The sequence below is a fragment of the Acidaminococcus sp. genome (assembly GCA_022482815.1).
Lineage (GTDB): Bacteria > Bacillota > Negativicutes > Acidaminococcales > Acidaminococcaceae > Acidaminococcus.
The window spans coordinates 1,557,131-1,614,801 of record JAKVOM010000001.1; the positions used below are offsets into that span (position 1 = coordinate 1,557,131).

55 protein-coding genes, 1 tRNA gene and 1 pseudogene (2 of these 57 running past the window's edge) are annotated in these 57,671 nt (G+C 48.3%); 43 read left to right on the plus strand and 14 right to left on the minus strand.

The window, feature by feature from the left end; all coding sequences use genetic code 11:
• Positions 1–274, minus strand: the beginning of a protein-coding gene (locus tag LKE33_06835; GenBank protein MCH3950632.1) for a phosphatase PAP2 family protein. 302 nt of this gene lie to the left of the window's left edge; the window shows 274 of its 576 coding nt (coding positions 1–274); its start codon is at positions 272–274; its stop codon lies beyond the left edge, outside the window.
• 105 nt (positions 275–379) lie between these two features.
• Positions 380–931, minus strand: coding sequence for a hypothetical protein (locus tag LKE33_06840; protein MCH3950633.1), 552 nt, complete (start codon positions 929–931; stop codon positions 380–382).
• A gap of 107 nt (positions 932–1,038) precedes the next feature.
• Here LKE33_06840 and LKE33_06845 point away from each other — a divergent pair, with 107 nt between their 5' ends.
• The 3 genes from LKE33_06845 (at position 1,039) to nhaC (ending at position 4,485) form a co-directional block, all read left to right on the plus strand.
• On the plus strand, positions 1,039–1,839 hold the full coding sequence (locus LKE33_06845; GenBank protein MCH3950634.1) for a phloretin hydrolase: 801 nt from the start codon (positions 1,039–1,041) through the stop codon (positions 1,837–1,839).
• Positions 1,840–2,530: 691 nt separating this feature from the next.
• The gene (locus LKE33_06850; protein MCH3950635.1) at positions 2,531–3,082 is read left to right on the plus strand and encodes an L-2-amino-thiazoline-4-carboxylic acid hydrolase; all 552 of its coding nucleotides are present in this window, start codon (positions 2,531–2,533) and stop codon (positions 3,080–3,082) included.
• On the plus strand, positions 3,082–4,485 hold the full coding sequence (gene nhaC / locus LKE33_06855; protein MCH3950636.1) for a Na+/H+ antiporter NhaC: 1,404 nt from the start codon (positions 3,082–3,084) through the stop codon (positions 4,483–4,485). Before LKE33_06850 ends, nhaC begins: the two co-directional genes overlap by 1 nt.
• Positions 4,486–4,653: 168 nt before the next feature.
• Here the strand turns inward: nhaC and LKE33_06860 are convergent, their stop codons facing one another.
• Together LKE33_06860 and LKE33_06865 are read right to left on the minus strand one after the other, a co-directional pair.
• Entirely contained in the window at positions 4,654–5,127 is a 474-nt protein-coding gene (locus tag LKE33_06860; GenBank protein MCH3950637.1) for a VOC family protein, read from the minus strand.
• 17 nt (positions 5,128–5,144) lie between these two features.
• Complete coding sequence (locus LKE33_06865) at positions 5,145–5,798, minus strand: flavodoxin family protein (protein ID MCH3950638.1); 654 nt, start codon at positions 5,796–5,798, stop codon at positions 5,145–5,147.
• A gap of 76 nt (positions 5,799–5,874) precedes the next feature.
• Between LKE33_06865 and LKE33_06870 the strand changes: the two genes are divergently transcribed.
• Complete coding sequence (locus LKE33_06870) at positions 5,875–6,258, plus strand: helix-turn-helix transcriptional regulator (GenBank protein ID MCH3950639.1); 384 nt, start codon at positions 5,875–5,877, stop codon at positions 6,256–6,258.
• A 279-nt stretch (positions 6,259–6,537) separates the two neighbouring features.
• Here the strand turns inward: LKE33_06870 and LKE33_06875 are convergent.
• Positions 6,538–6,621: transfer RNA gene (locus LKE33_06875), tRNA-Leu, on the minus strand.
• A gap of 251 nt (positions 6,622–6,872) precedes the next feature.
• Between LKE33_06875 and LKE33_06880 the strand changes: the two genes are divergently transcribed.
• The 14 genes from LKE33_06880 (at position 6,873) to LKE33_06945 (ending at position 22,648) form a co-directional block, all read left to right on the plus strand.
• The gene (locus LKE33_06880; GenBank protein MCH3950640.1) at positions 6,873–8,195 is read left to right on the plus strand and encodes an amidohydrolase; all 1,323 of its coding nucleotides are present in this window, start codon (positions 6,873–6,875) and stop codon (positions 8,193–8,195) included.
• A gap of 18 nt (positions 8,196–8,213) precedes the next feature.
• Positions 8,214–9,149 (plus strand): AEC family transporter, encoded by a 936-nt coding sequence (locus tag LKE33_06885; protein MCH3950641.1) that lies wholly within the window; start codon positions 8,214–8,216, stop codon positions 9,147–9,149.
• A 27-nt stretch (positions 9,150–9,176) separates the two neighbouring features.
• Positions 9,177–9,662, plus strand: a complete 486-nt coding sequence (locus LKE33_06890; protein ID MCH3950642.1) for a GNAT family N-acetyltransferase — start codon at positions 9,177–9,179, stop codon at positions 9,660–9,662.
• A 908-nt stretch (positions 9,663–10,570) separates the two neighbouring features.
• The gene (locus tag LKE33_06895; GenBank protein MCH3950643.1) at positions 10,571–11,101 is read left to right on the plus strand and encodes a cysteine hydrolase; all 531 of its coding nucleotides are present in this window, start codon (positions 10,571–10,573) and stop codon (positions 11,099–11,101) included.
• 148 nt (positions 11,102–11,249) lie between these two features.
• Positions 11,250–12,275 carry a phosphate acetyltransferase gene (gene pta / locus LKE33_06900; GenBank protein MCH3950644.1) on the plus strand — a complete coding sequence of 342 codons (1,026 nt, stop codon included), beginning with the start codon at positions 11,250–11,252 and terminating at the stop codon, positions 12,273–12,275.
• 301 nt (positions 12,276–12,576) lie between these two features.
• On the plus strand, positions 12,577–12,972 hold the full coding sequence (locus LKE33_06905) for a pyridoxamine 5'-phosphate oxidase family protein (GenBank protein MCH3950645.1): 396 nt from the start codon (positions 12,577–12,579) through the stop codon (positions 12,970–12,972).
• Positions 12,973–13,038: 66 nt separating this feature from the next.
• Positions 13,039–13,413 carry a helix-turn-helix transcriptional regulator gene (locus LKE33_06910; GenBank protein ID MCH3950646.1) on the plus strand — a complete coding sequence of 125 codons (375 nt, stop codon included), beginning with the start codon at positions 13,039–13,041 and terminating at the stop codon, positions 13,411–13,413.
• A gap of 113 nt (positions 13,414–13,526) precedes the next feature.
• Positions 13,527–15,155, plus strand: coding sequence for an IS1182 family transposase (locus LKE33_06915; GenBank protein MCH3950647.1), 1,629 nt, complete (start codon positions 13,527–13,529; stop codon positions 15,153–15,155).
• A gap of 623 nt (positions 15,156–15,778) precedes the next feature.
• Positions 15,779–16,519 (plus strand): ABC transporter ATP-binding protein, encoded by a 741-nt coding sequence (locus tag LKE33_06920; protein MCH3950648.1) that lies wholly within the window; start codon positions 15,779–15,781, stop codon positions 16,517–16,519.
• 20 nt (positions 16,520–16,539) lie between these two features.
• Positions 16,540–18,270, plus strand: coding sequence for an ABC transporter permease subunit (locus tag LKE33_06925; protein MCH3950649.1), 1,731 nt, complete (start codon positions 16,540–16,542; stop codon positions 18,268–18,270).
• Positions 18,271–18,329: 59 nt separating this feature from the next.
• Positions 18,330–19,331, plus strand: a complete 1,002-nt coding sequence (locus LKE33_06930; protein ID MCH3950650.1) for an extracellular solute-binding protein — start codon at positions 18,330–18,332, stop codon at positions 19,329–19,331.
• Positions 19,332–19,342: 11 nt separating this feature from the next.
• Complete coding sequence (gene phnW, locus LKE33_06935) at positions 19,343–20,446, plus strand: 2-aminoethylphosphonate--pyruvate transaminase (GenBank protein MCH3950651.1); 1,104 nt, start codon at positions 19,343–19,345, stop codon at positions 20,444–20,446.
• Position 20,447: 1 nt separating this feature from the next.
• The gene (locus tag LKE33_06940; GenBank protein MCH3950652.1) at positions 20,448–21,236 is read left to right on the plus strand and encodes a phosphonoacetaldehyde hydrolase; all 789 of its coding nucleotides are present in this window, start codon (positions 20,448–20,450) and stop codon (positions 21,234–21,236) included.
• Positions 21,237–21,493: 257 nt separating this feature from the next.
• Positions 21,494–22,648, plus strand: a complete 1,155-nt coding sequence (locus LKE33_06945; protein MCH3950653.1) for an aldo/keto reductase — start codon at positions 21,494–21,496, stop codon at positions 22,646–22,648.
• Positions 22,649–22,731: 83 nt separating this feature from the next.
• Here LKE33_06945 and LKE33_06950 read toward each other — a convergent pair whose 3' ends face one another.
• Positions 22,732–23,280 carry a hypothetical protein gene (locus tag LKE33_06950; GenBank protein ID MCH3950654.1) on the minus strand — a complete coding sequence of 183 codons (549 nt, stop codon included), beginning with the start codon at positions 23,278–23,280 and terminating at the stop codon, positions 22,732–22,734.
• A 213-nt stretch (positions 23,281–23,493) separates the two neighbouring features.
• Here LKE33_06950 and LKE33_06955 point away from each other — a divergent pair, with 213 nt between their 5' ends.
• Positions 23,494–24,138 (plus strand): HAD-IA family hydrolase, encoded by a 645-nt coding sequence (locus tag LKE33_06955; protein MCH3950655.1) that lies wholly within the window; start codon positions 23,494–23,496, stop codon positions 24,136–24,138.
• Positions 24,139–24,304: 166 nt separating this feature from the next.
• Here LKE33_06955 and LKE33_06960 read toward each other — a convergent pair whose 3' ends face one another.
• Genes LKE33_06960 through LKE33_06970 form a run of 3 tightly spaced genes read right to left on the minus strand, consistent with a single transcriptional unit; the run spans position 24,305 to position 26,269 of the window.
• Complete coding sequence (locus LKE33_06960) at positions 24,305–25,051, minus strand: pentapeptide repeat-containing protein (protein ID MCH3950656.1); 747 nt, start codon at positions 25,049–25,051, stop codon at positions 24,305–24,307.
• An 11-nt stretch (positions 25,052–25,062) separates the two neighbouring features.
• Positions 25,063–25,749 (minus strand): haloacid dehalogenase-like hydrolase, encoded by a 687-nt coding sequence (locus LKE33_06965; protein ID MCH3950657.1) that lies wholly within the window; start codon positions 25,747–25,749, stop codon positions 25,063–25,065.
• Between the two features lie 52 nt (positions 25,750–25,801).
• The gene (locus LKE33_06970; GenBank protein MCH3950658.1) at positions 25,802–26,269 is read right to left on the minus strand and encodes an S-adenosylmethionine decarboxylase; all 468 of its coding nucleotides are present in this window, start codon (positions 26,267–26,269) and stop codon (positions 25,802–25,804) included.
• A 227-nt stretch (positions 26,270–26,496) separates the two neighbouring features.
• Between LKE33_06970 and LKE33_06975 the strand changes: the two genes are divergently transcribed.
• Together LKE33_06975 and LKE33_06980 are read left to right on the plus strand one after the other, a co-directional pair.
• Positions 26,497–28,668, plus strand: coding sequence for an ATP-dependent RecD-like DNA helicase (locus LKE33_06975; GenBank protein MCH3950659.1), 2,172 nt, complete (start codon positions 26,497–26,499; stop codon positions 28,666–28,668).
• 262 nt (positions 28,669–28,930) lie between these two features.
• Complete coding sequence (locus LKE33_06980) at positions 28,931–29,596, plus strand: ComF family protein (GenBank protein MCH3950660.1); 666 nt, start codon at positions 28,931–28,933, stop codon at positions 29,594–29,596.
• A 96-nt stretch (positions 29,597–29,692) separates the two neighbouring features.
• On the opposite strand, the gene LKE33_06985 is transcribed toward LKE33_06980, so the two are convergent.
• Complete coding sequence (locus LKE33_06985; protein ID MCH3950661.1) at positions 29,693–30,160, minus strand: hypothetical protein; 468 nt, start codon at positions 30,158–30,160, stop codon at positions 29,693–29,695.
• Positions 30,161–30,323: 163 nt separating this feature from the next.
• Here LKE33_06985 and LKE33_06990 point away from each other — a divergent pair, with 163 nt between their 5' ends.
• From LKE33_06990 to LKE33_07020, 7 genes and pseudogenes are all read left to right on the plus strand, one after another.
• Positions 30,324–31,322, plus strand: coding sequence for a permease (locus tag LKE33_06990; GenBank protein MCH3950662.1), 999 nt, complete (start codon positions 30,324–30,326; stop codon positions 31,320–31,322).
• Between the two features lie 9 nt (positions 31,323–31,331).
• Positions 31,332–31,562: pseudogene (locus LKE33_06995) on the plus strand (metalloregulator ArsR/SmtB family transcription factor).
• 88 nt (positions 31,563–31,650) lie between these two features.
• Positions 31,651–32,073, plus strand: a complete 423-nt coding sequence (locus tag LKE33_07000; protein ID MCH3950663.1) for an arsenate reductase ArsC — start codon at positions 31,651–31,653, stop codon at positions 32,071–32,073.
• Complete coding sequence (locus LKE33_07005; GenBank protein MCH3950664.1) at positions 32,070–32,300, plus strand: thioredoxin family protein; 231 nt, start codon at positions 32,070–32,072, stop codon at positions 32,298–32,300. Before LKE33_07000 ends, LKE33_07005 begins: the two co-directional genes overlap by 4 nt.
• Positions 32,301–32,702: 402 nt before the next feature.
• Entirely contained in the window at positions 32,703–34,031 is a 1,329-nt protein-coding gene (locus LKE33_07010; GenBank protein MCH3950665.1) for a circularly permuted type 2 ATP-grasp protein, read from the plus strand.
• Complete coding sequence (locus LKE33_07015; protein ID MCH3950666.1) at positions 34,013–34,684, plus strand: alpha-E domain-containing protein; 672 nt, start codon at positions 34,013–34,015, stop codon at positions 34,682–34,684. Before LKE33_07010 ends, LKE33_07015 begins: the two co-directional genes overlap by 19 nt.
• On the plus strand, positions 34,681–35,469 hold the full coding sequence (locus tag LKE33_07020; protein MCH3950667.1) for a transglutaminase family protein: 789 nt from the start codon (positions 34,681–34,683) through the stop codon (positions 35,467–35,469). The genes LKE33_07015 and LKE33_07020 overlap by 4 nt, the downstream gene beginning before the upstream one ends.
• Before the next feature lie 81 nt (positions 35,470–35,550).
• Here LKE33_07020 and LKE33_07025 read toward each other — a convergent pair whose 3' ends face one another.
• The 4 genes from LKE33_07025 to LKE33_07040 form a co-directional block, all read right to left on the minus strand.
• Positions 35,551–36,765 carry a betaine/proline/choline family ABC transporter ATP-binding protein gene (locus tag LKE33_07025; protein MCH3950668.1) on the minus strand — a complete coding sequence of 405 codons (1,215 nt, stop codon included), beginning with the start codon at positions 36,763–36,765 and terminating at the stop codon, positions 35,551–35,553.
• A gap of 2 nt (positions 36,766–36,767) precedes the next feature.
• Complete coding sequence (locus LKE33_07030; GenBank protein ID MCH3950669.1) at positions 36,768–37,619, minus strand: ABC transporter permease subunit; 852 nt, start codon at positions 37,617–37,619, stop codon at positions 36,768–36,770.
• Between the two features lie 23 nt (positions 37,620–37,642).
• Entirely contained in the window at positions 37,643–38,626 is a 984-nt protein-coding gene (locus LKE33_07035) for an ABC transporter substrate-binding protein (protein ID MCH3950670.1), read from the minus strand.
• 254 nt (positions 38,627–38,880) lie between these two features.
• A complete protein-coding gene (locus LKE33_07040) occupies positions 38,881–39,519 on the minus strand; it encodes an HD domain-containing protein (protein ID MCH3950671.1) in 639 nt (212 codons plus the stop codon).
• Positions 39,520–40,108: 589 nt separating this feature from the next.
• Here LKE33_07040 and LKE33_07045 point away from each other — a divergent pair.
• From LKE33_07045 to LKE33_07115, 15 genes are all read left to right on the plus strand, one after another.
• Positions 40,109–40,918, plus strand: coding sequence for a basic amino acid ABC transporter substrate-binding protein (locus LKE33_07045; protein ID MCH3950672.1), 810 nt, complete (start codon positions 40,109–40,111; stop codon positions 40,916–40,918).
• A 178-nt stretch (positions 40,919–41,096) separates the two neighbouring features.
• Positions 41,097–41,879 carry a basic amino acid ABC transporter substrate-binding protein gene (locus tag LKE33_07050; protein ID MCH3950673.1) on the plus strand — a complete coding sequence of 261 codons (783 nt, stop codon included), beginning with the start codon at positions 41,097–41,099 and terminating at the stop codon, positions 41,877–41,879.
• Positions 41,880–41,916: 37 nt separating this feature from the next.
• A complete protein-coding gene (locus LKE33_07055) occupies positions 41,917–42,573 on the plus strand; it encodes an amino acid ABC transporter permease (GenBank protein MCH3950674.1) in 657 nt (218 codons plus the stop codon).
• 1 nt (position 42,574) lies between these two features.
• Positions 42,575–43,294 carry an amino acid ABC transporter ATP-binding protein gene (locus LKE33_07060; protein MCH3950675.1) on the plus strand — a complete coding sequence of 240 codons (720 nt, stop codon included), beginning with the start codon at positions 42,575–42,577 and terminating at the stop codon, positions 43,292–43,294.
• Positions 43,295–43,550: 256 nt separating this feature from the next.
• Positions 43,551–44,093 carry a ribosome-associated translation inhibitor RaiA gene (gene raiA / locus LKE33_07065; protein ID MCH3950676.1) on the plus strand — a complete coding sequence of 181 codons (543 nt, stop codon included), beginning with the start codon at positions 43,551–43,553 and terminating at the stop codon, positions 44,091–44,093.
• A 133-nt stretch (positions 44,094–44,226) separates the two neighbouring features.
• Positions 44,227–46,752 carry a preprotein translocase subunit SecA gene (secA, locus tag LKE33_07070; GenBank protein ID MCH3950677.1) on the plus strand — a complete coding sequence of 842 codons (2,526 nt, stop codon included), beginning with the start codon at positions 44,227–44,229 and terminating at the stop codon, positions 46,750–46,752.
• Between the two features lie 85 nt (positions 46,753–46,837).
• Positions 46,838–47,941, plus strand: a complete 1,104-nt coding sequence (gene prfB, locus LKE33_07075; protein MCH3950678.1) for a peptide chain release factor 2 — start codon at positions 46,838–46,840, stop codon at positions 47,939–47,941.
• 19 nt (positions 47,942–47,960) lie between these two features.
• Complete coding sequence (locus LKE33_07080) at positions 47,961–50,060, plus strand: DUF5693 family protein (protein MCH3950679.1); 2,100 nt, start codon at positions 47,961–47,963, stop codon at positions 50,058–50,060.
• Entirely contained in the window at positions 50,047–51,141 is a 1,095-nt protein-coding gene (gene csaB, locus LKE33_07085) for a polysaccharide pyruvyl transferase CsaB (protein ID MCH3950680.1), read from the plus strand. The genes LKE33_07080 and csaB overlap by 14 nt, the downstream gene beginning before the upstream one ends.
• 24 nt (positions 51,142–51,165) lie before the next feature.
• On the plus strand, positions 51,166–51,843 hold the full coding sequence (gene ftsE / locus LKE33_07090) for a cell division ATP-binding protein FtsE (protein ID MCH3950681.1): 678 nt from the start codon (positions 51,166–51,168) through the stop codon (positions 51,841–51,843).
• Positions 51,833–52,720: a permease-like cell division protein FtsX gene (ftsX, locus tag LKE33_07095; protein ID MCH3950682.1), complete on the plus strand. Its 888-nt coding sequence runs from the start codon at positions 51,833–51,835 to the stop codon at positions 52,718–52,720. The genes ftsE and ftsX overlap by 11 nt, the downstream gene beginning before the upstream one ends.
• Positions 52,721–52,732: 12 nt before the next feature.
• On the plus strand, positions 52,733–53,866 hold the full coding sequence (locus tag LKE33_07100; protein ID MCH3950683.1) for a peptidoglycan DD-metalloendopeptidase family protein: 1,134 nt from the start codon (positions 52,733–52,735) through the stop codon (positions 53,864–53,866).
• A 15-nt stretch (positions 53,867–53,881) separates the two neighbouring features.
• Positions 53,882–55,033: a S41 family peptidase gene (locus LKE33_07105; GenBank protein MCH3950684.1), complete on the plus strand. Its 1,152-nt coding sequence runs from the start codon at positions 53,882–53,884 to the stop codon at positions 55,031–55,033.
• An 18-nt stretch (positions 55,034–55,051) separates the two neighbouring features.
• Positions 55,052–56,782, plus strand: a complete 1,731-nt coding sequence (locus LKE33_07110) for a response regulator (protein ID MCH3950685.1) — start codon at positions 55,052–55,054, stop codon at positions 56,780–56,782.
• Positions 56,783–57,049: 267 nt separating this feature from the next.
• On the plus strand, positions 57,050–57,671 hold the 5' portion of the coding sequence (locus LKE33_07115) for a glutathione S-transferase C-terminal domain-containing protein (GenBank protein MCH3950686.1). 476 nt of this gene lie beyond the right edge of the window; the window shows 622 of its 1,098 coding nt (coding positions 1–622); the start codon lies at positions 57,050–57,052; its stop codon lies off the right edge, out of view.

Sequence of the window (57,671 nt, forward strand, 5' to 3'; positions counted from 1 at the left end):
CTTCATATGTAATGAAGGGACGCGGGCGAGCCATCCAATGTTTGAGAACGCCGTTAGTCAGAAAGGCATCTATCACGAAAGCCGCCAGTGCCGAAAGACCGACGAGCCTCGTTTTTTTGAAGAGGCAAAGGGAGACGGAGAGAAGTATCCACATGAGCCCGACGTTTCCAAGGTCCGTAACTTCTTCCCAGAAATGTGTACCGATATCGGTGCGCAGGGTCTCATGGATCCATAGGAGTATTGCATGGTCGATGCTTGTAATCAGTGCTTCCATCTTCCTTCATCTCCTTTCCTTCTTACAATGCTATCATAGACTAAATTATTAAACAAAAAGTAAAGCACAGATTAAAGATGCTGAAAGGATTTCTTCAAAAGAATTTCAGGCAGAAATCCGGGCAATGCGCTTCAAGCTCTGCCAGAAATAACGATAGACTTCCTCCTGAGTATCTTTTTGTCCCCGCTCTATCCAGGTCATGATGGCAATGGGCATGAGGTAACTGAGAAAATTGACAAAATAATCCTTTTCAGCCTCGCTCGTGCTCTCGGGAACGTCCCACAGGGAGCTGATTTCACGGAAATAGCGCTGATGGTTTTTAGCAAGGGCATCGAGACGATTGCATTTTTCAAGGGCTGCAAGAAGATCGGCATGCTTCATGATGAGACCTAAAAAAGAATAGAGGGTGGCACGGGGATGGTTTTTATCGGATGGGCGTGCGACAAAATCATCAAAGAGCCGGTCTGCCTGGTAGAGCAGGACATCGACTGGCGTGTCAAAAAGCCGGTAAAAAGTACTGCGGCTGACTGAAGATATGCGCTGGATGGATGCGATGGAAATCCGATTCGCCGGGGTGGTCTTTGCGAGAGCCAAGACAACATCTACAATAAGCTGAGCCGATTTTTGAGCCCTGGGGTCTTTTGCAATGTGATACATTTTTTCCCTTTCTGTTGTATTTCCTTGAAGAGAAGTCATAAAGCCATTTACTTATGCTACAATTGTATCATAAGTAAAACAGCTCAACAAGAAAGGCGGTTATCTATATGTTCAACCAACCAGGAAAAAAGGTAGGCGTCAGCAAGGAAGAAAAGGCACTTCCTTACTATAAATATTTTGAAGGCCCCATGGCTCCTGTACCCGTGGAAAAATTTCGTCTGGTCGATGCACCGTCAAAAGTCCGCAGCGTTCCCTTTGAAGAAAAGAATGCATTTCTGCGGGGAGAAGACAAGGCGTATTGCCAGCTGGGTTATGGCGTTGCGCCCGATGGAACCGGGTTTGTCTGCAATGATACGTATATGCCGGGCGTCACGGTAGAGATGATGGACTGGTGGTTCCCATGGCATAGTGTGGGTTCTGATCTGCGCTACAAGATGTGGGATCCGGAGGACCATTATTTTGCCCGTGCCAATCGTGCCGATTACGTCTGCGACCCGCAGGTTCCCGTCAATCAGAAGACGTGGGGCGTGGACCACTACATCCTGGAAGACATTGGCTTTGGCCCTTCCTTTATTCATCTTCAGTTCAAGAGACCCCGGGATTTCGGCTACGATGAATCCATCATCGGCTCGAAGACCTGTGCTTCTCTAGTCTGCGCTGTCGGAGAGGGTGGAGATTCGTCGGCTATGACTCACAAGTGGATTCCTTATAAGGATGGCATTCTCTTCTCATCCCGTTTCTGGATTGGTTATGCCATCAGGGATGGAAAAATTGTAAAAGCTGTGCCGAAAGGAGCTTCGGTGCCTATGGAAGCCGCACGGGGCCTTTTTGCTCACAATATCAAAGAATTTACAAACCTTGCCAGGATCCTTCCCGGTGTCTATGCCGAGAATAAGGATAATTTTTGATGACGCTGAACGCAGGTCGCTGGTTGCCTTATATTGAAATATTAAAAAATCGGATCCCTTGCGGGGGTCCGATTTTTTGTTATCGCAGCGGAAAATTTACTGCGGTAATTTTAGCTTGAACTTATAAAAGCAGTTCCTTAAATGTTGGCTGAATGCAACTTTTATTTTTCACAGTTCTCATGAGTACATCGTACAGTACTCATTTAAGTTTAGGTAAGTTTTTATTCTCGGACTATGTTTCCATGGCAAAAACCCATTTTTACATGAAACATTTTTAGCATTTTATTTAATTATAAAAAATAACTCATACTAAACTACTAATAATTCGGCCATTTTTATTTTCTGTGCTATAATTTCTACTAAAATACTATGAAATAAAAAGGGAGTGTTCAGAAATGTATTGAAAAAGTTCTAGGAGGTTTTGGCCATTAGTCTACTACTGTATTCAGGCATTTTTCATGAATAGAAAAATGGGCTTCTTTCTGGTGTCAGCATCGATTGTGAAGGAGGGATAAATGCAGCCGATAAAGCTCGGCTTTGTTACAGAAACCGAAATTGTGCATATCTCTAATAATAGTACAAAGTAATGGTAAATAACGAAATATAATTTAATAATTGTAATTTTTATATAAATACTGTATTATTGATAGAAACAAATGATTATCTTAAAAATGCAAAGGGGGAGAATGCAATGAGTAAAGAGGAAATTGATGAGTTCATGAAAAAGAGCCGTGTCAGTGAGCCGGCTTCTCCGGAGGAATTTCGCCAGGTAGTGCTGGATGCGTATAAAGACAGGACGCGTCAGGTTTATTTTATCTGGAAAAAATTAAAGGAACTTTATCCTGAAGTCGATGCGAACAGAGTCATCCGGGAAGGCAGCTGGGATTTTGGCCTGTACCAGGGCAAGAAAATCGCGGCTAAGTATGGCGCGGAAAATATTGGCCCTAAGGAAGCTCTGCTGGGACAGACTTCGCGGGGCGGGCTGCAGGTATTTGAGCAGGAAATTACGGAACTTGAGGATGACCGTGCTGTAAAGATTTTCCATCATTGTCCGCACGTAGAAGCACTGACGGAGCTGGGGCTTTCTCCTGAAGAAATCAAGATGTTTTGCCGTGATATGCTGGGACAGTGTGATTATGCGATTTGTGCAGCTTTTCCAAATGTGGAAATTGATTTTCCGACAACGGTTGCCGATGGGGAAGGCAAGGGCTGCGCAATGACGATTACGAGAAAGAAGGGGTAATGATGAAGCGTAAGCCGACTTTTGGCGAGGCAATGATCCCGCTTGTAGGCATGGTTCTTTTGTTGGGGATTGGTTATGGGAAGTTTGGCTTTCCCATTCAGGCACTTTTGATTGCTGCAGCTTTTATTGCCGCGCTTGTGGCAAAAAAGCTCGGATACACGTGGGAAGATATGATTAATGGTATCAGCGAGAGAATTTCCAGCAGTCTCGGCTCCCTTTTTGTTATGGTGTGCGTCGGCGGCATGATTGCCAGCTGGATGGTTTCCGGAACGATTCCTTTGCTGATTTACTATGGCATAAAAATTATCGACCCGCATTATCTTTTTGTAACGGCATTTTTTGTCACTGCTATTATTTCTACTTTTACCGGTACCTCTTTTGGCTCCGCCGGTACGGCCGGTGTTGCCATTATGGGTGTTGCTATTGCCCTTGGTTTACCGCTTGATATCACGGCAGGTGCGGTAATTTCCGGTGCAGTTTTTGGCGATAAATTATCTCCGCTGTCTGATACGACGATTTTGGCGCCGATTGCTGCCGGCACGACTCTTTATAAGCACATTCGGCACATGCTTTATACTACGGGAGCTGCTTCCATTTGCTGCATTATTGTCTATACGATTTTAGGCATGAATATTTCAGTTGAAAATGTTGCACGTCCGGAACAAGTCACTGTCATGCTGTCGAATTTGGAGAGCCTGTATCAGCTGAGTCCCGTTCTTTTGATACCGCCCATCGTTGTCTTCCTTGGCGCTTATACCAAGAAACCTACGATTCCGATGCTGCTTTTATCTTCGGTAATTGCAATTGCATTGGGTATGATTTTCCAGGGCTTTACGCTGAAAACAGCACTGAATGCATTTGTAAAGGGATTTAATGTTTCTATGCTGCCGACCGTCGCTGCGGGAGCAAAATCCATCAAGGTTATTAACACGCTTTTGAACCGTGGTGGATTGATGGGCATGATGGGTACGGTGCTCCTGGTATTTTGTGCATTTGCCTTTGCCGGGATCTTCAGCAAGATTGGCTGCATCGAAGTCGTTCTGGAACGGGTAAAGGATTCCATTACTTCTGTGGGCAACCTGATTGCTGCAACTGTGGGATCTACGCTCTTTATGAGTATCGTTACCGGCAGTTCCTATTTAGCTATCCTGATTCCTGGCGAAATGTTCCAGCCGCTCTTTAAAAAATTCCATCTGGCTTCAGAAAATCTTTCGCGGACACTGGAAGACGCCGGTACCTGTGCAGTGCCCCTGGTGCCCTGGTCTGTGGCAGGAACATATATGGCCCATACCCTGGGCGTTCCGACTGTCTCTTACTTGCCATACGCAGTATTGTGCTACGGAAGTATGATTTTTGCCCTGATTTTCGGGTATACAGGGCTGTTCATTAAGAAGGAAGAATAGTAGGAATTTAACCGCCATTTTTACTTTTTAAGCAGATGGCGTCAATGGAAATAAAAAGAGTACCTCTCGATTCACAGGTCGAAAGGTACTCTTTTTATTATTATCAAACTGACAAGCGATTCAAATAATGCCGCCGGTTAGCCAATCGCTTACCTTTTCTAAGCGTTGCTATCTTCCTTCTCTGAATGTCACCATCTCAATGACTGTTCCCCAGGGGGTTCTCCCATAGAGCCAGCCTGCTCGTGGACTGGTGCCATGTTTGACATCTTCCACGTAGTCTGGATCCGCAAAAAGGGTGCCGCCTGCTTTCATGAATCGGTACGCTGTTTCCTGCAGGTCATCCACGAGAATAGCCACATGCTGCAGCCCATAGTCATAGGTACGGCTTGCTGTGCGAGGTTTTACGTTGTCAAAGGCAAACAGTTCAATATGAGCACCGCTGCCAAGACCGAGAACACGCCTTGCAGTCACTCTTCCTTTGGGAGAGAGACCAAAAACAGTTTCCACGTCGGGTCCATGCCACGGCGGCTCTGTTTCTTGTAATCCTTCCATTACAATCCTGGCCTGAAATACATCTTCAAAGAATCGTGTGGCCTGATTGATATCGGGCACGGTGATGGCTACATGATCGATTCCGGGCATTTCCTTATTCTCTCCTGTTATTTCTGGTTATCGTTTCTTTTGATGAAATTGGTGACAGCAGTATTTTCCGTGGCAGGATAAGGAACACCGGCTTTCTTGCCGGCTTCGAAGCACTGCATCATCCAAATCATGTTGCGGGCGAGGTTGCGCATGGTCTGCATGCCTTCTTCATCCTGCGGGGCTTCATCTGCAAAAAGGCCATGCACCTGGTTCCAGTAAGTGGACCCGGCAACCGGCATCTGAGCAATACCGAAATATTTGTTCAGAGCATCGAGAGAAGCTGTTGTACCGCCGCGGCGTGCGACAGCAACGGCTGCACCCGGCTTGAACTTGAATGCATCGTAGATTTCATCCTTGCAGCTTGCGTAAAAAGCTCTGTCAAGGAAGGCAAAGATTCTGCCGCTCGGATGAGCGAAATACGTAGGCGTAGCAAAGACAAACCCGTCTGCCTGTTCAGCCTTCTTGATAAATTCGTTGACGCCGTCATTGAATACACATTTGCCGGTCTTCTGGCACTGGTTGCACTGCAGGCAGTCCGCAATGGGCTTTCCGCCTAATTGGATTACTTCAGTTTCTACGCCGGCGGCCTCAAATACCTTTATCATTTCTTCCAGGGCACGCATCGTTGTGCCATGAACATGGGAACTTCCATTAACCATTAATACCTTCATGTTGATATCCCTCCATTGCTTTTGATTCAGCGAGAATTATATAATAGTACGGTAAAGAAAGGAAGAACGCACTATTATGAAAGATACTAACCAAAAAGTGAGTAAGGAAAATAAAGCGATGGTCCCCATTAATATTGTGCCCTTTAATTATGCGGTTTCACTGATTGGCGGGAAGTGGAAGATGCAAATCCTCTTTTGGTTATGGAAGAATGACATCCTGCGCTACAGTGAATTGAAAAGGAACTTGGGCAATGTTACGCACAAGATGCTGTCATCGAAACTCAAAGATCTGGAAAGCGACGGCCTTATCGTGCGTCACGAATACCCCGGCGTTCCTCCCAAGGTGGAGTACTATCTTTCCAATCTTGGGAAATCCCTGATGCCGGTACTTCAGGCTATCTGTAACTGGGGTTATCAGCATATTCCGGAAAATCTTGATCCTCGTAACTATAATGAATAAATTTCTTTACTGGGGGATAAAAAGCATATTTTGCTTTTGCCTATGGCATATAGCCTCGTCTGCAACGGTGTGTTAAAGCTTTAGACTCGAGTAAAATATGATATAAACCCTGAAATTTAGAAGTCAACTTAAATTTCAGGGTTTATTTTTATAGTTCAAAGCAAAATGCCTTGGTCATTTTGCATCCACGGGCGGTAAGCGGACAGCGGGCTGCGGAAAGCGTGAAAAAGGGGCTGTGAAATAATGCACTTACATCATTTCACAGCCCCTTCTTTTCGCTGGTGCGGATGACAGGACTTGAACCTGCACGTCAAAGACACCAGATCCTAAGTCTGGCGCGTCTGCCAATTCCGCCACATCCGCATATGGTCCCTCGCTGGAGGGTACAGAGCGAATTATAGTATAGAATCTTGAATTTTGCAAATCAAAATGAATGGCAGTACGAGGCCGTACTTACTTTCTTTTTCTTTCATTACTTGCAATGAAGAGGGAAATTGTTTATCCTATTTCTAAACACATACATCTGTTACATCCCTGGAGGATAGTTCTGAATTAAACCGTCCGTTTTTCGGGCGGTATTGATTTTATATGAAATGAAGAAGGGAAGGATGGTTATGGCACTTGATGCTTCCATCATCAATGAACTAAAAAAAGCTGTCCGTGACCGTTTGCCGGCGATTAAAGAAAATGCGGACTGGCTGCTTCGTCATCCGGAAACCGGATTCAAGGAATACGAAACGCAGGCGCACTGCGTTGAAATTTTGGCAAAGCATGGTTTTAAAGCAAAGACGTTTTCCGATGTGACGGGTTTTACCTGCACGTATGATACAGGAAGGCCCGGCCCTTCTATCATGCTGATGGGGGAGATGGATGCGCTCATTAACCGTGACCATCCTTTCTGTAATCCGCAGACAGGAGCGGCTCATGCCTGCGGCCATTTTATCCAGGTGGCTACGACCATGGGAGCCTTCCTGACGCTGGCAGAAGGCGGGTTTATGGATAAAGTCGGGGGCAGGCTCATGCTGATGGGAGTACCTGCCGAAGAATGCATTGAACAGGAATGGCGTCTTGGAGAAATCAAGAAGGGACGGCTTCATTTTCTCGGGGGTAAACCGGAGCTTATGTACCGCGGCGCTTTTGATGACGCCGATCTTGTCATTGGAATGCATGCCGGGTTCGGTAATGATGGGAAGATTGCGGCATTCGGGAACCATAACGGTTTCATGGTGGAATCGGTCACCTTTAAGGGCCGCTCTGCCCATGCTGCCGGCAGCCCCGAAAAAGGAATCAACGCACTTTATATGGTAAATACGGCACTGACGGCCCTCAACGGGCTGCGCGAAACATTCCGCGATGAAGACCGTGTCCGCGTGCATCCTATCGTGACTTCAGCCGGTTCAGTGCCGAATGTCATTCCTGAAGAGGCTCATATGGAATGCCAGTGCCGCGCCAATAATATGGAAGCCGTGTATGCGGCCGATGCCAAGTTTGAGCGGGCCGTCGGTGCAGGAGCCTACGCTTTCGGAGGCAAGGCTGTCATCCGAAAGCAGCCGGGATACCTGCCATACCGTCCGACTCCTGAATTCGACGATATTGCAGTGTCCGTAGCTGATGAAGTGCTTGGCAGGGGAAGAGGCACTAAGGCTGACCCTGTTGCCGGCTCCGAGGATCTGGGAGATCTTAACAGCGTCATGCCGGCCATGATGGTTTTTGCCAACTACATGAACGGCTATCCGCATAGTGCCGGTTATGTCGTGGCTAACCCGCAAATTTATGAGGATACCGTGTTGTTTCTGGCAGCGCTCACTTTGACACTGGCAGCTGACGGCGGCCGTCTTGCTAAAAAGGTTATGGCCAGTCACAAACCATTGTTTAACAGTATGAAAGCGTACTGCGATACCGTCAGCGAGCTTTTTACCGAAAAAACAGTGCCTTGAGAGCAGAGGAGACGAACCATGGAAATGGCTTATATGCTCTTTCAAGAGTTGATTGTACTTTTATTGATAGGCGGCATCGGCTTTGCTATTGTGCGGCTGGGCGTTCTCAAAGAGGAAGACTGCAAACCGCTTTCTTCGCTCGTCCTCTATGTGTTTACGCCTTGTGCCATTATCAAGTCGTTTCAGCTGCCCATTGATGACCAGCACGTACATGGACTTGCTCTTGCCATCGGGTTTGCAGTGGCTGTAAATCTGATCTGGATCTTTGTGAACTTTCTTCTCAAAAAGAAAGTGCCGCTGACGAGCGTGGATGAACTGACGCTTATGTATACGAACTCGGGCAATCTGGTCTATCCGCTGGTGGCAATGATTTTCGGGAAGGAATACCTCTTTTATGCGGCACCTTATAATGCGGTCATGACGTGCTTTGTCTGGACCCATGGCAAAGCAATTATTCAGGAATCATCGAATCTGGATCTCAAAAGGGTCATTAAAAATGTCAATATCCTTTCCATCATTATCGGTATCGTGCTGTTCTTCCTGCAGATTAAACTGCCGGTGTTAATTGAAACAACCATGGATCTTTTGGGAAGTATGCTTGGCCCGGCGAGCATGATTGTTATTGGAATGATTATGGCGGGAACGGACCTCAAAAAGGTTTTTACGACGGCCAAGCTTTATGTGGTCTGTATGGGGCGTCTGATTGTTTATCCGCTGATTATCATTTTGCTCCTGGCCCTGACGGGTTATACCAGGGCACATCCGGAAGACATTTTTATTTTTCAGATTGCCATGATTGCCGTGACGGCACCGCCTGCAAACATTATCGCTCAGTTTGCTGTCATGTATAATAAAGATACTTTTATGGCGGGCGCTTATAACGCGCTCGGCATGCTGCTGTGTATGGTGACGATGCCGCTTATGATGCTGCTCTTCAATATACTCATCGGCTGATACTATCAGGAAAGAAAGGGATTCTTTTTGTGGAATTTACGCTGTGCTGAGAAAACAGATGTGCCGCAGATTGCAGCACTCGAAAGGACGTGTTTCCCTGCCGCCGAAGCGGCAACGGAGGCTTCCGTACGCGACCGTGTAGCTGTTTATCCGACTCATTTCTATCTTCTTTTCGACGGAAATCACCTGGTTTCTTTTGTAAATGGCCTTGTTACGGACGAACCGGATTTGACAGATGAGATGTATGAGAAGGCTTCCATGCATAACGAAAAGGGAGCCTGGCAGATGATTTTCGGGGTCGATACGGACCCTGCTTACCAGAAAAAAGGCTGCGCTGCCAGAGTGCTGCAGCGTTTTATCGAAGATGCTCAAAAGCAGGGCCGCAAAGGCGTCGTTCTGACCTGTAAAGATAAACTGATCCACTATTATGCGAAATTTGGTTTTGTGGATGAGGGTGTGTCGGAATCGACGCATGGGGACGTCGTGTGGCACCAGATGAGATTGAAGTTTTAAGGGCACAATAGTGCTGAAGAAATGCACCTGGGCAAAGCGTGTCCTCGACAGGTCTCGGACGCCGTTTTACCCAGAGTTTTTTGTAAGGAAGTTTCTATCGTCCTCTGCAGAATCCAGCCACATCTACTTTGTCAGACCGGGTTGTGGCCCCTTGACGTACGTTTCTTTGTACGACTTCGGGGCCCCAACCCGGTCTTTCGCGTATCTGCGGCTGTCTTGCAGCAGAGTTCGTTAGAAACAAATTAAAAAAGAGGTATGAAATTAGGGTACACGTTTCTTTGTACGACTTCGGGGGCTCCAAGCCTGCCTTTCGCGCATCTGGAGCTCTTTGACGCACATATCTATAATGCAATGTATAAAAAGAGCTGAATAAGGAAACAAATTTTGCGGTTATGATAATGGAAATAAAAGAAGCTACCATTCTCCGCAAGCGGTTCCCCTTTCGATGCCGTGCAGCGGCGTGAAGGAAGGTCCCAAGGTAGCCAAGGCTTCACCTTACCTTACAAATAAAAAGAAAAAATCAAAGCACCAGCCCTCTTGTTTTTCGTAAAAAAATAAGAGGAGCGAACCGCAGTGACTGTCGATTGCACTGCAATCGCGGTCACGTCGCGGTGGGGGGTTACCCCGATAACAGGAAACCGAACACTGCTGCATTTCTCTGGCAACAGTATTCTGTAAAAGAGCATATTTTATATTTCTACCAATCTGCCGAAGGCCGGGCCAAAAGCCAAATGCTAAATGCGGTTTTGAGAAAGCCGAAGGCCACTATCGGTTCTCGGCTTTCGGCTTCCTTTTTCCGCCATCTGCAGCTAACTGCTATCTGCGGCTAACTGCCTTGTTCTTTTCACTAGGCACCGGCCCTTCGCCATGCTATACTTAATACCAAAAGATTTTGGGAGGTTTTTGCAATGAAAAACCGTTTGCTCATTGTGGTAGATATGCAGAACGATTTTGTTGATGGCAGTCTGGGAACAAAGGAAGCTCAGGCCATCGTGCCGAAGGTGGTGGAATGCGTCAAAAATTTTGACGGGCGCATCTTTTTTACGCTCGATACACATGGTGAAAACTATTTGGAGACGCAGGAAGGAAAAAATCTTCCAGTGCCGCACTGCATCAAAGGAAGTGAGGGATGGGAACTCATTCCTCAGCTCGAAAAGCTGCAGCGAGAAAAACACTGTCCGGTTTATCTGAAAGAGACGTTCGGCTCATTTCAGTTGGCGGAAGACTTGAAAAATATGAATGATGAGCAGCCCATTGATGAAATCGAGCTGATTGGATTGTGCACAGACATCTGTGTTGTTTCCAACGTTCTTCTAATTAAGGCCGCTTTGCCGCAGGTTCCTATTGTTGTTGATAGTGCCTGCTGCGCCGGTGTAACGCCGGAAAGTCACAAGGCTGCCCTGGCTACGATGAAGAGCTGTCAGGTCAAAGTACTGTAAAGTATACGGTTGTTAAATACACAGAAAATTAGATATACGAAAAATTCCCGTAAAGGGGAGCAAGAAATTGTAAAAAGTGATATAATGTGGACTTAGAAACAGGACGTCGTGTCCTGTACCCAATTTAAAGAAATAGGAGTGGTTAGGAATGCCTTTTATCGATCATCTGAAATCCCGTGTAAAACCGATGCAGAAGAGAATCGTTCTGCCGGAAAATAACTCCGACAGAGCTCTGAAAGCAGCTGCTACCGTTGCTAGAGAAGGATTTGCCAAAATTATCCTGGTGGGTGACCCCAAGGAACTCGACAGAGATGCTAAGAGACTGGGTGTCTCCTTCGAAGGCATTCAGATCATTAACCCTGCTACTTATGAACGCATGGATGAACTGTGCGAATACTTTGCTAAACGCAGAGAAAAGAAGGGCATGACTAAGGAAAAAGCTCGCGAAATCATGCTGAAGGACACCACGTTCTTTGGTGCCGGCCTGGTTGCTATGGGCGATGCTGACGGCTGCGTTTCCGGTTCCATGAGAACTTCCGCAGACGTTATCAAAGCTGGTCTGCAGGTTATCGGCGTACGTCCCGGCAACAAGACTGTATGCTCCGGCTTCATTATTCTGAGTAACACCAACCTCGGCGAAGGCGGCAAGCTCGTATTCGGCGACTGCGGCGTTATCATTGACCCGACTGCTGAACAGCTGGCTGATATTGCAGTAAGCTGCGCAAACCGTGCTCGCTACACCCTGGGCATCAAAGATGTCAAGGTTGCTCTGCTGTCCTATTCCACTAAGGGATCCGGTTCCGGCGAAGGCCCTGAAAAGGTTCAGGCTGCTACCGAAATCCTGAAGGAAAGAAACGTAGACTTTGCTTTCGACGGCGAACTGCAGGCAGATGCTGCTCTGGTTCCTGAAGTCGGCGAAAGAAAGGCTCCTGGTTCCAAAGTTGCCGGCCATGCTAACGTTCTCGTATTCCCGAACCTGGCTTCTGCCAACATCGGCTACAAGCTGGTTGAACGCTTCAGCGGCGCTACCTGCCTTGGTCCTCTGGTTCAGGGCCTGGCTAAACCGGTTCTTGACCTGTCCCGCGGCTGCTCCGCTAAGGATATCGTTGACGTAGTAGCTGTCTGCGCAAGCGATGCTATCTTCGCAGAAAACATGAAGAACACTGCAAAATAAGCTTGTTTCTTCAAACTGCCTGGAATGATTTCATTCCGGGCAGTTTTTTTATATGCAGGAAAAAGTATAATGCTTTGAAGCTATGGCGCATATTTTGTAATGCTCCGCCGGCAGTTTATTACTTCCTCATTGAGGGGTGGTCCCAACCCGCATGTTTTCTACACTATTAAATTTATTAGTTTCTCATTAATTTCTTAATATATTGTTTCATTCGTGCCACTTTCCTATAATGAGTGCGTAAGAAAGAACGGTAATGGATACCGCTCGGTTATGATTGCATGTATGATCAGGAGGGACTAAAATGCTGAATGAAAAGGTTATCAATTTACTGAAAGAGAGCATGTGGGATCTTGCTACCTGCGCTGATGGCGAACCGAACGTGGTTCCTGTTGCCTTTAAGGATGTAACTGACGATGGTAAACTGGTAGTAGGGGATGTTTTCCTGCAAACGACCCTGGCAAACATTAAAGCCAATAACGGACGAATCGCTATTTCCGCATATAACCCGAAGACCTTTGAAGGCTATCAGATCAAAGGCAAGGCAGAATACGTGACGGAAGGCGACCTTGTGAATACCTTCAAGAAAATGGTAGAAGATATGTTTAAAGGTGCCGCTACCGCGAAAGGCGCTCTTATCATCACACCGGAAAGAGTCATCGTGACCACGCCGGGCGCTGACAACAAGAAAGAACTCTGATTGACTGCCTGCTGCTTTTCAAGTACGGCTCTTTTGAGTACAATAGGGGAGAAAGGAGGACGGTTCATGTATCACAAGAAACTGGAAGCAGATATTCGCTGCCCTCTGGAATACGGGCTTGAAATTTTCGGCGGAAAATGGAAATCCCGCATAATATGCGTACTGGCGGCGCAGAAAACGCTCCGCTACAGCGGTATTCGCAAGGAAATGTGCAATATTACTGACGCCGTCCTGGCTGCCACCCTGAAGGAACTTATCACAAGCGGCATGGTGGAACGGCATAGTTATGATGAAATCCCGCCCCGCGTGGAATATTCGCTGACGGAGAAAGGAAAGTCCGTAGTCCCGATTTTGCAGAGCATCTGCCGCTGGGCCGGAATTTTCTATAAAGATGACAGCGAATGTGTCATGACGCAGTGCCAAAAATGTGATTACAGGTAAACTTATAAAAAGGGGCTGTCGCATTTTGCGACGGCCCCTTTTGTATCAAAAACAAGGTAAAAGCAAGGCGCGGCCTCATTGAATGAGACCGCGCCTTGGTGTAGAATTTAAATATGCCAAAAAACAAACCTACACAAAAGGATTATACAAAAATTGGCAGTTCTTATCAACTTTTTCTTCCTCTAAATTTTGAAGTACAAATCCCTAATGACGATCCTGTTCGCTTGGTGCGTGCCATGGTAGAAGGGATGGATGTAAAGGCATTGTATGACACGTATTCTCATGTCGAGAATAAATTAACGTCACCAATTCAGCTGCTGGAGATCGTCATTTATGCATGTATGGAAGGAATTCGTGGTTCGCGTAAGATAGAGCAATCCTGTAAAAGAGACACTCATTTCATGTTCCTCTTAGATGGGAAAAAAGCTCCGGATAATGCAACCATTGCAAGATTTTGTTCCCTCCATCTAAAACCATGTATCAAGGAGCTCATGATTCAGATGGATAAATGGCTGCTGGCTCGCGGTTTCATCACGCTGGATAGCCTGTTCATCGATGGGACAAAAATTGAATCTGTGGCAAACAAATACAAATTTGTTTGGAAAAACAGAGTCTTAGGCAGCCAGAACAAACTCATAGAGAAACTGGAGCAACTGGTTCCCGAAATCGAGGAACGTTTCGGAATCAAGGTCTGTTACGGAAACACTTTCCACATCCGTCATTTAAAGAAGCTCCTAAAAAAACTGCTTGTCATAAAGCGGGCTGAAGGGATCGAGTTTGTTCACGGATGTGGGAAAAGAAAGACCATTCTACAGAAGTACTATGAGATTTTAGCTAACTATCTCAAACGGCTTAAGGTGTATACGAAGCAGCTTCACATCTGTGGGGAACGGAACAGCTTTGCCAAAACAGACCCGGATGCTACCTTTATGAGGATGAAAGAAGACGCCATGCTTAATGGCGCCTTAAAGCCGGGATACAATGTCCAATATGCCAACAATTCCGGTTTTACCTTGTTTGCAGATGTGAGTGCACATCCAACAGATATGCGGACACTCATTCCTTTTCTTGAAGGATTTGAAGCCCACTTCGGTCAGAAATTTGCAAACATTGTAGCCGATGCAGGCTATGAAAGCGAAGAGAACTTGGTCTGGCTGAAGAAGAATCAGTATACTTCATATATCAAGCCTAACAATTATGAAAGAAGCAAGAGGAAAAAGTATAAGAACGACATCGGCAAAGCAGAAAACATGACATATTTGCCTGATCAAGACATGTATATCTGTAAAGGTAGGAGACTGCTGAAAGTCAGTAAAGTAACCCAGGTAAAGAACCGGTCAGGATATGTGTCAGAGAAAACATATTACGAATGTAAGGACTGCAGCGGTTGTCCCTACAAGGAACAGTGCATCCATGGGAACAATTGCAGGACACCCATGGAGAAAAGAAACAAGAAATTAGTGGTCTCGAAGAATTTTGCTGCATTGAGGGCAGAATCCCTGAAGAACATTACTTCCGAATATGGTAAGGAACTGAGGATGAACCGCAGTATACAGGCAGAAGGAGCCTTTGCGGATCTCAAGGATTCATTAAACGTCAGAAGACTAGAAACCCGAGGCAAAGGAAATGCCCTGGTAACAGTGGGAATATGTGCCATGGCACGGAATGTCCTGAAGGTCCATCACAAAGTTCAAGACGGCAAAGAGGATTTGCACTTATATCCGCTGAAAAAAGAGGCCTAAAAGATACAAAAAGAGCGCACGAAAAAAAGCAACTTAGAGTTGCTTAATTTCGTGCGCCCTTTTTTCATCTCAAAACATATTCAACTAAAAAGTAAGGCAATTTGGGGTCTTTAGCAAGTTATTTCAGGGATTAAAAATCGGTCACTTGCGACAGCCCCTTTTTATAAGACGCGGGCCGCGGGCCGCAGGTCAACCGGGTATGAGGCTGTGAAATAATAAAAAGTGCTTTTGGCTTATGGCATTTAGCCACGTCTGCGACAGTGTGTTAAAGCTTTTGATTCAAGTGAAATATAATATAAAACCTGAAATTTAGCAGTTAATCTAAATTTCAGGTTTTATTTTTATAAGTTCAAAGAAAAATACCTTGGTTATTTTTCTTCTACGGGCGGGATGCGGACGGCAGGCTGCGGAAAGCGGAAAAAAAGGCTGTGAAATAGTGCACATGCATTGTTTCACAGTCTTTTTTTATAATTATTAAAATTTGTAATCATTCGTAAATAATAAGTAAATTACAAAACCTTTACTGCTTTTTTGAATCCTTTTTACATGGTTTCAGTACACTGTAGCCGATTTAATAAGCATCGCTTTTCATAGTCTCACGTAATTGAAAGGAGAGGTTTTACGTGCTTGAGCTGCAGCATATTGTAAAAAAATACGATGAAAAAGTGATTTTAAACGATATTTCCCTTGTCATTAAGGATGGGGAAATTATTTCTATTTTAGGACCTTCCGGCGGAGGCAAGACGACGCTGCTGAACTGTATTCTCGGCATTACCCCTTTGACTGGCGGAAAAATTATCTGCGATGGCAAGGATGTCAGTACGGTGCCGATGAAGAAAAGGGGCTTCAACATCGTATTCCAGGATTATGCCCTCTTTCCGAATCTGACGGCGTATGAAAATATCGTGTACGGACTGCGTAACTATCCGAATATTTCCTCTAAGGAAGAAGTTAAAAACTTGATTATCCTGCTGGACCTGCAGGACCACCTGAATCAATATCCCGACCAGCTTTCGGGCGGCCAGAAACAGCGTGTGGCCCTTGCCAGAACGCTGGTAATGAAACCGAAGATCCTGCTTCTTGATGAGCCGCTCAGCGCGCTTGACGGGGTCATCAAGGAATCAATCAAGGCAAAAATCCGGCAGATTGCTGACCAGTACCATCTGACAACCATTATCGTCACGCACGATCCGGAGGAAGCTTTGACGATGTCTGACCGGGTGCTTATCCTGAATCAGGGAAAAATCGCCCGTTTCGCGACGCCGAGTGAAATTATTCACCAGCCGGGGAATGAGTTTGTTAAGAGATTTATTCTTTCCCAGCTTGAAATCAAACGCGGCAATATTGTACGTCTTTTCGCCTAAGATAGTCAGGAAGGTGCTTCATGGAACAGGGAAATTCAGAGTTAAAAATACTTTTCGGTATTGTTTGTTTTGTATTTGCTGCGGCGGTATTGCTGCCCGTTGTCATCTTGTTCAGCCGTTCTTTTATGGAAGCAGGCGGGGGATTGGGCCTGGCCAACTATGCCGCTATCCTGCATGATGCTAAGTTTATGACGGCACTGCGCCACAGCTTTACTGTTTCCGGGCTGGATGCCCTGATTACAGTCATTCTTGCATTTTTCCTCGCTTATGGATTTTATTTTACGAAATTGCCGGGGAAGTTTAAGAAAACGGCACAGCTTTTCATTATGCTGCCAATGTTCCTGCCGACGCTGACTTACGGGTTCGCCGTGATTTATTCACTGGGCAAGCAGGGACTGATTACGCGGCTCCTCGGGCATACACTTTTTCCGATTTATGGATTCTGGGGGCTGCTCATCGCGTACATTGTTTACACACTGCCGCCGGCATTCATCCTGATTTATACAGCCTTCGCCTATGTCGACAAGCATTTTATTGTAGTTTCGGAACTCATGGGTGATCACTGGTTTCGGTCGTTTTATACGACAGCAGTGCGTCCCATGATTGGTACGATTACGTGTGCTTTTATACTGTCCTTCTTCCTTTCCTTTACCGACTTTGGGATTCCGGCGTCTATTGGCGGCAAGTATGATGTCGTGGCAACACAGCTTTATCTTGTCATGATGGGCTCTGTACCGGATTTTCGTTCCGGTTCGGCTATTGCCATGATTATGCTTATTCCTTCCATTGCCGCGCTTGCCATGATGCGGTTTGCAGAGCGGTTCAATTTCCATTACAGCAAGATCAGCACTTTTGAACCGCTGGAAAACAAGACACGCGATGGAATCTTTGCCTGCCTCTATATAGGCGTCATGCTGCTCATTGTTTCACTCTTCGCGATTATGTTCATTGTGCCGTTTATCAAAAGCTGGCCGTACCAGATTGAATTCACGCTGGATACGCTGCGCCACGTCCTGGGTGATCAGTCGGTTCGTACAGTTTACATGAACTCCGTCATGGTAGCCGTCGCAACGGCTGTATGTGCTGCAGTGCTCGCCTACATGGGAGCGCTCGTTAACACGCGCTCGCATCTGCCTGCCATTTGCAAAATACTGATGGATGCCTGTGCGGCAGTCACGAATACGATTCCGGGCATGGTACTCGGTATCGCTTATCTGTTCACTTTTCGCGGCACACCTATCCAAAACACCTTTTTCATCATTATTATGCTGAACTCGGTACGCGGTTTCACGACGCCGTACATGATGATCCAGTCCTCACTTTCCAAGATAAATCCATCCTGGGAGACAACCGGGGCATTGATGGGAGATTCCTGGCGGAAGACCATTTGCCGTATCGTAATACCGAATACGCTGCCGACAATTTTTCAGATGCTGGGTTATATCTTCGTCCAGGCCATGGTGACCATCAGTGCTATCATCTTCGTCACGGGGGCTCACACGATGGTCATGACGACCAAGATTACGCAGGCACAGTACTTTGAAAAATATGATGAAGTCTTCGTTCTGTCGCTGCTCATTTTCCTTACCAACTGTGTGGGTAAGAACCTGCTGGACTGGCTTTCCAAAAAGGAAACGCTCTTCCGGCTGAAGATGAAGTGGCATGCCCTGAGAGGGCGCCGCGGAGTCGATATCGGCTCTGTGGTTGGTTCCGGTCAAGGTTCGGCGATGCCGACTGAATATAAATCCTGAGGGAATAGGTTCGTGCAGCCGTGCATACTATTCCATCCAACAATTGAGGAGGTATTCTGATGAAGAAAAAATGGTATTCATGTTTGTTGGCAGGCTGCCTGATGCTTTCGGCAGCTCTGGGCCTGTCTGGCTGCGGCGGCAGCGGTACGCAGCAGAGCGGGGACGATAAGGTAGTCATTTATACCAATGCTGACCCGGAAGCACAAGACGCATTTAAACATGCTCTGGATAATCACGGCTTTGAAGGCAAGTACATCATGCAGACGTTTGGTACGTCCGAATTGGGCGGCAAGCTGATTGCCGAAGGAAAGAACCTCGAAGCCGATATGATTACCATGAGTACGTTTTACATTGATTCCGTCCAGCAGCAGCACCATATGTTCGCGGATATTACCTTTAAAGATCCGAAACCGCTGCAGGAAACACCGTTTTATTACCGCCCGACGACAGGCCAATTCGGGTCCATCTTTGTGAATACCGAAGTCATGAAGAAGGAAAATTTACCCATGCCGACGTCTATCAAGGATTTGACGAAACCAATTTACAAGGATAAGATTTCCATCCCGGATATCATGGGGTCTTCAACTTCCTGGCTTCTGGCACAGGCTGTGTTCGACGCCTACGGAGAAAAGGAAGGTGCCCAAATCATGAAGCAGCTTGAAGCCAATGCCGGTCCTCACCTGGAAAAATCCGGCTCCGGGCCACTGAAGAAAGTCAAGGCCGGGGAAGTGGCCGTAGGATTCGGTCTGCGTCATCAGGGTTTGATGGAGCAGCAAAAAGGGCTCCCTATTAAAGTCATTGATCCTAAAGAAGGTAACTTCTTCCTGACGGAAGGCGTAGCCGTACTGAATAAGGGAAATGCGAAGAAGCAGGAAATGGCAATGAAGATGGCTGAATGCCTGATTAAAAATGCCCGTAAAGAACTGCTGAAATATTACCCGATGGCTCTTTACGAAGGAGAAGGCGTTGATCCTTCCTTCAAACCGGCTTATCCGAAACAGTTCAAAGAAAAACTGACGGTAGAACTTTTGAAAAAACATCAAGACTTGATTAAGAAGTGAGGGTATGCAGCATGGATAGAAATATTTATAAACTCCTGACGCCGGGGCCGCTTACGACGACGGAAACGGTCAAGGAACGGATGCTCGTCGATATGTGCACCTGGGACGAGGACTATAAAAAGATGACGCAGGAAATACGGCATGAACTTTTGAATCTGGCTCATGCTGATCCCAGTGAGTACACGACTGTACTCATGCAGGGGAGCGGTACGTTTGGGGTAGAATCGGTCCTCTCGAGTGTCATCCGGAATACGGAAAAAGTTCTGATTCTGGTCAACGGCGCTTATTCGAAACGCATGTGCTCTATATGTGAATATCACCACATCCCGTATACAGCCATGCCTGTACCGTATGATAAAGTGCCCAGCGCGGCCGATACGGAAGCGATGCTGGCCAAGGATCCGGCTATTACGCATATTGCCATGGTTCACAGCGAAACGACAACGGGTATCCTGAATGACTTACCCGCAATTGCAGACGTCGCCATGAAACATGGGAAAAAACTGATAGTAGACGCCATGAGCAGCTTTGGCGGCGTAGACATCGACGTTCCCGGACTGGGCATTACCTACCTTGTGAGCAGTGCCAACAAGTGTATCCAGGGTGTGCCGGGATTCTCCTTCATCATCGCCCGGACGGAAGAACTGAAGCAGACGAAGGGTATAGCCCGCAGCCTGTCCCTTGATTTGTACGATCAGTGGAATACGATGGAAAAAGACGGCGGGAAGTGGCGCTTTACTTCTCCGACGCACGTAGCGGCCGCTTTTCATCAGGCTTTGAAGGAACTAAAGGCAGAAGGCGGGATTCCTGCCCGCAATGCCCGCTACACGCGCATGAACCACTTGCTTCGCAAAGGGATGGAAGCTTTGGGCTTTACGGCATATATTTCAGAAAAGTGGCAGGGACCTATTATTACGACGTTCTTCTATCCGGAACACACGAAATTTGTTTTTAAAGATATGTATCAGTTCCTTAAAGATCATGGCTACGTCATTTATCCCGGCAAGCTGACGGAACGCGACACATTCCGCCTCGGCAATATCGGGGAAATCTACGAGGACGATGTGAATAAGATTCTGGCGATTTTCGAAGAATACATGAAGAAGGTGCGCTGACGTGAAAATTCAAGGGGTTATTTTTGACTGGGCAGGAACGACGATTGACTTTGGCTGCATGGCACCGGTCCGTGCTTTTATGGATAGTTTTGCCGATCAGGGCATTGTAGTCACCGAAGCAGAGACGCGGAAGCCTATGGGTCTTTTGAAACGGGATCATATCCGGACGATGCTCGGGATGGAACGGATTGCCGATGCCTGGCGTGGAAATTTTGGGAAGCCTTCAAATGATAAGGATATCGAAAAAATTTACACTGACTTCGAGAAAAGACTTTTGGGAGCCCTGAAAGAAAGTGCCAAAGTGAAACCGGGCGTTCTGGAGACGGTGGCTTATCTGCGGAGTCATGGATACAAAATCGGATCGACGACCGGGTATACGGATAAGATGATGGAAATTGTCGTGCCGGCTGCCGAAGCGGCAGGCTACAAGCCTGATTTTTATCTGACACCTGATGCGGTGGGCGGCAAGGGACGGCCTTATCCCTACATGATTTTCCATAATATGGAAGTACTGGGCCTCGATAATGTCCGCAGCGTCGTGAAAGTGGGAGATACGGTAGCGGATATCCGGGAAGGCAAGGCGGCCGGGGTGTGGAGCGTCGGCGTCGTAGACGGCAGTTCCGTCATGGGCCTTAGCGAAGAAGGCTTCAAATCCCGGAGTGAGCAGGAATTGGATGCAATTCGTGCCGAAGCTAAGAAGACATTCCTGGAAGCCGGTGCCGATTATGTGATCAAAGATATGACCGAACTGCCGGCACTGCTTGCCAAGATAGAACAGCAGTTGGCCTGAATTCAGGAGTCCGCTTTAATAAGTTTAAGACAAAATTGCTGCAGCAATTTTATTTCCAGTGGCGGAATGCTGACTGCGGGTTGCGGAAAGCAAAACAGGGGTCGTGAGATAATGAATTCGTTTTCTCACGGCCTCTGTTTTTTCGCCATTAAACATACTGTCCTTTTCAGGGACAGTTATGATTCAGTTAAGGTATTTCTCTTTTCTTCAATATGCATGTACAATAGAAATGATATGATTGAAGGAGGGAATCAGCTATGGATAATTCGTTTCCTGAAATGAAAAAATTCCTGGGCTTTGGCTGCATGCGTCTGCCGCTGAAGGATGGAAAGGTCAATATCGAAGAAACAAAGGCGATGGTCGATCTTTTCCTGGAGAAGGGATTTAATTATTTTGACACGGCTCATCCTTATCTGAACGGGCTTTCGGAACTTGCTGTACGGGAGTGCCTGACTAGTCGTTATCCGCGGGAAAAGTATCTGCTTGCCGATAAGCTTACGGAACCGTACTTTCAAAAGGAAGAAGATATTCGTCCGTTTTTTGAAAATCAACTGAAATGGTGCGGTGTCAACTATTTTGATTTTTATCTGATGCATGCCCAGGGGGCGGAAAATTACGATAAATTTCAGCGCTGCCATGCTTACGAAACGGCCTTCGCCCTGAAGCGTGAAGGAAAGATTCGTCATGTCGGACTGTCCTTTCACGATAAACCGGAAATGCTCGAACGGATTCTGACAGATCATCCTGACGTGGAATTCGTGCAGATCCAGTTCAACTATATAGATTATGACAATCTTTCGGTAGAGAGCCGCCGTGTCTATGAAGTTTGCCGTAAATTCCACAAACCGGTCATCGTCATGGAACCGGTAAAGGGCGGCAGTCTTGTCAGACTTCCGGAAAAAGCACAGGCTGCACTGGATGCGCTAAACGCCAAACGCGGCCGGAAGATGTCCAATGCCAGCTACGCTATCCGCTTTGCCGCAGGATTTGAAGGCATTCGCATGGTGCTGTCCGGTATGAGTAATCTCAAACAAATGCAGGATAACCTTTCGTATATGCAGAATTTCCAGCCGCTCGATGCGGAGGAAAAAGCGGCTATTGATCAAGTGGTCAAGGTCTTCCGCGGTCTTGACGTGATTCCCTGCACGTCCTGCCATTACTGCATTGAAGAAAACCATTGCCCGAAAGGTATCTTGATTCCGGATATTTTTGCAGCGTACAATTCCAAAAAGGCATTTCATAACTGGAACGCTGACTTTTACTACAACTCTGTTCTGACACACGGACACGGCAAAGCCAGTGACTGTGTCCGCTGCGGCGGTTGTGAAAAAGTGTGCCCGCAGCATCTGCCGATTCGGAACCTTTTGAAGGATGCCGCTGCTGAGTTTGAAAAAGAAGAAAAAGAAAAATAAAAATTGAGGTCCGATAGGTACAAAAAAAGCTGCCGCCTGAAAAGCGACAGCTTTTATCATTTGTTTTTTGAAAGATAAATCCCTTACAGAAGGCTTTCAAAGTAGCTGAAACGCCAGCCTTTGGCCGTGCGGACGTACGGAAATTCGACGGTCTGGGTTTTCGCCAGCGTCTTATGAGAGGAGTCCGTATAAATGGGTGTTTCGGCCGTTACCACAAATTTATCTTTGTTGATTTTCTTGATGGTAAGCGTAGAAGTTCCTTTTTTAGGATCCTTTCTCTTGGGGGTCGGAGCTACATAAAGTTGTTTCTCGCTCTGACGATACATTTTGTTTTCACTGATGATAAAACTGGAAAGGGAATCCGTGAATGTGTCATGGACTTCTTTTTTCAAATCTGCCATTGTTTGAATCTTTGGGTCAGATACGGAGTAGTACAGCATGTAACCACTGTCGAGACGCTGCTTGCCATCGGTAGGCAGGGGGTCATGTTCAAACCATTCATATACAGTGACAGCATGATTGTAAGCTTTCATGACTTCATCCGTCGTAGGATTTTCGGGGGACGCCAGGACGGTGCTGCCCAGTGCCATGACGAGGGCGGCTGCCACGGCCAGAGAACGCAATAATTTCATAGTCATCGCTCCTTTTTTGGAAGTACACTATATTATAGCATAAATGAAAGAGATGGTGGGGAAGAAGAAAATAAAAAGAAAGTGAACCATCTGTGGAAAAGATAACGCTGATTCTGTAATTCAGGGTTAGTGATATGATTCTCTGGTCACGCATCCTTCTTTGTTTTATAATATCCTTGTTGTGAAAATATAGGAAATCAGAGGAGATAGGATATGCCTACTTATAAAGCGGTGATTTTTGATTTAGATGGGACGCTGCTCAACACCCTGACGGACCTTGCCAATGCGGTCAATTATGTACTGACAAAACACGGCTACGAGGCACAGCCTCAAAAGCAGATCCGCGCATTCCTGGGAAACGGGATTGAACGGCTCTGCCGTCTGGCCTTGCCAAAGGGAATTTCGGAGCAAGAGTTCCAAAGCGTTTTCCAGGATTTTAAAGCATTCTATACCGAACATTGCCATATTGCTACAAAGCCGTATGACGGCATTGCGGAAGTGCTGGAGACTTTGAAGCAAAAGGGACGCCTGACCGCGGTCGTATCCAATAAAAACGAGGCCGCCGTGATGGCACTGAAACAGGAATTTTTCCCGCAGATTTCCGTGGTCATCGGACAAAATGGGGCTATGAGGCGCAAACCGGCACCGGATATGGTGAACGCGGCTCTCGAAAAACTGGGCGTTTCCGCAGAGGAAGCAGTCTACGTCGGTGATTCCGAAGTCGATAAGGCAACCGCAGACAATGTGGGTATGGACTGTATCCTTGTTACGTGGGGCTTCCGTGATCCGGACGTGGTGGAAAAACTCGGGGCCAAATTCGTTATTCATGCACCGGAAGAACTGCTGGATTATGTGTAAAAAAATTCATGTTCTCTGAGGCAGTTGGCAGATAGCCGTTAGCAGCTGGCTTAGTTTTTGAGAAAGGTACGCTCGGAGCCCGGAATAAAATAAAAACAGGATTGCCGCATTTTTGCGGTAATCCTGTTTTTTACATCAAAAAGCGGGCAACAGCACTGGCTGCCGGTTACTTCTTATAGACGCTCTCCAATTCTTCAGAACTGAATTTGGTATTTTCCAGAACGGCACCGTGCAGGTTCGCATCATCAAGGTTGGCGTTTGTGAGTTCAGCCTTGGTGAGGTCAGCCGATTCCAGCGTGGCACTCGTGAGGTTGGCATTGCGGAAATTTACTTCCACAAGGTTGGCACTGCGCATGCGGACATCGTACAGGTTGGCCGAACTTAAGTTGGCACCGCGCATTTCCGTATTAAAGAACCAGCTGCGTGCCAGGTTGGCAGAATAGAAGTTTGCCATGGACGCGTTGGCATAGTCAAAGTTGCTTTCACGGAGATCCGCCGTATAAAGGTTTGCGAACGTAAGATAGGCGTGGGCAAAATTGGAACGGTAACCGTGAATACCCGTCATGGAGCTGCGGTTCATGATGGCATGGGAAAGGTTGGCTCCCTCCAGATTTGCCTGATCCAGATCCGCTCTCACCAGGTAAGCCCTGCGCAGGTTGGCTTTTTCGAGCGTAGCACCTTCCAGGTTTGCGTTCTCGAGTACCGCCCCGGAAAGGTTGGCATAACTCAAATCCGCTCCGGCAAGATTGGCGTCTGTCAAGTCCTCGTTTCGCAGCATCGCACCGCGCAGGTTACCGCCCGGGCAGGATTTCGTGGTAAGCAGCTGATTTACATCAGCCTGGTTATAAGCCAGTGCCGTGCCGGTCACACTGAGGGCCAGTACAACCATTGAAATTATTTTCTTCATTTTCATTGTATTCATCCTCAACGTACAAATAACGCCTGGCAGTCTTCCGGGCTGGAGGGCAGTTCCTCTATCATCTTCCACGGATGGGAGGCAATCAGATCCTCTTCTTTATAGACGGATCCATTTTTTACAAGCAAGCAGCGGGCTCCGATGGCCGCGGCGCATTCCGCGTCGTGAGGTGTATCGCCGATAATCAGCAGGTCGTCCAGGGAAGCTTTTGTATCGGCTTCCTGGATTTTTTGCCACAAAAGGCGGGAAAGATCGGAACGCTGCTCACTGAGTTCCCCGAAGGCACTCAGTTTAAAATCAAAATATTTTTCGATGCCAAAATGGGTTACTTTTGCGTGCGCAGCCGGCTCACAGTTGCCCGTCAGCAGTACAGACTTGCAGGCAGGAGAAGCATCGGCCCAGGCAAGGCATTCCTTGACATGGGGAAGCAGGTGGCCGTGCTTTGCTGTCATGGAAGCAGGGAGCAATCCGGCATAGACTTCGATGAACCGGTCAATATCTTTTTGAGAACAAGAACCGGTGAGCTGCTCCACGGCTCTGCGTGTGATGTACTTATCTGTGCGGCCGCTCATTCCGTAAGTGAAGGTGAATTCGGGAACACCATACAGTGTTTCTACCGTTTGCTTCATAGCGGCGACGCCGGCAAAATTGGTCAGCATGAGCGTGCCGTCAATATCCCAAAGTAAATAGTTCATTTTTTCCTCATTCTGCAAAAAGAAGAGGCTTTTTACAGCCTCTTGGGTATGGTCAGTTGTTCGTGTTTGTGGTCTTCAGTACCAGCTTTTTGAGCGTAGCTCCGGCGTTCTTGGCCCGGCGGATCGGCTTTACCATCTTTTTGCGGCGGGGCTTCATATCGGCGATAGAACCGAAATCACCGCGCTGCAGGACGGTTAACTTGGATTGATCCGGACTGAATTTCTTGCGGATATAAATTGCTACTTCTTCCGGTCTGGATTCATCCAGCTGACTGAAGACATCAGCGGCTGCGTATCCATAATCGGGAAATACGTGCAGGAAAATATGACCGCCATCGAAGAGTACCACGAAAGTAAAATTATCTTCGTCTTCTTTGTCATTCAGGTATAGTGCATCCTCCCTCATGGCAAAGCGAGTCATTGTATCCTTCAGGATTTCCAGAATTCTGTCTTTATCATATACGACTTCTTCGTCGCAGCGGTACATATCCATTGCGACCTGTGTCCCTTGTCCTATCACGAGGCAGCACATCCTTGTTTTAAAATTATACTTCAGCCTTTTAATTATAGACCATGAGTCAAGCAAGTGTAAAGGGAAAATAGAAGCCTGGAGTGCAGGGCGGAAGGAGGTAAAACCATATAAAGATGCGTTAATGGGAAGGTATGCCCCTGTTTTTGGACTGCACCTGCAGCTGTTTTGTGTTTCCATCTTAACAATGTTATAATATTTCTCATATGAGGTGACTTATGGCAGAGTTAGAGAGCATTCAGGTGACAATTAAAAATATCGTGTTCCAGTCCAATAACGGAGAATTCAGCGTATTTCGTGCTGAAAACCGGGAACTGGGTTCCATCACGGCCGTATACCGCGGACAGGCTCCATTTGCCGGCGAACAGGTCAAACTGACCGGTACGTGGACACAGCATCCCCGCTTTGGGAAGCAGTTCAATGCCAATTACTGGGAAGCCATGAAACCATCCGGCAAGGAAGCTCTCATTAAGATGCTGGGCGGAGGTGCGCTGAAGGGCGTAGGTCCGGCCATGGCCGAACGGATTGTGCTCCATTTCGGGGAGGATACACTGTCAGTGCTTGAGAATGCGCCGGAACGACTCTGCGAAGTCTCGGGTATCGGCAAGAAAAAGGCCAAGGATATCATTGATTCGTACGGGGAACTGACGGGCTCGCGGGAGCTCATTTTGTTCCTTGAACAGAACGGCATCAGTGGGAATTTTGCTCCCCGTATCCAGAGTCTTTACGGCGCTACGGCAATTACGCGGATTACGAATAATCCCTATTGCCTCGCTGAGGACGTGGAAGGCATCGGTTTCCGGACTGCGGACCGGCTTGCACACTCCCTCGGTATTGAGATGAACAGCGAGGAACGCATCCAGGCAGGCATCCGGTTTGCCCTGATGTCGAGTGCGACGCAGGGACATACTTGTGTGCCTGACGAGTGGCTGATCAACGCTACGGCCAGAGTACTGCAGCTTACTCCGCTCGAGGTACGGAACGTCTATACCCATCTTCTTGAAAAGAAAATTCTTCGGACGGAAGATATGGGGAACCAGACCTGTGTCTATGCGGAATACCTCTATAAAGCGGAAACAGGTGTCGCAAAACGGCTGCTGACGCTGCGCGATAAAGTCAATAACCTTTGGAAAGTGGATTATGAATCCATTATCAAAGAATGGGAAGCTGATGAGAATATCCAACTGGCGCCGGAACAGATTGAAGCTATCCGGGCCTCGGTCAAACACGGCGTCTTTGTATTGACGGGCGGTCCCGGTACCGGTAAAACGACGGTTATCAAAGGCATCTTGTCCGTACTACAAAAAGCGGGCTGCCGCATCCAGCTCGCCGCACCGACCGGAAGAGCGGCGAAGCGGCTTGCCGAATCGGCAGGGGAACCGGCGCTTACGGTGCACCGCCTGCTGGAATATTCACCGGCTGCGGATGATGCTGATTCGCTTTGGGGACGCAACGAAGATAATCCGGTGGAGGCTGATGCCGTTATCGTCGATGAAGCTTCCATGATGGATATCGTTCTCATGTACAATTTGCTGCGGGCCTTGCCGCTTGGTTGTCGTTTGGTCCTTGTCGGCGATATCAATCAGCTGCCTTCTGTAGGGCCGGGCTCTGTGCTCAAGGACATTATCCGGAGCGGGACGATGCCTATTGTGCGCCTTGAAAACGTGTTCCGTCAGGCGCAGCTCAGCCCGATTGTCCGCAATGCGCACCGCATCAACCAGGGTCTCATGCCGGAGTGGGAAGGGGAGAAGGACTTTGTTTTTACACCTTTTGCTTCGGAAGAGGAGACTATGCGGTATGTGGTCGATCTCTATGCAAAAATCGGCCAAAAGCTCTCCTGGGAAAATGTGCAGGTCCTGACGCCGATGCATAAGAATCTCTGCGGTGTGGAAAATTTAAACCAGCAGATTCAGGCACGGGTTAACCCGCCTCGTCCGGGGAAGCCGGAGCTTAAAGTAGGGTTTACGGTCATGCGGGTCGGTGACAAAGTCATGCAGATCCGGAATAATTATGATAAGAATATCTTTAACGGAGACATCGGGACCATCCGGAATATTGCCGGCAATCATATCGTCGTTTCTTTCCCGGACCGGACGGAAGGATCGGAAGTCGAATATGAGGGGGCGGAAGCAGAGGAACTGCGCCTGGCTTACGCTATGAGCGTTCATAAATCCCAAGGCAGCGAATATGCTGTAGTCATCATGCCGCTGGTACCGAGTCACTATATCATGCTGCAGCGGAATCTTTTCTATACGGCCGTGACGCGCGCCCGCAAGCAGGTCTATCTGGCAGGAAGCCGCAAGGCGATGCAGATAGCTGTCAACAACGATAAGACCCGGAAGCGCTATTCTCTCCTGGCAGAGCGGCTGAAGCAGGAATTTTTCAGTTAAACCAAAACGTCAGGTTTGGCATTCCTCTGTCACCTTCTTCCACGTAGTCGGAAGGAAGATGAATCACGAAGTGGAGGAAGCTAAGTTAAGAACCGTAGGCACATCGTTCTGCCGAAGGCTTCGCCACCTGCAGCTATCTGCAAGCTGCTAACTGCTATCTGTCTATTAAATTTTAACTAACAATCTGCGCGCACGATTGTACTAACCACTCTAAGTCACTAATCACTATCCACCAACTTTACCACCCCGGATCGGAGTTTATATGCTGCAAGAAATCAAAGAACTGCTGCTTGATTTGTTATATCCTTGCACTTGCCCCGGCTGTGGAACGCCCGTTCCCGGCCGGGAACTTTTGTGTGAGGATTGTTTTCGATTTGTCTATGCACCTCATATTTTGGTGCCTGAACTTTCCTGGCGTTTTACCGCTTTCAAGGTATTTCGCTACGAAGGAGGCATCAAAACGGCTTTGCATGGCGCTAAATTTTCCGGGAGGGAAGAGTACCTGCCGCGCCTTGCTATGGCTTTGAAAAAAGGCATGGAACCGCTAAAGGATTTACCCTGGAGAGAAGAAAATGTGCTGCCGGCTGTCATACCAATCCCGACAGATCCAAAGCGCAGGAAAGCGCGCGGCTATGACATACCGGAAGAAATTTTTCGCCCCTGGACCGTGGCAAACGGTATGAACTTTATGCCGGTACTTGAACGTACCCGTCCTACGACGCCGCAATACGGTCTTACCCGTAAAGAGCGGGAAGAGAATCTGAAAGACTGTTTTGCCGTGAAGAAGGGCGCCGCACTTCCGCGGGCCGTCATCCTTGTAGATGACATCCTGACGACGGGAAGCACTCTCGAAAGTGCGGCCCGGACCTTAAGAAGGGCCGGCGTGAAGCGCATCTATGCACTGGTGCTTGCCAGTGGTCATGACTAAAAAAGCCATGGTGGGAACATAAAATTCCCATCATGACTCTTTTTTTATTTTTATTAAAAGATATGACCTAACGAGAACATTGAGATGGTGAAGGAATTATTTTATCTTCTCTATTTCTATCTCATCAATCTTGCCATTTTCGATTTCAAATTTCATACCAATATCGGGTGTACCCGTAACGGTATAGATGAATTTATCCCCACGAGTCATATCGGGAACTCCATAGGTTTTTTGCACGACAGAAGCATCCATCCCTACGTGCACCCCTTCTGGTGTCTGCCAGCCATTATTAGCCGAAACTTCTACTCGGTACACCTTTCCATCCGCTACATGAATGGATACGGAATCGCCGTATTCATATTCATATGCCACTCCCGAAGAAATAGATGAAGTATGTTTCCGCTCTACCTCTGATGGTGAACCGTATAACTGCTGTACGTATGAACTATCCGTACCATACCCGATACCACCTAGCTTCGCCGAATCCTGATGCACAGATGCAAATGCGACAGAAGCAATCAGCGTTAACAGAGTTGTCAGAACAATCATTGTCCATTTTTTCATTCTGATTCACACTCCTTTTTTGACTTGTATATCATAATTTTACTTTACGCAGCTTGTAAGGTTAAGTTTAACATGTAATATAAAAAAGTCCATTAAGATTCTTTCCAGTAGCATGAATAAACTCTTTTAGATAGGTATCGATATGATAAAAGGAGGTGCGGATATGTGGCACTTTATCCAAAATCAAGTCTTTGGGATGCAGTGGCTCAATGCGCTTTTTGCTGCACTGCTTGGGCGGCTGAGTGTAGACGTAACGAGCCGATTAGGCGGCAACCTCTTATTTTTCCTGTATGACGTCAGTAAGATTACGATTTTACTGTGCGTGCTGATTTTTAGCATTTCCTTTATTCAGAGCTTCTTTCCTCCCGAACGGAGCAAGAAAATACTGGGGCACTTTCATGGCATCGGAGCCAATATGATGGGGGCCCTCTTGGGAACGGTGACACCCTTTTGTTCCTGTTCTTCTATTCCTTTGTTTATGGGATTTACCAGTGCCGGCCTTCCTTTGGGCGTAACCTTTTCCTTTTTGATTTCTTCGCCCATGGTTGACTTAGGAAGCCTTGTGCTGCTGATGGGCATCTTCGGTGCAAAGATTGCAGTGGCTTATGTGCTGATGGGGCTTGTCATTGCCGTCATCGGAGACACGCTGATCGAACATCTCCATATGGAAGATGAGGTGGCGGATTTTATTCGTAACGCCGCGGCGGGTCCGGATATTGATTCACCGGAAATGACCGTAGAGGACCGGTTGGACTTTGCCAGGGAACAGATGGTGATGACCTTTCGGAAAGTCTTTCCTTATATCCTGATTGGTGTAGGTATCGGGGCCTTGATCCACAACTGGATACCGGAAGCTATGGTGGAAAAAGTTCTGGGGAGTCAAAATCCGGCCGGTGTGGTTCTCGCCGTACTTGTAGGCGTACCGATGTATGCGGATATCTTTGGTACGATTCCGATTGCGGAAGCATTGCTCGGAAAAGGGGCTCTCCTGGGGCCTGTCCTCAGCTTCATGATGGCAGTTACGACGCTGAGCCTTCCGTCCCTGATTCTCTTGCGTCAGGCCGTCAAGCCGCGGCTTTTGGGCACTTTTGTTTTGATTTGTACGATCGGCATTATCATCGTGGGATATGCTTTCAATATGCTTCAGTCTTTCCTGATGTGAGGTGATTTCGTGAACGCTATCGACGTTTCTTTGATTTGCAGAGCTTTAGGCGACTCCAATCGGCTGCAGATTGTACAGCTGCTGACGGGCGGGGAAATGTGTGCCTGTAAGCTTCTTGAACATTTTCAGATTACGCAGCCGACCTTGTCGCACCATATGAAAATTCTAACAGAGTGCGGCCTCGTGAAGAGCCGGAAGGAATGGAAAAATACGTATTATTCCCTGAACTGCGACACCATGACTGCCTTTAGGGATTTTATCGCGACACTGAAATGTGGTTCACCGGGGTGCCGGTGCGGTGGGGCGTCCGGTGCAGAAGCGTGCACGGATGAAACATAACAAACCCGCAGTCATTTTTGTTTGTACCCATAACGCCTGTCGCAGTCAGATTGCCGAAGCAATGGGGAAACGTCTGGCCGGAGATGTTTTTGACAGCTATTCGGCAGGAACCCACATCAAGGCAGCGGTTAATCCGGATGCGGTGCGTTTGATGCGTGAAACGTATGGCATCGACATGATTGCAGGCGGACAAAGGCCGAAGCTGCTTTCAGAATGCCCCAAGGCAGACTGGGTGATTACGATGGGCTGCGGGGTAAGGTGTCCCGCTGTTCCGGGTGCTCATCATGAAGATTGGGAACTGGAAGACCCTACCGGAAAAAGCGACGCTGATTTTCTTGCTGTCATGGAGCAAATAGAAAAGCATATCAATGTTTTGAAAGAAAAAATCGCAAAGGAGGAACTCGAATCATGAATATCAAAGTAATGGGAGGCGGCTGCAGCCGTTGTGAGGCACTTTTAAGCGCAGCGAAGGAAGCTGTAAAGAATCTGGGAATCGATGCGGAAGTCGAATACATTACGGATTTTGCGCAGATTGCCAAATATGGCATTATGAGTACCCCAGCCCTTGTAGTAGACGGAAAGGTTGTGTCTTCCGGCCGCGTTCTCAAGGCAAAACAAATCGAAGCGTATTTGAAATAAGTGGAAAGGGTGGTTTTCTATCAGCGCAGAAAAGCCCGAAGAGAGCTGTGAAATCATGATTTCTCGCAGCTCTTTTTTTTATGAGTCTGATTAATAGTAGACAATAGTCTTTATATAAAGTACGAACAATATATAGTAAAATAAAATAAATATTAAGAATAAACGATTTACTTTGATTATATGCTGTAAAAAAGAAGCATCGAAAAATAAAATGAAAAGAATAAAACAAACATAAAATATAAATAAGATTACAATATCAAAGTAAATATACAATAAAATATAAAATAGTGTTGAATTTAATAAAACTTTATACTAAAATAAAAACCATAAATAAGCTGAAATGCATTTCAATCGCTTGTTTCCGTATTTATTGTTCATATTTTTTACAGAGGGGCTGTTAATATGGGCGTTCCGGTCGAATTGGATTTGCTGAAGCATGCAGATCAGGTAAACCAGCTGCTCGCAAGGTATGGCGTGAAATTCAGTATTTATAAAAACAATGAATTCAAGGAGCAGCTTTTCCCTTTCGATCCGATTCCAAGGATAATTTCTGCGGAAGAATTTGTTTACCTGGAGCGTGGACTGAAGCAGCGCGCCAAAGCATTGAATGAATTTCTTAAAGATGTGTATGGGGAGAAAAAGATTGTCAGGGACAAGGTAATTCCGGAGGAGTTTCTATTTATTTCGAAAGGCTATATGGCTGAGTGTGAAGGGGTTGTGCCTCCCCGGGGCATCTACAATCATATTTCCGGCATCGATCTGGTAAAAGGAAAGGACGGAACCTGGTATATCCTGGAAGACAATCTGCGTGTACCGAGCGGTGCTTCCTATCCATTGATTGCCCGGGAAATCTGCCGTATCTGCTGTCCTGAAGCGTTCCATAAGGTGCGTATCGATGATAACCGCAATTATGCCGAACTCTTGAAAAAGACCATGGACTATGTGAGCTGCGGCGGCATGTCAGTTGTTCTTACGCCCGGACGCTACAACGTGGCCTATTTTGAGCATTCGTATCTGGCCGAAAAGATGGATGCCAACCTGGTTACGGGCGAAGACCTTGTGGTGGAAAATAATATTGTCTATTACAAAAACTACGACGGCCGCAAGGATCGCGTAGGGGCAATCTACCGCCGTATTTCCGACGAATACCTGGATCCTATGAATTTCTGCTCGGAATCTCTGATCGGTGTTCCGCATTTGTATGATGCTTTCCGGGCCGGCAATGTGGCGGTGCTGAATGCTGTCGGCAATGGCGTGGCTGACGATAAAGGTATTTATTATTTTGTGCCCAGAATGATCAAGTATTATCTGGGTGAAGAGCCGATCCTGAATAATGCACCGACGTATCTTCCGTTCTACGAGAAGGACAGAAAATACTGCATGGATCATTTTGATGAACTTGTCTGGAAAGATGTCGCCGAAGCCGGCGGCTACGGGGTTGTCTTTGCCAGCAAGATGACGGCAGAGCAGAAGGCGGACTTCAAGCGTCTTTTGAAGGAAAATCCGCGCCGGTTTATTGCCCAGAATGTTATCGATTTCCAGGATCTCGATATTATGGATGGAGAAAAACGGGTTCCCCGCAAAGCGGATCTGCGTGCCTTTGTGCTGATGGCCGATGAGCCGATGGTATGGCACAGCGGTTTGACGCGGTTTACGACGAATCCTGATTCGTTTATTGTTAATTCGTCTCAAGGAGGAGGCTTCAAGGACACATGGGTATTATCACAGTGAATCAGTCCGACTGCCTGTTATGGCTCGGACGTTACTTGGAAAGAGTCTATACGACAGTGCGGATGTATGCAAAGGAATATGACCATATGATCGACGAGATGCAGGACAGCTATGAAGAGTACTGCAGGCGTATGGAAATTCCGAACATCTATAAAGATAAAGCCGATTTTATCAAACGCTATCCCTTTGATCCGTCTAATCCGGATTCAATCCGCAGCAACTTGACAAGAGCATATGATAATGCTATTCTGCTGCGCGGGCAGCTGAGCAGTCAGTGTCAGGCTTACATTCAACTGGCCATGTATGATATCGATAAAGCGGAGCAAAGCGATTCTCCCTTTATTCCCATTCGTGATTTGATGGATCATGTGCTGGCCTTTTGGGGCATTGTGGACGATGTCGTCGATGCGGAGGAGGTGCGCAGTATTTTAAAAACAGGCAAACGCATCGAACGCATCGATATGTATGCCCGAATCCATTATGAACCCAAGGAAGTATCGCATGAAATCCGGCGCCTGGCCGGGCGTATCCCCAAAACGGGACTCAAGTACGATACGGCAAAAATTGACCGCCTGATGGAGCTCGGACGGGCAGATGAACTTGATTATGATGCAATTTTACATCTCGTAGACGAAATAGGGGCCTCTTTATGAGCCGTTTGAAATTTGACTATACGATGAAAATCTCATATTCGGTACCGGTGGAGGGAAATACGTTCACTCTGCGTACCATTCCGCAAAGCAGTGCTGTGCAGCGTGTCACTACACTGACAACGGAGCTGATTCCGGGAACCTGCCAGTGGGAAGGAGCGGACGCGTTCGGCAATCGTCTCCTGTGCGGACGGGATGCCGTCAGGATGAGTCAATTCTATTTCCATGAAACGGGAACTGTCATTACGGGACTGGCGGACAGTGAACCGTCCGAACCGTTCGGGCAGTTGCTGAAATACAAGTATGGAGGCACTCTCGTTACACCGGGTCCGGGAGCGGCAAGCCTCTTTTCTGCGTTCCGGGGAAACAGGATGCAGGATACGCTGTCTTATGCTACGGAACTCATGCATTTTCTCTATAGTCAATTTTCTTATGTCAAAGGGGTTACGAACGTCAGGACAACAGCTGAAGAAGCTATTGCGCAGCGTTCCGGCGTTTGTCAGGATTATGCCCATGCCATGATTGCGCTGTGCCGCGTAGCCGGTATTACGGCGCGGTATGTATCCGGCTTTTTGATTGGTGAAGGGGAAAGCCATGCCTGGGTAGAGGTGCTGCATGAACACCGCTGGTATGGCCTTGATCCTACGAACAATATCCCTGCGGGTCCCAGACATATCCGCGTGGCCGTAGGCCGGGATGCCTCGGACTGTGCCATGAACCGCGGAATTATTTATGCGGACCGGACGGCGGCGCAGCAAATCAACGTTAAAATTCGTGTGTGGGAATAAAATAAATATAGGGCTGTGAAAAAGGAAACTTCGTTTTGAGTTCCTATTTTCACAGCCCTTTTTTCAGTTGTGAATCTTTTCTTATGACGGAGCGGCATGAGACAAAGACGAGAGTACCGAGGCCTTTGTGACGATACCCCGAAACACCTTATTGGAGTCGACGACGGCAAGGGGAAACTGGGTCCTTGCTGCTAAAGGGACAATTTTTGCTATGGGTGTTTCCAAATCGGTAATTTGGGGAATGTCCCGGATAATGACTTCATCGAAGTTCTTTTTCCCATCTCTCACGGACAGGGCCCCATCCAGCGTAATGATGCCGTCGAAATGCATGTTTTCGCTGACGACGTAAGCACTGGAGACGCCTCCTGTTTTCATACTTTTAAGGGCTACATGGGCTCCTTCCGTATTCTTGACTACAGCGGCCGGGACGGTCATGATGTTCCGTACGGTCAGGACTTTTGTCGTATCGACGCTGTCAATGAAGCGGCGGACGTAATCATTTTTGGGGTGGGCCAGCATATTTTCCGGGGTATCGAGTTGAACCATCCGGCCGTCGCGCAGGATGCCCACACGGTCTCCGAGTTTAAAGGCTTCGTTGATATCGTGGGTAATGAAGATAATGGTCTTTCCCGTCTGTTCTTTGATGCGAAGAAGTTCAAACTGTAAATCATTCTTTACTAGGGGATCGAGAGCCGAAAAAGCCTCGTCCATCAGAAGAATGTCGCAGGGGGTTGCGAGAGCTCTCGCAATGCCGACCCGCTGACGCATTCCTCCGGAAAGACTCTTCAGGGAATCGTGTTCATGACCTTCGAGTCCCACCATTTGAATCATTTCCATAGCCTTTTCTTCCCGTTCTTTCTTGGGCACGCCTTGGATTTCCAGACCATATGCGACGTTGCTGAGCACGTCGCGGTGGGCCAGAAGGCCGCCGTTTTGGAAGACCATAGAGATTTTTGTGCGCCTCAATTGTCGCAGCTGGGCCTCGTCATATTGGGTAATGTCTTCGCCTTCGATGAGAACGGAACCACGGCTCGGGCGATGCAGCCGGTTGAGGCAGCGGATCAGGGTTGATTTACCGCTTCCCGACAAACCGATCAGAACGAAAAGTTCTCCTCTTTTGACGGTAAAGGATACATCGATGACGGCCGCTGTCATGCCGGTTGCTTCCCACACATCGCGGCGCGTTGCCCCGAGTTCAAGCAGTTTATAGGTTGTTTTCCTGCTGCCCCGGAGTTCGTGGGGCGCAAAGATCTTGTAAAGATTTCGGACTTCCAAAATCGGAGTGGATTCTTTCATTTCTATTCCTCCTTTCGCACGAGGCTCTGCGTCAGCCGGTCCAGCAGGATGGCAATGATGACGATACTAAGTCCTGCCGAGAGACCGCGGCCTGCTTCCATGCGGTTGATCGCAATGAGGACTTCCATGCCGAGACCATTGGCACCGATCATGGAGCTTGTGACGACCATGGCAACTGCCATCATCATCGTTTGGTTGATTCCGGTCATGATGGTAGGGAGGGCCTGGGGAAGCTGAACTGTCCACAGAACTTGCCAGCGCGACGCTCCGAAGGAGTGCGAAGCTTCTACCACTTCGGGATCGACTTGCCGGATGCCGTGGCTGGTCAGTCTGATGACCGGTACAATAGCATAGACTACGGTTGCAAGGACTGCCGGAACTTTACCGGGCCCCAGGAGCATGACGGCAGGGATCATATACACAAAAGTGGGCATCGTCTGCATCGCATCAAGGAAAGGTGTCAGTATGGATTCGGCACCTTTCAAAGAGGCAAGGAGAATGCCGATCGGAATCCCCATGAGGAGGGAAAAAAGTACAGCCGAAAGAACGATGGCGAGGGTTTCGCACATCATATCCCAGTAACCCAAAAGTCCCACGAAAAAAAGCAGGAATCCAAAGAGTGCTCCTTTTCCGTAACTCTTCCATAGGCGGCTGCCGCCAAGGACTACAAGAAGAATCAAGATCCACCAGGGGACTCCTTGAAGAATATCCTGAAGTCCTCCGATAAAAGAACCCAGCATACGCTTCATTGACACAAACAAAATACCGTAATGAATGTTGATATAGCGAACAAGTGCATCGATGGGTCCGGCAATATCAACGCGGAGTGTTGGGAATTGGGTAAGCCATATCATGGGGAAATCTCCTTTCTCTCATGTCATAATGCGTGGTTGAGTTTTTCGGCCTCTTCCGGAGAAAGCCAGGTCTTGACGAGTTCTCCGTGATTTTTCAGAAACCATTGAGCCGTTTCCTTGTAGGAGGCTTTATGATCAGCCATATAGGCCAGGGCTTCTGCTGTTAGAGCACTGGATGAATGGTATCGTTTGAGGAATGCCGCAAATTCCGGTTCACGTGAAGGAAAACGGGGATTAGCAGCGATGACGACCTTGACGGAAGGAGCTGCCGTAAGCCCTTGTTCAAAGAGCTCTTTTTCGTAAGGCTCATCCTCCAGGAGGATCAGGTCAAGTTTTCCCGAGAGCCAGGTCGGTTCCCATTGATAGCCTACGATAGGAAGCCCTTTTTCGTAGGCCGTGAGGAAGGCTGTGTTAAGCGTCGCTTCACTGCCGGGACGAAAATAGACATAGTTCTTGTCCAGACCGTAGGCCTTATATTTTTTGTAGAGGATTTCATCGATACTCCAGCCCGGGATTGCCCCGTAGATTCTTCCTCGTTCCGGATTCTCCTCGTCTTTGAAGAGAGCGGCATATCTCGCGAGGTCCTTGACCGTTTTCAGGTCCGGTGCCATGGGGGCAATACCACGTTTGGGGTCTCCTTCTATGACGTAGCGCGGGACGTAAAATCCCTGACGGTTGTCATTGTAGTTTACGGATAGGTCTATGATTCCTCCTGCAGCCTTATCCGCTTCGTAAGTCGGCACGTTATCCGTCCATAGTTCCATATGGACATCAACATCTCCTCTTAACAGAGCTGCCTGCATGATAGGGGTTGATCCATAAAGGGTCTCCGTCTTGAGACCATAGACTTTTTCGGCAATGAGCTGGGCAACAGCGTTATGGAATCGGACACTGTCCCAACCGGGGTCGGCAAAGATGACGGTTCGTTCGGAAGTGGCCCCGCATCCTGCCATGAGTACTGTGAAGCCTGCAGCAAAGAGTGCTATCATCAGCTTACGGAATTTCATGGGTCTCCTCCTTTCTCGTAAGGGGGGGGTAGAATGTCGACAAATTTATTTTACGTATTACTAAATAGTGCGTCAATTAATTTACAATTTTTTCATAAAATTGTAAATTTTTATGTAACATCGAAAATTGATGAAAAATTTTGATTCTTGGCTTCAACGCGTTGAGTTTCAAAAGTAAAATGTGGGCAGGGAGAAAAAAAGAGGCTGTGAAAAAATAAAAAACGCATTTGTTCTTTTGTCTTTGTAAGATTGCATCAAGCCCGAATACTATGGGAAACTTTGCTTTGACGCGTACTTTTTTCCTGAACTACGGCGGCAAAGAAGGCTCTTACGACTTCCGGATCGAAGAGGATGCCGGCGTTATCTTTGATGCTCTGCACGGACTGAGCGCCAAGACGCTGCCAGTTCCGGATGCAGGGTTTGCATTTGCGGTCATAATAGTTGCAGACGGCGATGATGCGGGAACCGATAGGAATATTTACGCCTTTCAGGCGCTTCGGGTATCCCGTCCCATCCCAGTTCTCGTGGTGATGCAGGATAATCTTGGCCACGTGATCGAGATCCGAGATATTTTCCAGCATACTGGCACCCATCTGGCAGTGCCGCCGATAAGCCGCTTTTTCACGTACGTTGAAATACGGATATTTAATCAGTGTAGCGTTAGGAACGCTCAGCTGACCGATATCATGAAGCAGGGCAGCCATTTTGACCTGCGCAATTTCGTTGACGGACAGCCCCATCTTTACTGCCGTACACACTGCGTAATTGGCTACTTGCTGACTATGCAGAAACAAGTCCTTATTCTTTTTTTCCAGCAGCTTCAAAAAGAAGCTGACAATCTCTTTCGTATCCGGATCCATAGGGAAATCCAGAAATTGAGGAATTGTAAGCATTTGTCCCCGACCTTTGCTTTCTGTTTGGTTACGTACCCTAGTATACTATAAAATTTCTTACTTGAAAATAGTCCCGAACCGGGGGGAATTTAAACAATGTATAACTTTTGTCCTTTTTTTGGCACAGAAAAGGGCGTCATTCAGGGACTTTTGACGTTTTTGTATAAAAAAATTAAAAATATTTATTCTTAAAAATGAATATAAATTCATATAAATGCAGTTGCATGATTGTTCCCCATGTTACAAAAAACATGTGTATACAAGAATTGATGCAGAAAGTTAAAATTTTTGTTGACAATGTTAAAAAGTTTGCTAATATAAATAAATATACAACTCAGGTCTGTGGTTGCAAGTCGATGCCAGTTGCGGGCAAAGCGATCCACGTAAGCAGTGTAAATACGCTGTGAGCACGGCGCAGCTTAGAAGTAAGTCCTGCCGCCCAAAATTGAGCGAGAGAAGCAGTAGTGGGGAGCCGGAGATGCTTAGGAGCGAAACTTCCAGCAGGCGAGTGTGGGGGCGAAAACCAGGTCAGCTGGGTTGTATCTTCCTATTTTTTTATATTTTATATATGTTGAGGGGTGTGACAAAAATGCTGAAGTGGAGAAAGACAGCAGGTATGATTGGGGCTTTTCTGATTGCTGCCAGTGTAGTTATGACCGGCTGCGGCGGTAAGGAGACGGCCAAGCAGGATGGAGCCGCGAAAAAAGCGCCTGCCAAAGAAGAATTGATTGTAGGCACGGAACCATCTTTTGCTCCTTTTGAATTTCCTGACGGGAAAGAGGGCAAAATTATCGGTTTTGATATTGATTTGATCAATGCGATAGGCAAGAAGATGGGGTACAAGACTATTACGGTCAAGAGCATGGGTTTTGATGCCCTGATTCCTGCCATTAACTCGGGCAACATTGATGTAGCTATTGCCGGCATGACGATTACCGATGCAAGAAAGAAACAAGTTCTTTTTTCCGACCCTTATTATGAATCCGGCCTGATGACTATCGTTCGGAAGGAAAATGATACGATTCACTCCATGGCGGACCTGAAAGGTAAGAGAATCGGTGTTCAGCTCGGGACCACGGGTGCCCTGGAAGCTGAAAAGATTGAAGGCGCCAAAGTGACCAACTTCGATACGTCGGACCTGGCCTGCATCGAGCTGAAAAATGGCAACGTAGATGCTGTCATCAGTGATCTGCCTGTGCTGCAGTATTTCCTGAAACAAAAGGGCTCTTCCTATGCGAAAGCCGTCGGTGAACCGAAAAAAGGCGAAATGTATGGTATTGCCGCCGCTAAAGATAAACAGGACCTGATTGACGGTATCAACAAGTCCCTGAAAGAGCTCAAAGACAGCGGAGAATATCAGAAAATCTACGACAAGTGGTTTGCTGAAGACAAGAAATAAAAATGAAATGGCGCAGTGGGCAGAGCTTTATCCGCTGCGCTTTTGTTATTGGAGGGAATAAGGGTTGTCAGCGGCACGCTGCCGCGAAAAAACAATTTGCCTTCTCCTATTGTATAAAAATACAGAACGCTATATAATATTTCCATTCTAAGATATTTTCGGTTGGGAGGAAGAAATGATGAAAAAGATGTCCTTAGTTATGTGTCTATTTGCAGCACTTGTGATGGCTGTATCCGGCTGCGGTGGTTCTCAGCAGTCCAGCAGCTCCAGCAGCGGAAAATCTGAAGCCAAGGTACTGAAAGTCGGGACGGAACCGACGTTTGCTCCTTTTGAATTCCAGAAGAAGGATTCTTCGGAGTTTGATGGGTTTGATATGGATCTTGTTCGTGCCATCGGCAAGCAGATGGGCAGAAAAGTAGAAATTCAGAACATGGGCTTTGATGCTTTGATTCCTGCGCTGAAATCCGGCAATATTGATGTGGCTATGTCCGGCATGAGCATTACGGATGAACGGAAAAAGGCTGTCGACATGTCCGATCCGTACTACACTTCCGGTCTTACCATCGTGGTGAGACAAGACGATAATTCCATCAAGAGCCTGAATGACCTTAAAGGCAAGACCATTGCCGTCCAGATCGGTACCACCGGTGCCGCTAAAGCCGGCAAAGTACCGAATGCGGTAGTCAAGACTTTTGATACGAACTCTGCTGTATTCCTTGAACTGAACAACAAGAACGCAGACGCTGTTATTATTGACGCTCCGGTTGCTGCTTATTACCTGAACTCCGAAGGCAAGGGCAAGGCTAAGATGGTCGGCGAAAAGATGGAAGCCGAAGATTACGGTGCCGCTTTTGCCAAGGGCAGCAAGCTGACAGCTGAATTCAACAAGGCTCTGGCTGAATTGAAGAAGAATGGTGAATATGACAAGATTTATGCAAAGTGGTTCGGCGCTAAGAAATAATGCAGCCTCTTTGTACTGAAAGTAAGGAATAGATGATATGGATTTTCAGATTATTAAAGAATCCCTGCCTCTATTGATCGCCGGGGCAGGCATTACCATTGAGATTACGGCTCTCAGTGTGGGCTTTGGTATGGCTATCGGCGTTATCGTATCGCTGATTCGTCTGTGCCGCGTAAAAGCGCTGAGGCTGCTCGGGGATGTGTACGTACATTTCTTAAGAGGTACGCCGCTTCTGGTTCAGATTTTCCTCGTGTACTTCGCACTTCCTGCACTCATCCATCATAAGGTGGATGCGTTCTTTGCAGCAATCTTTGCCTGCTCCATCAACAGTGGTGCTTATGTAGCCGAAATTTTCCGCGGCGGCATCGAATCCATTGATAAGGGGCAGATGGAAGCCGGCCGCAGCCTTGGTATGTCCTGGTGGCAGACGATGCGCTACATCATTCTGCCGCAGGCCTTTAAGCGGATTATCCCGCCTCTGGGCAACGAATTCATTGCCATGCTGAAGGATTCTTCCCTGGTATCTGTCATCGGTTTTGAAGAATTGACTCGCCGCGGGCAGCTCATCATCGCCCGTACGTACGCGTCCTTCGAAATCTGGCTGACCGTCGCCCTGATTTACCTTGTAATGACCTTTGCGGTTTCCCGCCTCGTGGCCATGATGGAAAGGCGGTATAAAAAGAATGAACAATGAAATGATTAAAATTACAGGGCTGAAGAAAAGCTACGGCAGCAACGAAGTCCTGAAGGGGATTGATGTAAGTATTGCCGAAGAAGAAGTGGTCGTTGTTATCGGTCCTTCCGGCGGCGGGAAGAGTACGTTCCTGCGCTGCATCAATTATCTGGAAGTCCCGACTGCGGGCTCCATTGTCTTTGACGGGATTCCTCTGAACGGGCAGAGCAACATCAACGAAGTCCGTAAGGAAATCGGCATGGTGTTCCAGCGCTTCAACCTGTTCCCGCACATGACGGTCATGGAGAACCTGATCCTGGCACCGATGAAGGTGCGCGGCATCAAAAAAGAGGAAGCTGTGGCAAAGGCAGAGGACTACTTGAAGAAAGTGGGTCTTTTGAATAAAGCCGATGCCTATCCGGATTCTTTGAGCGGCGGACAGCAGCAGCGTGTGGCGATTGCGCGGGCCCTCTGCATGAGCCCGAAGGCTATGCTTTTTGATGAGCCGACATCTGCCCTTGATCCTGAAATGATTAAGGAAGTGCTCGACGTTATGAAGGACCTGGCCGACGGCGGCATGACCATGGTGGTCGTTACCCACGAAATGGGATTTGCAAGAGAAGTGGGCGACCGTGTGCTGTTCCTTGATCAGGGAAAGATTCTGGAGCAGGCAAAGCCGGACGATTTCTTTACGCATCCTCAGCATGAACGCGCCAAGGAATTCCTTTCCAAGATTTTATAATTTGGCCTGAAAAGGTGGAGCCGTGAAAAAAGGACAGTTTTTCGCGGCTCTTTCTTTATCTGGGATTATTTTACTGATGTTTACCTGCGTCAGGAGCATGTCGGGAGCGTCTGCACGCGGGTTTCAGCCGTTATCCCGGGGCGTTTAAACAATTTTATAAACTTTTTTCATAAAAAAGAAGGAAATCGCAAACTTATGGAGAATTGAATAGATAACAACAAACAGGAATCGTCCTGTTGGTGAGGAGGTCGTTATTATGGCAGTAAAAGTTCGCGGAAAAAATATTGAAGTTACCCCCGCATTAAAAGACTATGTAGAAAAGAGAATTGTTGCCATCACAAAGCAGTTCAAGACCGTTGGTGAAATTACGGCTGTGATGCGCGTAGAACACAATAAACACATTGTCGAAATCACCGTTCCGGCAAAGGGCATCGTCCTGCGTGCTCAGGAAGCAACGGATAATATGTACGCTTCCATCGATAACTGCGTAGAAAAGATTGAAAGGCAGGTTCATAAATATAAAACTCGTTTGATGAAGAGAAAATACAACAACTTCCAGGAAAATGTCCCGGAACCGCCTGAAGTGGCTGATGAAGCCGTGGCAGATGCCGGCGATTTCAAGGTTGTCAGAAACAAGACGTATGTCATGAGACCGATGAACGTCCAGGAAGCCATTATGCAGATGAACATGCTGAACCACGATTTCTTCATCTTCTTCAACGATGAAACCGAAAAAATGGCTGTGGTTTACCGTCGTAATGACGGGGATTATGGCCTCATCAATCCGGAACTTGCATAAGTTCATCAAATTGTCACCGAGAGTCAGGGCTTTTGGCCCTGGCTCTTTTTGACTTTCATATACCTATTTGTTAAAATAAATGGATAAGTTTATAGGGACTTTTATGCGCTTTTATAAGGAGTGATTTTTGTTGCTGGAAAAGCTGATGAAAATGGTTTTCGGGGATCCGAACGCCAAGGAGCTGAAGATCTGCCGGGAATATGTTGATAAAATAAATGCCCTGGAGCCTGATATGCAGGCCCTGAGCGATGTCCGTCTGCGGGGAAAGACGGATGAATTCAGACTGCGTCTGTCTAAGGGGGAAACCCTGGATGACCTGCTGCCGGAAGCTTTTGCAGTTGTCCGGGAAGCAGCCAAGAGAGTTCTCGGACTCCGTCATTTTGATGTACAGCTCATCGGCGGCTGCATTCTGCACCGCGGAAATATCGCCGAAATGGCTACCGGCGAAGGCAAAACCCTCGTGGCAACGCTGCCGGCTTATTTGAACGCTTTGGAAGGTAAGGGCGTTCACGTCGTTACGGTCAACGATTATCTGGCTAAACGTGACAGTGAGGAAATGGGCCGTGTGTACCGCTTCCTAGGCCTGAGCGTCGGCCTGATTACCCATGAAATGGATTTTCCGGCTCGTAAGGCTGCTTACGCTGCGGATATCACCTATGGTACGAACAACGAATTCGGTTTTGACTACCTGCGTGATAACATGGTAGTTTCCATGGATCAGATGGTACAGCGTCCGCTGCACTACGCCATCGTCGACGAAGTGGACTCCATCCTCATCGATGAAGCTCGTACGCCGCTTATTATTTCCGGCCCGGGCGAAAAATCCACGAATCTGTATAATGTATTGGCCGATGTCGTTTCCCACTTCAAGGAAGGGGAAGATTACACGGTTGATGAAAAGCAGAAAACGGTTGCCCCGACAGAAAAAGGTATTGCCAAGGCAGAAAAACTGCTGGGCGTCAAGAATATGTACGATGGGGATGCCGGCATCGACTACTCCCATCAGCTCATGGCAGCCCTGAAGGCCAAGGCCCTCATGATCCGTGACCGTGATTACGTCGTCAAGGACGGCGAAGTCATCATCGTCGATGAATTTACCGGCCGTCTGATGTTCGGCCGCCGTTATTCCGAAGGCCTGCATCAGGCTATCGAAGCGAAGGAACACGTGAAGGTAGAGCGCGAAAGCCAGACGCTCGCTACGATTACCTTCCAAAATTACTTCCGTATGTATGATAAGCTCGCCGGTATGACCGGTACGGCAAAGACGGAAGAACAGGAATTCCAGAAGATTTACAACCTCAGTGTCTACGTGGTACCGACGAACAAGCCGAATATCCGTAAAGACCTTCCGGATGTCATCTATAAGACGAAGCGCGCCAAGTACCGCGCGGTCGTAAAAGAAATCGAAAAACTGCATGCCCAGGGCCGTCCTGTCCTCGTCGGCACGACGTCCATTTCCCAGTCCGAAGAACTTTCGGATATGCTGAAGAAAAAGGGCATTGCTCATAACGTACTGAACGCAAAGCACCATGAACAGGAAGCTGCCATCGTTGCAGACGCCGGTCAGATGGGCGCCGTAACGATTGCTACCAACATGGCCGGCCGTGGTACGGATATTGTACTGGGCGAAGGCGTAGCCGCACTCGGCGGTCTCCATATCATCGGTACTGAACGGCATGAATCCCGCCGTATTGATAACCAGCTGCGCGGCCGCTGCGCTCGTCAGGGCGACCCCGGCTCCACTCAGTTCTACCTGTCCCTGGAAGATGATCTGATGCGTCTGTTCGGATCCGACAACATCTCCGGCATGATGGATAAGTTGGGCATGGATGAGGACGAACCGATCGAGCATAAGCTCGTAACACGCTCCATTGAATCAGCTCAGAAGAAAGTGGAAGCGCGCAACTTTGATATTCGTAAACAGGTACTGGAATATGACGATGTCATGAACCAGCAGAGAGAAGTTATTTACGATCAGAGACGCAAGATTCTGGAACGGGCTGACCTCAAGAGCACGGTGCTCGATATGGCAAGCCACATCGTCGACCGTTCTCTCGATATGTATGCACCTAAGGAAGCGTACAGCGAAGACTGGGATATCAAGTCCCTGATCAAATACGCAGAGGAATTCTATGCGCCGCAGGGCCTGCTTAAGGAAGATAAGCTGGCTGAAATGAGCCGTGACGAACTGGAAAAATACATGCATAAAGTGGCAGAAGATGCCTATAATGCACGTGAAGAAAAGAACGGTTCCGAAATCATGCGGGAATTAGAAAACCTCGTTATGCTGAAGGTCGTGGACAGCCACTGGATGGAACACCTCGACGCTATGGATGCCCTGCGTGAAGGTATCGGCCTCCGTGCGTACGGCCAGAGAGATCCGCTGGTAGAATACAAGTTTGAAGCCTACGACATGTTCGAAGCGATGAAAGAAGCCATCGTGGATGACGTCGTCAAATACATGTACCGCGTCAATGTAGTGACGCAGCCGGTTGTGGAAGACCATCTTTCCAATGCCTCCGTCAATAACCCGAACGTCGATGGTTCGGATGAACGCGTACGCGAACCGGTCAAGTCAAAACCGACTGTAGGGCGCAATGATCCGTGCCCGTGCGGAAGCGGTAAAAAGTATAAGAACTGCTGTGGTAAAAACAGCTGATAACCCTATGAAGCTGGAACCTTTTCCAGCTTCTTTTAGGCTGCGATGATTTTGAGAGGATTTTGTAAAAAGGAGTTTGAGTACGGTGTTACTTGAAGAATTACGCCCGCAAATCAATGAATTGAAATCTCATTTGGGAGAATTAAAAGAAGGACTGGGCATTGCCAGGAAGGAAGAACGCATCCAGAATCTGGACTATCAGATGGCAGCCCCCGGTTTCTGGGATGACCCCGATAAAGCTCAGAAAGTAGCTCAGGAGACGAATAACCTGAAGGCAGAAGTAGATACTTTCCACAAACTGAGCCAGAAATTGGACGATATGGAAACGCTGTGGGAAATGGCCATGGAAGATGGTGATGACAGCGTCCATGAAGAAATTGAAAAAGAATTGGAAGAATGCCGCCAGAAGCTGGCCGATCTGGAACTGGGCATGCTGCTGTGTGACGAATATGATGCCAATAATGCCATCATGAACCTGCATGCCGGTGCCGGCGGCACCGAGGCCCAGGACTGGACGAGTATGCTTATGCGCATGTTCACGCGGTATGCGGAACGTAAAGGTTTTCAAGTGGAAATGCTTGATGTGCTTCCCGGTGAAGAAGCAGGCATCAAGAGCGCAACCCTTTCCATTACGGGCCACAATGCTTATGGCTATCTGAAGAGTGAGAAGGGAGTACATCGTCTGGTGCGGATTTCTCCTTTTGACGCCAATGCCAGAAGACATACTTCTTTTTCCGCAGTGGATGTTATGCCTGAAATTGATAACACCGTACACGTTGACATCAATATGGACGATGTCCGCGTCGACTATTACCGCGCCAGCGGTGCCGGCGGGCAGCACGTCAACAAGACAAGTTCGGCTGTCCGTATGACCCATATTCCGACGGGCATTGTGGTGCAGTGCCAGAATGAACGTTCCCAGCTGCAAAATAAGGAAAAATGCCTGCAGCTGCTCCGTGCAAAATTGTATCAGTATGAAAAGGCAATTCAGGACAAGAAAATCAGTGATATTGCCGGCGATTACCAGTCGATTGAATGGGGCAGCCAGATTCGCTCCTACGTGTTCCAGCCGTACACTATGGTCAAGGATCACCGGACGGGAGCAGAAACGGGCAATGTACAGGCCGTGATGGACGGTGATCTGGACTTGTTCGTTGAAAGCTACCTCAGGAGTTTAAAACACAACTGAGTTAAAGAAGGGCACTTAGATGAAAACTTATAAGAAAATATTCTGCCTTTGCGTCGCCTTGGGGCTGATCTGCTCTCTGATTCTGAACTACCAGAGAATGCAGGTTGAGGACGCCAATAAGCAGATTGAAACGGTCATGGAATCAGAAGCCATGTACCGGATTGCTCAGGAAGACGGCGTCCCTGTGCAGGATGTCTACAAAGCTTTTCGTGATATCGGTGTGACGACCATGTCCGTTTCTGATGAGTCCCTGCTGCAGATGTCTGCCCGCGGCCGTATCGTGATGTATACGGGTGAGCAGCTGCTGCACCAATATCGGGCTTCCGGTCTGACGGCAGCCTGGCAGGCAGTAGTGAACAGCCCCGATTTCACCGTCAATGCCCTGTACTTGACAGATGGCCGCAGCCCCCGTGCTTTGGATGAAACGGTAGAAGCCCTGAAGATGCGTTTTGGCAGCAAGCGGCTGCGTCAGATAAGCACCCAGCCGCGGATTTACTGCATAGACGCTGTTACCGAAACGAATAACAACCCATTTTCCACGGATATGCTTGCTATGCAGCAGCTTCCTCTGACCATCCTGACGGAGCGTATTGAGGAAGTCAAAAACGCCGGTTTCTATGTATGCGTACGTCCGGTGGACTATGTGGAACGCCCTTACGAAGGGTCACCTTCTGCTGAAGAGGCCATTCGTGCGTTCTTTACTCATCTCGACAAGAGCGGAGCTGAGATTTCTCTGCTCATTCCGTCCGGCAAGACCATGCTCGGGTATCCCGATGTGGAACCGGTTGTAGCGGAAGAAATGCGTAAGCGCAACATCACGCTCGGCATGGTGGAAAATGATATTCAGCTGCAGTTTGTTAAAATGAAAGGCCTGACCGACATGGCGCCGCTTATGGACTACCAGGTAGCCCGTACGTACGTCATTACCGTGGATGAGCAGCGCAAGATGTCTATCTACGATGCTTTCCGCCGCTGGCCGCTTTCCGATTCGGAACGCAATATCCGGGTACATCTCATCCGGACGTTCCTTACTCCGCGGGAAGGGAAGACTCTGCTGCAGACAAACCTGGACTATGTCAAGAGAATCAACGATTTCGTGGCATCCAAAGGCTACACGAGCGGCCGTGCGGATATTTATAAAGTCTACTGGCCGTCCCGGCTCTACTATGTGCCGATGGCTTTCTCCCTGGCTGCTGCCTGGTGCCTCTATATTCTGCAGCTCGGCGTGTTGAAGGAAAAGTACTATGGCCGTGCCGTGGCCGTTCTGGGAATTTTGATTGCTGCTTCCCTCTGCCTGTTGAAGGGTCATTCGCTTGTCTTCCGTCAGGCAGCGGCACTTGGGGCTGCTGTTATCTTCCCGGTGCTCGCCATGCAGCAGATGATCCGGGTCTGGGAAAACGGAAAACAAGGCGGCTCGCTGCCCGGGCTTTTAGGCCGTACGGTAGTGTACTTGTTCCTTGCTATGCTGTTTTCGCTGATTGGCGCTTCCTACCTCGGAGCCGTCCTGAGCGATATTCGTTTCCTGCTTGAACTCGATATCTACCGCGGCGTCAAGCTGACCTTCATGCTCCCGGCACTGCTTGTGCTGCTGCACTATGTAGTGCACCACGGACTCTGGCATCCGGGTGAAGGCCCGATGGTGGTCGTGCGGCGTATCCGGAAATTCATGAATCATCCTCTGACTTTCAATGTGCTCGCCATCCTCGCTGTGGCTGCCGTTGTGCTTTGGATCTTTATCGGGCGCAGCGGTCATACGGCGGGCGTGCCGGTGCCGGCCATTGAAACAAAGATGCGCTATTTCCTTGAAGAAGCCATGTATGCAAGACCGCGTGAGAAAGAATTCCTTATCGGTCATCCGGCTTTCTTCCTGGCTGCGTGGGCCTATTGGCGCAAGCTGCCAAACTGGTTCTGCGGACTTTTCGTGGTGGCTGCCACGATTGGTCAGGGCTCGCTGGTGCAGACCTTTGCCCACATGAGAACTCCGATTTTTATGTCCTATGTCCGTGCCCTTGACGGGTATGCACTGGGTATTGTGGGCGGCATTATTGCTGTCCTTATCTTCGAAGCCATTTATCGTTTTACCTTAAAGCATATTCCCGGGAGGCGTGACATTGAATAAGATCCTGATTTCCGGGTACTATGGATTTTCCAATGCCGGTGACGAGGCGATGCTGACGGCGATTCTGACTTCTCTTCGCAAGGCGGATCCGGATGTAGAGCTGACCGTGATTTCCGGCCACCCTCATGTGACCGAAAGAATCCATCAGGTTCGTGCCATCCATCGTTTCGATTTCATCAAGATCCTGCGGGAAATGAAAAAGACCGACATGCTGCTTTCGGGCGGCGGCAGTCTGCTGCAGAACGTGACAAGTTACGTCAGCCTTTTCTACTATCTGAGTATTATCGGTCTGGCTGCCCTGATGCATCGGAAAATCATGCTGTTTGCTCAGGGCATCGGGCCCATCCGGGGTGCTTTTTCCCGGTTTTTGACCCATCAGATATGCCGTCATGCCGATCTCATTACGGTGCGTGACGATGGTTCTCTGGAGGATCTCTGTGCGATGGGATTTGCCAGAGAGGAAGTCCACGTGACTTCAGATGCTGTATTTTCCCTTCCTCCCGGAAGGAAGGAAGCGGGACAGCTTGAACTTGAAGCCATCGGCATGAATCGCAGCCGTCCGGTCATCGGATTTGCGCTGCGTCACTGGAAGGGTGAAGACCGGTTTATCAAAGAGTTTGCCGCCGCGGCCGACGCGCTGAAAAAGGCTTTCGGTTGTCAGATTCTTTTCATTCCGCTGCAGTTTCCGGCTGATCAGGAACTATCGAAAGCCGTTAAGCATGAAATGCAGAACGCGGATGATGTCTACATCCTTGACCGCAAACTTTCTACGCAGTCTTATCAGGATCTCATCAGCAGCCTTAGTATGCTGATCGGGATGCGTCTTCATGCGCTCGTTTTTGCAGCATTGAATGACGTGCCTTTTATGGCTGTTTCTTATGACCCCAAAGTGGATCGCTTTGTCAGCGGTATGAAGGGTCATGTTGTCAATACGATTGACCGCGTCACGGCCGGCGAAATTGTTTCACTGGCGCAGACGCTCAGCCACAGCGACGGCAGGCAGGAAAAGGAACAGATTGCTGCCCTGCGGCAGGAGGCGCGGGCCAATATTGACCGTGCTATCGCGTTATTACACAAGTAAGTGGAGGTGTTTCCTTTGCTGGTCATGAATCATGCCTGTAAATCTTATCCCGGCGGGGCTACGGCCCTCCAGGATGTATGCGTGCATATCAAGCCGGGGGAATTTGTGTTCCTCGTAGGCCCGAGCGGTGCCGGCAAATCGACATTTATCAAGGCCATATCCCGGGAAATCGAACTGACGAGCGGCCAGGTCCTGGTCGACGGAGTCGATGTCATGAAACTTCGTTCCAGCGAGATTCCTTATCTGCGGCGTCAGCTGGGCATTGTATTCCAGGATTACCGGCTGCTCAATGACCGCACGGTATTTGAAAATGTGGCTTTTGCCATGCAGGTCATTGAAACACCTTCCCGTAAAATCAAGGAACGCGTTCATGAAGTACTGGATCTCGTCGGGCTGGACGACCGTGCGGATGACTATCCCGGGGAAATGAGCGGCGGCGAGCAGCAGCGCGTTGCCATTGCAAGAGCGATTGTCAATGATCCGCTGCTTGTGATTGCCGACGAACCAACGGGCAACCTGGACCCGGAGACCAGTATGGAAATCATGAATATCTTTACGGAAATCAATCGCCGCGGGACGACCATTATCATGGCCACCCATGACAAGACGATGGTTGACTACATGCAGAAACGTGTCATTGCCATAGAGGACGGCCGCGTTGTCCGGGACGAGATCAAGGGAGTTTACGGGTATGAGATTTAGTACAAAGTGGTATTACTTAAAAGAAACTTTTAAATCCATCAAACGCAATTCCCTGATGAGTATTGCTTCCATCTCGACGGTCGCGCTTTCTATCCTCGTGCTGGGACTCTTCCTTGTCATGGTGCTGAACGTCAATAACATTGCCCGGTATCTGGAAAACCAGGTACAGGTAACGGTATATATGGAAGATTCGGCGAATGCGGCACAGCGCAGGCAGGTGGAGCAAAAGCTGAAACTGACACAGGGTGTTATGGAAGTCAAGGCTGTAACCAAGGAGCAGGCACTCAAGAAATTCAAGGAGCGTCTGCGAGAACAGCAGAAACTGCTTGATGCCCTGGGTGAGGAAAACCCGTTCCCTTATTCCTTTGAGGTAAAGGTCGATAAGCCGGAAAGGATTCAGCAGATTGTACCTGAAATCGAAAATATGCCCGGTGTAGAAACGGCAAAATTCGGTCAGGAAGTGGTGAAACACATATTCCAGTTGACACGAATTTTGCGCCTGGGCGGCATTTTACTTATTGTGATGCTGGCCATTGCCACGCTCTTTATCATCTCCAATACCATTCGGATTACCGTCTTTGCACGGCGCAGGGAAGTCAGTATCATGAAATTTGTCGGCGCAACGAACTGGTTTATCCGCTGGCCGTTCCTTCTGGAAGGGATGATTATGGGATTTATCGGGGCACTCATTGCGTCGGCAGCCCTTTATGAGATTTATGAGACCGTACAGGCTAAGATTTATGCCACACTGGCATTTTTCCCGCTCCTGCCGCTCTGGCCTTTCATGGGGTATCTCTGTGCATGCCTGGTTCTCGTCGGTACGTTTATCGGCGCCGCAGGCAGTGCTATTTCGCTGCGGAAATTCCTGGATGTATAAGGAGGCGCTTGGATGAAGAAAGAAGCAGCTGTGCTTTGTGCACTCCTCCTGATGGTAAATTTTGCCTCGCCGGTGACCTGGGCTGAAACCATCGAAGATAAAAAAGCGGAACTCGAAGAAGTACAGCGCCAGATGGACAGTAAGGATGCCGAACGGGAATCCAACCAGCGCCGTATCAATAATGCCGTGGAAGCATTGATGGAAGCCCGCAGACAGCTAGCCGAGGCCCAGCGTGAGCTGGCGGTTGTCGAAGCGCAGCAGGAAGTATTGGAAGCAAAGATTCGCGGCAACGAACGGGCACTTTCCATTAAACAGAAAGAATTTGATAATACGCGCGAAATCTACAAAAAGAGACTGCGCGATATTTATGAAAATGGTCAGGTCAATTATCTGGACGTGCTGCTGGGGTCTGTGGATTTCAGCGATTTTGCCTCCCGTATGTATCTGCTGCAGCGAATCATTCGTCAGGATACACGCCTCATTGATACGCTGACAAAGCAAAAAGAAGAACTGCAGGCAAGACAGGCTGAACTCGAAGAAAATAAGAGACAGCTCGATGCGAACCACGAGCAGGTCGTGGCAAAGCAGGAACTTGTAGCGCAAAAACAGCAGGAACAGCAGGCACTGTATGAACAGGCGATGGCTGATAAGGCGCGCCTGGATGCCGAATATGAAGAGCTGCAGGAAAACAGCCGTCAGATTACGGCCATGATCAAACAGATGGAAGAAGCAGGCCGCATGGCCGCGCATGGTCACGGCACGGGTCAATTCAGCTGGCCGGTTTACGGCGAGATTACGTCTCCTTTTGGCTGGCGTATCCATCCAATCTGGCATTCGTCTATTTTCCATGCCGGCATTGATATTGGTGCCGACTATGGTGACCCCGTATCTGCCGCAGATTCCGGTACGGTCATTTATGCCGGCTGGATGGGCGGTTACGGCTACGCTGTCATGATCGATCACGGCGGCGGGCTGGTTACACTTTACGGACATAATTCGTCGCTTACGGTAGGCGTAGGCGAAAATGTCGCGAAGGGGCAGACTATTGCCCTGGCCGGCAGTACGGGCAACTCGACGGGTCCGCACTGTCATTTTGAGGTGCGTGTCCACGGTGAAGTGGTCCAGCCTCTGGATTATTTACCATAAAAAGAAGGGGTGTCTATGGGCAAAAAAAGATTTGGCATAGGCGCGCTCATCCTGACCTTCGTCCTTTCTTTCGCCGCCTTTGGCGCGGCAGCTTACTTTTTGCTCACCCGCTGGGTGAGTTCTCCTGTCGGCTTTGTTCAGCTCGGCCGGACGCTGCACTTGATTCAGTCTTATTATGTGGATGAAAGTAATTCGGATGATCTTTACGCCGGTGCTATCCGCGGTATGGTCAAGGAATTGAATGACCCATATTCGGAGTACCTGGACAGCAAAGACTTTGAAGCGCTGTCCAATATGACGGAAGGTCATTTTGGCGGGGTAGGGCTCGTCATGGGTATGAAAGATCAGCAATTTATCGTTGTATCCCCGATTGAAGATACCCCGGCGTACCGTGCCGGAATCAAAGCAGGTGATATCATTACCCGCGTCGATGATACGGATCTTGCCGGGATGACGCTGACCGATGTTGTAAAACTGCTGCGTGGGGCCGACGGTACGACCGTTCGCGTGACCTATAAACGCGGCGATGATGAGAAGGAAACGACAATTACGCGTTCCGAGATCAAGATTCGGAGCGTCTACGGAAAGATGGAGGACGACCACATTGGTTATATCCGCATCACCAACTTTAACGCGGATACGGCAAAGGACTTTGAAAGCGAGCTGAAGAAACTGGAAGACCAGGGAATGCAGGCGCTTGTCCTCGACCTTAGGGATAATCCCGGCGGACTCCTCGAAAGCGGAGTCGATGTGGCACGTCACCTTGTGCCGAAAGGCCCGATTGTTTCGCTGAAGGACCGTAACGGTCATACCGAAGTGGAGACCTCGGACCTTGAAGCGGTCAAGTATCCGCTTGCCGTGCTGGTGAACCACGGGACGGCGAGCGCTTCCGAAATTGTGTCCGGAGCCATCCAGGATACGAAAGCCGGCCGCTTGTTCGGAACGAAGACGTTTGGTAAAGGAGTAGTCCAGAATGTCTTTATGCTTTCTCCGAATACGGCTGTAAAGCTGACGATAGCGAAGTATTACACACCGAGCGGACGCAGTATCCATAAGGTGGGTATTGAGCCGGATGAAGTCGTGGAAGCAAAGGACGAACAGGGAAAGAACCAGCTGGAGGCGGCCGAAGCATATCTGCGGGAACAGCTCAAGGCTGGCAAGGAATAAACGGGGAGGCACGAAACCATGAGTACAATTCAAAATTGGTACCGCGGCTTTACGGCGTACGCGGCCACGGATGCAGGGAAAATCGGTCTCTGGAATTATGCAGTCATACTGATCTGTGCTCTCGTTATCTGTGTGCTGATTCTGCTGATACTGTATTCTTTCCGTACCAGGCAGATGCGGCGTGAACGCGGTATCAAGTACCGTATTTCCAAATTGATTTCTTATCTGTGCACTGCCTATGAGTCCGTCCAGGAAGTGGACTGGAAACACCAGACGACGTCCCGCTTTTTCTGTGATGGGACAAAGGTGCTGGTAGAACAGCGTAAATTCGGCTCTGTTGCAGATCTTCTGGGCGAGTTTCATCCCGGCGATCTGGTGCGCTATTCTCCGGAAAACCTGCGCGTCGAATTTGAAAAAGCGATGAAGACATGCGGTATGTTCGAATTCTCCGCCCGCATTAAGGGCAAGGATGGAAACTATCAATGGATGTCTTTCCTCGTGCAGGGTGTCCGCAAGGACAAGACCCACAACCGGAATTTCCTTCTCCTGGAACACCGCATTGATGATCAAAAGAGCCAGGAAATGGAACGGCGCGCACAGCTGAGTGTGGCAATGAGTCAGGCCCGCGATGACGCGGAAGCCAAGGGCCAGTTTATGGCCCGCATCAGCCGCGATACGAAGGAAGCCTTGAATTCCATTATGGGCTATCTGACCCTGGCCGGTGAAGAAGAAAATGTTGACCAGCGCAAGGGTTATGTCCGGGACTGCCAGGAACAGGTTCGCTATCTGCTGAATGTCCTTGGGGATGTCATTGATCTTTCCGCTATGGAAAATGGCACACTGGCCCTGCAGAAAGAACCGTTTGAACTGGATACTGTACTGGAACGACTGCGTTCTCTCTTTAGTCAGGAAGCACAGAGCCGCGGCATTACCTTTGAGTTTAAGACGGAAGAGGCTGAGCATCTGACGCTCATCGGTGACCGGCTTCGCTTCGAACAGGTCATGATGAATCTGCTTTCCAATGCGATGCTTTTCACTGAGAAAGGCTCTCGTGTGGGCTGCACCCTGCGCCATAAAGATCAAAAGGGACGGAAAACCATTCTGGAGATTGCTGTGGAATGCGATGGAAAAGCGATTCCGGAAGATATGCTCAACAAGGTGTTCCTGCCCTTTGAAATGGCTTCGCAGTTCGAAAAATCTTCTGTTCACGGCGGACTGGGCCTCATGGTTACGCACAACCTTGTCCATGTGCTCGGCGGCCTGATTAAGGCTGACAACAATGAGGGCAAAGGAATTCGCTTCCTCGTGGAACTGCCTTTTGGCAGACAGAAGAAAAAGAGCGGTGCCGCAGGCGGAAAAGATTTTACGAGCGGCAAGCGCCTGCTCGTGGCTGAAGATAATGACCTGAGTGCACAGGTCATCGAAAAACTGCTGGATTCGACAGGCTTTATCCTGGACCGCGCAAACGACGGCAAAGAAGCCTGTGAGAAATTTGGCAGCAAACCAGCTGGCTATTATAGTGCTATCCTGATGGATCTGGATATGCCGAACGTCGATGGCTGCGAAGCGACGAGGCTGATTCGTCTTTCCGACCACGCTGATGCCAAGAAGATTCCAATCCTTGCCATGACGGAAAACGTACTCTCCGAAGATGTGGCCAAGGCAATTGAAAGCGGCATGAACGGTCAGGTGACAAAGCCAATCGATAAAGCGCAGCTTTTGCAGACGCTGAAAGGGTTTGTGGAATAAGAGACGCAGGTCGCGTCACAGAAAATAAATAACAGGAGTTGTGAGGAATTTACGATGCGTATTTTCTTCACAGCTCCTGTTTTTTATTACTTTATACCGCTCTGCCGAATACAGGACTAAATGCCATACGCCAGATGCTAAAGGCGCTTTAATAATAACGATATTATTTATGAAAATTTTTGATTGACAAATTATACTAAAGTGCTATGATATAGGACATAAACTTAAATCATAGAAAAATTATAGGAATTAAAAGGAGTGAACAAGATGAGTTTTGCAAAAGATCCTGAAATTGCAGCGGAATGGAAAAAGGTAACGGTCAAGAAAGCCATGAACCCTTGCCCCATTGATTTTTCCGAGTTTCATTCCAGTAATCCCCGTGCCCATACGGTTCAAAAGGAATATGAAGGACAGGACCATTCCAACTTCAATCGCCGTCAAAAATATGCTGACGACGAGGAGCCGCAGTTTACAACGCCCTTTGGTGAAGGACCGGGTTTTCTTCCCGTGGAAGCCGGACGTTATCGGTTGATTTGGTCCCGCCATTGTCCGTGGGCTCACAGGATTGCCATTGCTATCGATCTTTTGGGTCTGGATCACGTGATTTCCAAAGGGGTTGTCGATCCGCTGCGTCCTGCTGGTGTCGTTGGGGATTGGTTCTTTACCCTTGACCCCGATGGGGTTGACCCTGTTTTGAAGGTCCACTCCCTGGGGGAATGCTATCGTAAAGGCAACCCTCATTATGATCAGCGCAGTACCGTTCCTGCCATTGTTGATATTACAACGGGCGCTGTTGTCAATAACGACTATCACGATTTGACGACGGAACTGGAAACGGCTTGGAAAAAATTCTTTCGTCCCGACGCACCGGATCTCTATCCAGAAGCCC

Coding starts and splice junctions, on each gene's coding strand:
- LKE33_07045 (MCH3950672.1), top strand. CDS start 40,109: ATGCTGAAGTGGAGAAAGACAGCAGGTATGATTGGGGCTTTTCTGATT.
- LKE33_07080 (MCH3950679.1), top strand. CDS start 47,961: ATGAAAACTTATAAGAAAATATTCTGCCTTTGCGTCGCCTTGGGGCTG.
- LKE33_07010 (MCH3950665.1), top strand. CDS start 32,703: ATGGGCGTTCCGGTCGAATTGGATTTGCTGAAGCATGCAGATCAGGTA.
- LKE33_06860 (MCH3950637.1), bottom strand. CDS start 5,127: ATGCCCGGAATCGATCATGTAGCCATCACCGTGCCCGATATCAATCAG.
- LKE33_06880 (MCH3950640.1), top strand. CDS start 6,873: ATGGCACTTGATGCTTCCATCATCAATGAACTAAAAAAAGCTGTCCGT.
- LKE33_06870 (MCH3950639.1), top strand. CDS start 5,875: ATGAAAGATACTAACCAAAAAGTGAGTAAGGAAAATAAAGCGATGGTC.
- LKE33_07020 (MCH3950667.1), top strand. CDS start 34,681: ATGAGCCGTTTGAAATTTGACTATACGATGAAAATCTCATATTCGGTA.
- LKE33_06950 (MCH3950654.1), bottom strand. CDS start 23,280: ATGAAATTATTGCGTTCTCTGGCCGTGGCAGCCGCCCTCGTCATGGCA.
- nhaC (MCH3950636.1), top strand. CDS start 3,082: ATGATGAAGCGTAAGCCGACTTTTGGCGAGGCAATGATCCCGCTTGTA.
- LKE33_07000 (MCH3950663.1), top strand. CDS start 31,651: ATGAAACATAACAAACCCGCAGTCATTTTTGTTTGTACCCATAACGCC.
- LKE33_07005 (MCH3950664.1), top strand. CDS start 32,070: ATGAATATCAAAGTAATGGGAGGCGGCTGCAGCCGTTGTGAGGCACTT.
- LKE33_07035 (MCH3950670.1), bottom strand. CDS start 38,626: ATGAAATTCCGTAAGCTGATGATAGCACTCTTTGCTGCAGGCTTCACA.
- LKE33_07110 (MCH3950685.1), top strand. CDS start 55,052: ATGAGTACAATTCAAAATTGGTACCGCGGCTTTACGGCGTACGCGGCC.
- LKE33_07055 (MCH3950674.1), top strand. CDS start 41,917: ATGGATTTTCAGATTATTAAAGAATCCCTGCCTCTATTGATCGCCGGG.
- LKE33_07105 (MCH3950684.1), top strand. CDS start 53,882: ATGGGCAAAAAAAGATTTGGCATAGGCGCGCTCATCCTGACCTTCGTC.
- LKE33_06895 (MCH3950643.1), top strand. CDS start 10,571: ATGAAAAACCGTTTGCTCATTGTGGTAGATATGCAGAACGATTTTGTT.
- LKE33_07030 (MCH3950669.1), bottom strand. CDS start 37,619: ATGATATGGCTTACCCAATTCCCAACACTCCGCGTTGATATTGCCGGA.
- ftsX (MCH3950682.1), top strand. CDS start 51,833: ATGAGATTTAGTACAAAGTGGTATTACTTAAAAGAAACTTTTAAATCC.
- LKE33_06905 (MCH3950645.1), top strand. CDS start 12,577: ATGCTGAATGAAAAGGTTATCAATTTACTGAAAGAGAGCATGTGGGAT.
- LKE33_06840 (MCH3950633.1), bottom strand. CDS start 931: ATGTATCACATTGCAAAAGACCCCAGGGCTCAAAAATCGGCTCAGCTT.
- LKE33_06885 (MCH3950641.1), top strand. CDS start 8,214: ATGGAAATGGCTTATATGCTCTTTCAAGAGTTGATTGTACTTTTATTG.
- pta (MCH3950644.1), top strand. CDS start 11,250: ATGCCTTTTATCGATCATCTGAAATCCCGTGTAAAACCGATGCAGAAG.
- LKE33_06865 (MCH3950638.1), bottom strand. CDS start 5,798: ATGAAGGTATTAATGGTTAATGGAAGTTCCCATGTTCATGGCACAACG.
- LKE33_06960 (MCH3950656.1), bottom strand. CDS start 25,051: ATGAAAATGAAGAAAATAATTTCAATGGTTGTACTGGCCCTCAGTGTG.
- LKE33_06910 (MCH3950646.1), top strand. CDS start 13,039: ATGTATCACAAGAAACTGGAAGCAGATATTCGCTGCCCTCTGGAATAC.
- LKE33_06980 (MCH3950660.1), top strand. CDS start 28,931: ATGCTGCAAGAAATCAAAGAACTGCTGCTTGATTTGTTATATCCTTGC.
- LKE33_06955 (MCH3950655.1), top strand. CDS start 23,494: ATGCCTACTTATAAAGCGGTGATTTTTGATTTAGATGGGACGCTGCTC.
- LKE33_06915 (MCH3950647.1), top strand. CDS start 13,527: ATGCCAAAAAACAAACCTACACAAAAGGATTATACAAAAATTGGCAGT.
- LKE33_06845 (MCH3950634.1), top strand. CDS start 1,039: ATGTTCAACCAACCAGGAAAAAAGGTAGGCGTCAGCAAGGAAGAAAAG.
- LKE33_07040 (MCH3950671.1), bottom strand. CDS start 39,519: ATGCTTACAATTCCTCAATTTCTGGATTTCCCTATGGATCCGGATACG.
- LKE33_06850 (MCH3950635.1), top strand. CDS start 2,531: ATGAGTAAAGAGGAAATTGATGAGTTCATGAAAAAGAGCCGTGTCAGT.
- LKE33_06945 (MCH3950653.1), top strand. CDS start 21,494: ATGGATAATTCGTTTCCTGAAATGAAAAAATTCCTGGGCTTTGGCTGC.
- LKE33_07100 (MCH3950683.1), top strand. CDS start 52,733: ATGAAGAAAGAAGCAGCTGTGCTTTGTGCACTCCTCCTGATGGTAAAT.
- phnW (MCH3950651.1), top strand. CDS start 19,343: ATGGATAGAAATATTTATAAACTCCTGACGCCGGGGCCGCTTACGACG.
- LKE33_06990 (MCH3950662.1), top strand. CDS start 30,324: ATGTGGCACTTTATCCAAAATCAAGTCTTTGGGATGCAGTGGCTCAAT.
- LKE33_07015 (MCH3950666.1), top strand. CDS start 34,013: ATGGGTATTATCACAGTGAATCAGTCCGACTGCCTGTTATGGCTCGGA.
- LKE33_06965 (MCH3950657.1), bottom strand. CDS start 25,749: ATGAACTATTTACTTTGGGATATTGACGGCACGCTCATGCTGACCAAT.
- LKE33_06985 (MCH3950661.1), bottom strand. CDS start 30,160: ATGAAAAAATGGACAATGATTGTTCTGACAACTCTGTTAACGCTGATT.
- LKE33_07050 (MCH3950673.1), top strand. CDS start 41,097: ATGAAAAAGATGTCCTTAGTTATGTGTCTATTTGCAGCACTTGTGATG.
- LKE33_07060 (MCH3950675.1), top strand. CDS start 42,575: ATGATTAAAATTACAGGGCTGAAGAAAAGCTACGGCAGCAACGAAGTC.
- raiA (MCH3950676.1), top strand. CDS start 43,551: ATGGCAGTAAAAGTTCGCGGAAAAAATATTGAAGTTACCCCCGCATTA.
- LKE33_06975 (MCH3950659.1), top strand. CDS start 26,497: ATGGCAGAGTTAGAGAGCATTCAGGTGACAATTAAAAATATCGTGTTC.
- LKE33_06930 (MCH3950650.1), top strand. CDS start 18,330: ATGAAGAAAAAATGGTATTCATGTTTGTTGGCAGGCTGCCTGATGCTT.
- LKE33_07025 (MCH3950668.1), bottom strand. CDS start 36,765: ATGAAAGAATCCACTCCGATTTTGGAAGTCCGAAATCTTTACAAGATC.
- LKE33_06925 (MCH3950649.1), top strand. CDS start 16,540: ATGGAACAGGGAAATTCAGAGTTAAAAATACTTTTCGGTATTGTTTGT.
- ftsE (MCH3950681.1), top strand. CDS start 51,166: ATGAATCATGCCTGTAAATCTTATCCCGGCGGGGCTACGGCCCTCCAG.